The 57,671-nt window shown below is 63.2% G+C and carries 48 protein-coding genes and 7 pseudogenes (2 of these 55 cut by a window edge); 28 read left to right on the top strand and 27 right to left on the bottom strand.

Annotated features, from left to right (window positions below; genetic code table 11):
- The 3 genes and pseudogenes from H2O14_RS22395 to H2O14_RS22405 form a co-directional block, all read right to left on the bottom strand.
- Positions 1-551, bottom strand: partial view of an amino acid synthesis family protein gene (locus tag H2O14_RS22395; protein ID WP_182829640.1) — the 5' portion only. 34 nt of this gene lie to the left of the window's left edge; the window shows 551 of its 585 coding nt (coding positions 1-551); the start codon lies at positions 549-551; the stop codon falls past the left edge of the window.
- Entirely contained in the window at positions 544-1,464 is a 921-nt protein-coding gene (locus H2O14_RS22400) for a UPF0280 family protein (protein ID WP_182829641.1), read from the bottom strand. Before H2O14_RS22400 ends, H2O14_RS22395 begins: the two co-directional genes overlap by 8 nt.
- 4 nt (positions 1,465-1,468) lie before the next feature.
- A pseudogene (locus H2O14_RS22405) lies at positions 1,469-2,961 on the bottom strand (6-hydroxynicotinate reductase).
- 215 nt (positions 2,962-3,176) lie between these two features.
- On the opposite strand from H2O14_RS22405, the gene H2O14_RS22410 reads away from it, so the two are divergent.
- The 8 genes from H2O14_RS22410 to H2O14_RS27940 all read left to right on the top strand — a co-directional run bounded on the left by H2O14_RS22410 (position 3,177) and on the right by H2O14_RS27940 (position 9,997).
- Entirely contained in the window at positions 3,177-3,626 is a 450-nt protein-coding gene (locus H2O14_RS22410) for a MarR family winged helix-turn-helix transcriptional regulator (RefSeq protein ID WP_182829642.1), read from the top strand.
- A 182-nt stretch (positions 3,627-3,808) separates the two neighbouring features.
- Positions 3,809-4,309, top strand: a complete 501-nt coding sequence (locus tag H2O14_RS22415; protein ID WP_182829643.1) for a (2Fe-2S)-binding protein — start codon at positions 3,809-3,811, stop codon at positions 4,307-4,309.
- A complete protein-coding gene (locus tag H2O14_RS22420) occupies positions 4,306-7,845 on the top strand; it encodes a molybdopterin cofactor-binding domain-containing protein (protein WP_182829644.1) in 3,540 nt (1,179 codons plus the stop codon). Before H2O14_RS22415 ends, H2O14_RS22420 begins: the two co-directional genes overlap by 4 nt.
- Positions 7,846-7,928: 83 nt before the next feature.
- Positions 7,929-8,330 (top strand): hypothetical protein, encoded by a 402-nt coding sequence (locus tag H2O14_RS22425; protein WP_182829645.1) that lies wholly within the window; start codon positions 7,929-7,931, stop codon positions 8,328-8,330.
- 94 nt (positions 8,331-8,424) lie between these two features.
- Complete coding sequence (locus H2O14_RS22430; RefSeq protein ID WP_182829646.1) at positions 8,425-9,021, top strand: copper chaperone PCu(A)C; 597 nt, start codon at positions 8,425-8,427, stop codon at positions 9,019-9,021.
- On the top strand, positions 9,018-9,341 hold the full coding sequence (locus tag H2O14_RS22435; protein ID WP_246697716.1) for a copper uptake system-associated protein: 324 nt from the start codon (positions 9,018-9,020) through the stop codon (positions 9,339-9,341). Before H2O14_RS22430 ends, H2O14_RS22435 begins: the two co-directional genes overlap by 4 nt.
- A gap of 39 nt (positions 9,342-9,380) precedes the next feature.
- Positions 9,381-9,809 carry an SCO family protein gene (locus H2O14_RS22440; protein WP_246697717.1) on the top strand — a complete coding sequence of 143 codons (429 nt, stop codon included), beginning with the start codon at positions 9,381-9,383 and terminating at the stop codon, positions 9,807-9,809.
- Positions 9,791-9,997 (top strand): SCO family protein, encoded by a 207-nt coding sequence (locus tag H2O14_RS27940; protein WP_246697718.1) that lies wholly within the window; start codon positions 9,791-9,793, stop codon positions 9,995-9,997. The genes H2O14_RS22440 and H2O14_RS27940 overlap by 19 nt, the downstream gene beginning before the upstream one ends.
- A 59-nt stretch (positions 9,998-10,056) precedes the next feature.
- Here the strand turns inward: H2O14_RS27940 and H2O14_RS22445 are convergent, their stop codons facing one another.
- The 13 genes and pseudogenes from H2O14_RS22445 to H2O14_RS22505 form a co-directional block, all read right to left on the bottom strand.
- Positions 10,057-11,898 (bottom strand): methyl-accepting chemotaxis protein, encoded by a 1,842-nt coding sequence (locus H2O14_RS22445; protein ID WP_182829648.1) that lies wholly within the window; start codon positions 11,896-11,898, stop codon positions 10,057-10,059.
- Between the two features lie 189 nt (positions 11,899-12,087).
- Positions 12,088-15,258, bottom strand: a pseudogene (locus H2O14_RS22450) (efflux RND transporter permease subunit).
- A 7-nt stretch (positions 15,259-15,265) separates the two neighbouring features.
- Positions 15,266-16,393, bottom strand: a complete 1,128-nt coding sequence (locus H2O14_RS22455; RefSeq protein WP_182829649.1) for an efflux RND transporter periplasmic adaptor subunit — start codon at positions 16,391-16,393, stop codon at positions 15,266-15,268.
- Between the two features lie 15 nt (positions 16,394-16,408).
- The gene (locus H2O14_RS22460; RefSeq protein WP_312858692.1) at positions 16,409-17,014 is read right to left on the bottom strand and encodes a TetR family transcriptional regulator; all 606 of its coding nucleotides are present in this window, start codon (positions 17,012-17,014) and stop codon (positions 16,409-16,411) included.
- Positions 17,015-17,178: 164 nt separating this feature from the next.
- Positions 17,179-17,508 carry an L-rhamnose mutarotase gene (locus H2O14_RS22465; RefSeq protein ID WP_182829651.1) on the bottom strand — a complete coding sequence of 110 codons (330 nt, stop codon included), beginning with the start codon at positions 17,506-17,508 and terminating at the stop codon, positions 17,179-17,181.
- A gap of 11 nt (positions 17,509-17,519) precedes the next feature.
- Positions 17,520-18,629 (bottom strand): mandelate racemase/muconate lactonizing enzyme family protein, encoded by a 1,110-nt coding sequence (locus H2O14_RS22470; protein WP_182829652.1) that lies wholly within the window; start codon positions 18,627-18,629, stop codon positions 17,520-17,522.
- 3 nt (positions 18,630-18,632) lie between these two features.
- Positions 18,633-19,730 carry an ABC transporter ATP-binding protein gene (locus tag H2O14_RS22475; RefSeq protein ID WP_182829653.1) on the bottom strand — a complete coding sequence of 366 codons (1,098 nt, stop codon included), beginning with the start codon at positions 19,728-19,730 and terminating at the stop codon, positions 18,633-18,635.
- Positions 19,731-19,733: 3 nt separating this feature from the next.
- On the bottom strand, positions 19,734-20,600 hold the full coding sequence (locus H2O14_RS22480; RefSeq protein ID WP_182829654.1) for a carbohydrate ABC transporter permease: 867 nt from the start codon (positions 20,598-20,600) through the stop codon (positions 19,734-19,736).
- A 2-nt stretch (positions 20,601-20,602) separates the two neighbouring features.
- Positions 20,603-21,499: a carbohydrate ABC transporter permease gene (locus H2O14_RS22485; RefSeq protein ID WP_182829655.1), complete on the bottom strand. Its 897-nt coding sequence runs from the start codon at positions 21,497-21,499 to the stop codon at positions 20,603-20,605.
- 78 nt (positions 21,500-21,577) lie between these two features.
- Positions 21,578-22,897: a sugar ABC transporter substrate-binding protein gene (locus H2O14_RS22490; protein WP_182829656.1), complete on the bottom strand. Its 1,320-nt coding sequence runs from the start codon at positions 22,895-22,897 to the stop codon at positions 21,578-21,580.
- 346 nt (positions 22,898-23,243) lie between these two features.
- On the bottom strand, positions 23,244-24,722 hold the full coding sequence (locus H2O14_RS22495) for an aldehyde dehydrogenase family protein (RefSeq protein WP_182829657.1): 1,479 nt from the start codon (positions 24,720-24,722) through the stop codon (positions 23,244-23,246).
- Between the two features lie 18 nt (positions 24,723-24,740).
- Complete coding sequence (locus tag H2O14_RS22500) at positions 24,741-26,039, bottom strand: glycosyltransferase (protein ID WP_182829658.1); 1,299 nt, start codon at positions 26,037-26,039, stop codon at positions 24,741-24,743.
- A 127-nt stretch (positions 26,040-26,166) separates the two neighbouring features.
- Positions 26,167-26,991 (bottom strand): GntR family transcriptional regulator, encoded by an 825-nt coding sequence (locus H2O14_RS22505; RefSeq protein ID WP_182829659.1) that lies wholly within the window; start codon positions 26,989-26,991, stop codon positions 26,167-26,169.
- 209 nt (positions 26,992-27,200) lie between these two features.
- Here H2O14_RS22505 and H2O14_RS22510 point away from each other — a divergent pair, with 209 nt between their 5' ends.
- The 13 genes and pseudogenes from H2O14_RS22510 to H2O14_RS22570 all read left to right on the top strand — a co-directional run bounded on the left by H2O14_RS22510 (position 27,201) and on the right by H2O14_RS22570 (position 41,599).
- Positions 27,201-28,268 carry a spermidine/putrescine ABC transporter substrate-binding protein gene (locus H2O14_RS22510; RefSeq protein WP_312858693.1) on the top strand — a complete coding sequence of 356 codons (1,068 nt, stop codon included), beginning with the start codon at positions 27,201-27,203 and terminating at the stop codon, positions 28,266-28,268.
- Between the two features lie 152 nt (positions 28,269-28,420).
- Positions 28,421-29,254 carry an ABC transporter permease gene (locus H2O14_RS22515; RefSeq protein WP_182829927.1) on the top strand — a complete coding sequence of 278 codons (834 nt, stop codon included), beginning with the start codon at positions 28,421-28,423 and terminating at the stop codon, positions 29,252-29,254.
- A complete protein-coding gene (locus H2O14_RS22520) occupies positions 29,251-30,030 on the top strand; it encodes an ABC transporter permease (protein WP_182829660.1) in 780 nt (259 codons plus the stop codon). Before H2O14_RS22515 ends, H2O14_RS22520 begins: the two co-directional genes overlap by 4 nt.
- A 58-nt stretch (positions 30,031-30,088) precedes the next feature.
- Positions 30,089-31,105: an ABC transporter ATP-binding protein gene (locus H2O14_RS22525; RefSeq protein ID WP_312858694.1), complete on the top strand. Its 1,017-nt coding sequence runs from the start codon at positions 30,089-30,091 to the stop codon at positions 31,103-31,105.
- Complete coding sequence (locus tag H2O14_RS22530; protein WP_182829661.1) at positions 31,102-32,400, top strand: nucleotide disphospho-sugar-binding domain-containing protein; 1,299 nt, start codon at positions 31,102-31,104, stop codon at positions 32,398-32,400. Before H2O14_RS22525 ends, H2O14_RS22530 begins: the two co-directional genes overlap by 4 nt.
- Before the next feature lie 216 nt (positions 32,401-32,616).
- Positions 32,617-32,979 carry a cupin domain-containing protein gene (locus H2O14_RS22535; RefSeq protein WP_182829662.1) on the top strand — a complete coding sequence of 121 codons (363 nt, stop codon included), beginning with the start codon at positions 32,617-32,619 and terminating at the stop codon, positions 32,977-32,979.
- 7 nt (positions 32,980-32,986) lie between these two features.
- Complete coding sequence (locus H2O14_RS22540; RefSeq protein WP_182829663.1) at positions 32,987-33,328, top strand: cupin domain-containing protein; 342 nt, start codon at positions 32,987-32,989, stop codon at positions 33,326-33,328.
- A 15-nt stretch (positions 33,329-33,343) separates the two neighbouring features.
- Positions 33,344-33,691, top strand: a complete 348-nt coding sequence (locus H2O14_RS22545; RefSeq protein WP_210275580.1) for a cupin domain-containing protein — start codon at positions 33,344-33,346, stop codon at positions 33,689-33,691.
- A gap of 38 nt (positions 33,692-33,729) precedes the next feature.
- Positions 33,730-35,237, top strand: a pseudogene (locus H2O14_RS22550) (aldehyde dehydrogenase family protein).
- 38 nt (positions 35,238-35,275) lie between these two features.
- Positions 35,276-36,511 (top strand): saccharopine dehydrogenase family protein, encoded by a 1,236-nt coding sequence (locus H2O14_RS22555; protein ID WP_210275581.1) that lies wholly within the window; start codon positions 35,276-35,278, stop codon positions 36,509-36,511.
- Positions 36,512-36,595: 84 nt separating this feature from the next.
- Positions 36,596-38,451, top strand: a pseudogene (gene recQ / locus H2O14_RS22560) (DNA helicase RecQ).
- 67 nt (positions 38,452-38,518) lie between these two features.
- Positions 38,519-39,478 (top strand): sugar-binding transcriptional regulator, encoded by a 960-nt coding sequence (locus H2O14_RS22565; protein WP_182829664.1) that lies wholly within the window; start codon positions 38,519-38,521, stop codon positions 39,476-39,478.
- 66 nt (positions 39,479-39,544) lie between these two features.
- Positions 39,545-41,599: a bifunctional aldolase/short-chain dehydrogenase gene (locus tag H2O14_RS22570; protein WP_182829665.1), complete on the top strand. Its 2,055-nt coding sequence runs from the start codon at positions 39,545-39,547 to the stop codon at positions 41,597-41,599.
- Positions 41,600-41,608: 9 nt separating this feature from the next.
- Here the strand turns inward: H2O14_RS22570 and H2O14_RS22575 are convergent, their stop codons facing one another.
- From H2O14_RS22575 to H2O14_RS22595, 5 genes and pseudogenes are all read right to left on the bottom strand, one after another.
- Complete coding sequence (locus H2O14_RS22575; RefSeq protein WP_182829666.1) at positions 41,609-42,025, bottom strand: type II toxin-antitoxin system VapC family toxin; 417 nt, start codon at positions 42,023-42,025, stop codon at positions 41,609-41,611.
- Positions 42,025-42,270, bottom strand: coding sequence for a type II toxin-antitoxin system VapB family antitoxin (locus tag H2O14_RS22580; protein WP_182829667.1), 246 nt, complete (start codon positions 42,268-42,270; stop codon positions 42,025-42,027). Before H2O14_RS22580 ends, H2O14_RS22575 begins: the two co-directional genes overlap by 1 nt.
- A gap of 149 nt (positions 42,271-42,419) precedes the next feature.
- A pseudogene (locus H2O14_RS22585) lies at positions 42,420-43,467 on the bottom strand (substrate-binding domain-containing protein).
- A gap of 88 nt (positions 43,468-43,555) precedes the next feature.
- Positions 43,556-44,563 (bottom strand): ABC transporter permease, encoded by a 1,008-nt coding sequence (locus H2O14_RS22590; protein WP_182829668.1) that lies wholly within the window; start codon positions 44,561-44,563, stop codon positions 43,556-43,558.
- A 46-nt stretch (positions 44,564-44,609) separates the two neighbouring features.
- Positions 44,610-46,118: a sugar ABC transporter ATP-binding protein gene (locus tag H2O14_RS22595; protein ID WP_182829669.1), complete on the bottom strand. Its 1,509-nt coding sequence runs from the start codon at positions 46,116-46,118 to the stop codon at positions 44,610-44,612.
- A gap of 138 nt (positions 46,119-46,256) precedes the next feature.
- On the opposite strand from H2O14_RS22595, the pseudogene mtnK reads away from it, so the two are divergent.
- The 5 genes and pseudogenes from mtnK to H2O14_RS22620 all read left to right on the top strand — a co-directional run bounded on the left by mtnK (position 46,257) and on the right by H2O14_RS22620 (position 51,674).
- Positions 46,257-47,520 (top strand): annotated as a pseudogene (gene mtnK / locus H2O14_RS22600) (S-methyl-5-thioribose kinase).
- Positions 47,517-48,611: an S-methyl-5-thioribose-1-phosphate isomerase gene (gene mtnA, locus H2O14_RS22605; RefSeq protein WP_182829670.1), complete on the top strand. Its 1,095-nt coding sequence runs from the start codon at positions 47,517-47,519 to the stop codon at positions 48,609-48,611. The pseudogene mtnK and the gene mtnA overlap by 4 nt, the downstream one beginning before the upstream one ends.
- A gap of 5 nt (positions 48,612-48,616) precedes the next feature.
- On the top strand, positions 48,617-49,552 hold the full coding sequence (locus H2O14_RS22610; RefSeq protein WP_182829671.1) for a transketolase: 936 nt from the start codon (positions 48,617-48,619) through the stop codon (positions 49,550-49,552).
- A gap of 2 nt (positions 49,553-49,554) precedes the next feature.
- Positions 49,555-50,556: a transketolase family protein gene (locus H2O14_RS22615; RefSeq protein WP_182829672.1), complete on the top strand. Its 1,002-nt coding sequence runs from the start codon at positions 49,555-49,557 to the stop codon at positions 50,554-50,556.
- Positions 50,556-51,674, top strand: coding sequence for a RuBisCO large subunit C-terminal-like domain-containing protein (locus tag H2O14_RS22620; RefSeq protein ID WP_246697719.1), 1,119 nt, complete (start codon positions 50,556-50,558; stop codon positions 51,672-51,674). The genes H2O14_RS22615 and H2O14_RS22620 overlap by 1 nt, the downstream gene beginning before the upstream one ends.
- Positions 51,675-51,730: 56 nt before the next feature.
- Here the strand turns inward: H2O14_RS22620 and minE are convergent, their stop codons facing one another.
- Genes minE through minC form a run of 3 tightly spaced genes read right to left on the bottom strand, consistent with a single transcriptional unit; the run spans position 51,731 to position 53,622 of the window.
- The gene (gene minE / locus H2O14_RS22625; RefSeq protein WP_137157519.1) at positions 51,731-51,991 is read right to left on the bottom strand and encodes a cell division topological specificity factor MinE; all 261 of its coding nucleotides are present in this window, start codon (positions 51,989-51,991) and stop codon (positions 51,731-51,733) included.
- Positions 51,988-52,803, bottom strand: coding sequence for a septum site-determining protein MinD (minD, locus tag H2O14_RS22630; protein WP_182829673.1), 816 nt, complete (start codon positions 52,801-52,803; stop codon positions 51,988-51,990). Before minD ends, minE begins: the two co-directional genes overlap by 4 nt.
- Before the next feature lie 30 nt (positions 52,804-52,833).
- Entirely contained in the window at positions 52,834-53,622 is a 789-nt protein-coding gene (minC, locus tag H2O14_RS22635) for a septum site-determining protein MinC (RefSeq protein WP_182829932.1), read from the bottom strand.
- Between the two features lie 210 nt (positions 53,623-53,832).
- On the opposite strand from minC, the gene H2O14_RS28595 reads away from it, so the two are divergent.
- The gene (locus H2O14_RS28595; RefSeq protein ID WP_281410045.1) at positions 53,833-54,810 is read left to right on the top strand and encodes a hypothetical protein; all 978 of its coding nucleotides are present in this window, start codon (positions 53,833-53,835) and stop codon (positions 54,808-54,810) included.
- The gene (locus H2O14_RS28600) at positions 54,771-55,478 is read left to right on the top strand and encodes an adenylate/guanylate cyclase domain-containing protein (protein WP_312858695.1); all 708 of its coding nucleotides are present in this window, start codon (positions 54,771-54,773) and stop codon (positions 55,476-55,478) included. Before H2O14_RS28595 ends, H2O14_RS28600 begins: the two co-directional genes overlap by 40 nt.
- Before the next feature lie 10 nt (positions 55,479-55,488).
- Here H2O14_RS28600 and H2O14_RS22645 read toward each other — a convergent pair whose 3' ends face one another.
- From H2O14_RS22645 to H2O14_RS22655, 3 genes and pseudogenes are all read right to left on the bottom strand, one after another.
- On the bottom strand, positions 55,489-57,096 hold the full coding sequence (locus tag H2O14_RS22645) for an aldehyde dehydrogenase family protein (RefSeq protein ID WP_312858718.1): 1,608 nt from the start codon (positions 57,094-57,096) through the stop codon (positions 55,489-55,491).
- Positions 56,999-57,487, bottom strand: a complete 489-nt coding sequence (locus tag H2O14_RS22650) for a (2Fe-2S)-binding protein (protein WP_182829674.1) — start codon at positions 57,485-57,487, stop codon at positions 56,999-57,001. The genes H2O14_RS22645 and H2O14_RS22650 overlap by 98 nt, the downstream gene beginning before the upstream one ends.
- Positions 57,484-57,671 (bottom strand): annotated as a pseudogene (locus H2O14_RS22655) (molybdopterin cofactor-binding domain-containing protein) (it continues 2,949 nt past the right edge of the window). The gene H2O14_RS22650 and the pseudogene H2O14_RS22655 overlap by 4 nt, the downstream one beginning before the upstream one ends.

Below are 57,671 nucleotides of genomic sequence, written 5' to 3' on the forward strand. Positions count from 1 at the left end.
GCCTTGAGGCCGCCGACGCGGGCATGGATGCGGGCGCCGGTGGTCATGACAAGGCAGAGCACGATCTCGTTGGCGCGCGGCGCATCCGACACGCCGACTTCCATGGCGTCGAAATGGCTGCGCACATAGGACGCGTTGATATGGGTGACGGGCACATCGAGCCGGGTTCCGGGTCCGCCGACTTTCTTGGTCGAGGGCACGATGGCCTTGGCGTCGCCGAGCGCCTCGCGCATGGCGTAGCCGCCCGGCACATGCCAAAGCGCGCCATGTTCGAGTTCGCCGCCCTGGCCGACGATCGCGCCCTTGCCATAGGCCTCGATATCGTTGACGTCTCCGCCGAGACAATCGATCAGCTTGCGCGCCATCTCAAGACCAAGCGGCTCGAGATCCTTCATGAAGCCCGCAATCTCCGGCTCATAACGGCCGGCGAAGGGATTTTCGATCACGGCCATGACCGCGCCGCGCTTGAGCGGCGTTTCTGAAACCGGCCCGCCCTCGTGGAAGACCTCTTCGACGATGGTGGCGATCTTGCGGACTTTGGGTTCAGGCATAGAGTTTTTCCTCCGGAATGGGGATGTGCGGGGCAGACTGATGGGGTGGCGCAACGAGCCGGCCATGACGACCGAGAAACAATACCGACCGCTCGATGAGAGACCGTCGACGAAGGTTTTCCGCCATGGCCTCGCCTTTGTCGAGCGCGAACGCAATGTCCTGATCTGTGAGCGCGCCAACGCGCGTCGTCACCAGACGCGCGCCGAGATCGCTGTCGTCGACGACAGTGTCTGCGGGCGCCCTGAAAACGGCGGGGTGACCGGGAAGATCGACTGCGTTGGCGATGATCGTAGCCGCCGCGTCGGCGCTGGCGGCGCTCTCGGAAAGCGTAGTCACGGAATCGGCAATGCCCATGGACAGCGACCGCCCGCCGCGTCCCGACGTGGCGACGCCTCGACAGCGATCCTCGGCGGTTACGGCGAAATCGCCGAGATCGGCGCCATCTTCGCGCGCGATCTTCACCCGGAACGAAGCGTCCTGTTCCAGATGCAGCGCGATGTCGCCGCCATTGTTGACATAGATACGATGTGGGCGATTTTCCGCAGTGAAACCTGAGAGCATGGCGGCCAGCAATTCATCCGCCACCGCGCCAGCCACCGCCGCCATCGGCGTGATGAAGAAGTCAGCAGCGAAAGGCAGCACAGCGCGCCACATGCGACGGGCGACTTCCCCTTCGGGCTCGGCTCCATCGGGCAGCGCCTGTCGCTTCAACAGCGGAAGCTCCGCCACGAGTTCATCGAGGATCATCTTGAAGCGGCGATGCGCCAGTGCGAAGGCATGCGCCCGCTGATAGGCTTCGAGTTCCAGCGAATGCGCGCCGTCGACGCCGATCACCAAATCGATTGGACCGTGCTGCAGATGCAGACGGCCGTTCTGGTGTCCATCGAGATAGACGGCGACCGGTCCCGGCATGATCTCAGGCGCCCCAGCGGAAATTCTTGCCGTCCATCGGCCAGACGCTGTCCTCAGTGGATGCGATCCGCCGCTCGGCTTGCTCGACGGCGCGCTCCACCGGAATGACGGCGTCCATATGGCCGCCCAAGGCCCGGTAGTCCTCGAGCCGCATGGTGAATTCGATCGGCGCGACGATTGCCGGCGTCGGCACATAGCCGAAACTGTTGGTCGGCATTTTGGTCACGTCGGCCATCACCGTGATGCCGCCGCCCGGCCAGACATAGGCGGGTGCGCCGCCCACCGAAACATAGGTCAGCGCATCCTTGACCGAGCGGGTCAGCCGCACGGGATTGGTGGTGACCCCCGCCCTGAGGCTGCCGCCGGCGCCGCCGATAAACAGCACCGAGGTCATCGCCGGCTCGCAGTTTTCGGCGACGATCTCGACCGTTTCCTGAACTGCGGCGGGCAGGATGTCCTGCAAAACAGGGCGAAGCTGATCGTCGAGAATATAATAGCCATATTGTTCGCCGGTGGTGGAGACCATCAGCAGGCGCAGGCCGGGATAGGCGACCTTGGGGTCGAAATCGCCGAGAATGGCGAGCGGATCGGAAACATTGGTGCCGCCCCAGCCGGTGCCGGGTTCTGCGACCTGGAAATAACGGCCCGGCGTCGAACGGCGACCCTTGATCTTGATGCCGGTGGGCGCGACGTCCAGCAGCTTGCCAGCCTGATGTTCCGAAAGGACGCCGGTGATGTGGTCGTCGACCACAACGACCTCGTCGACCATGTCCTTCCATTGCTTGGCGAACATGCCGATCGTGGCGGAGCCGCAGCCCACGCGCATGCGGCTTTCCTCGACGCCATTGATGATGGGGGACAGCCTGCGGTGAGCGTCAGCATCGCGCCGCCGTCGATCACGAGATCGACGCTTTCACGATTGCACAGGCGCAGGATCGTGTCGCAGGTGACGCGGCCCTCTTTCTTGGAGCCGCCGGTCAGATGATGCACGCCGCCGATCGACAGCATCTGCGAGCCATATTCGCCCGTCGTCACATGGCCCACCGGTTCGCTATCCACCAGCACCTTGGCGGTCTCGGGGCCGATGAAACGATCGGTGTCGATCTTTATCTTGGCGCCGCAATAGGAGAAGATGCCTTCGGTGACCACCGTCACCATGTCGACGCCGTCATGGGTCTGCGAGACGATAAAGGGCGCCGGCTTGTAATCGGGATAAGTGGTGCCGGCGCCGACGGCGGTGATAAAGGGCGCGGAGGCGTGGACGAGATCGCCGTCCCAATCGTCGCGGGGCCCATCGGGCAGGAAGGCGACGACCTTGCCGCCGTCTCCGATCGTGTTTTCGATAATGGTCAGGGGATCGACGCGGAGCAACTCGCCGCCGACATTGGCGTAGCGGTCGCAGGCCCCGGACCGGCCGTCGGCGATAAAACACATGACCGGACAGGCGTCGCAGCGGATCTTTCCATTCACGGCGCTTTCGACTTGTTGCTTGACCATCGAAAATTCCCCTGGACGCGTTTCATATCGCAGCGCGTTCATATTATTTGTGTACAAATGAAATTGATCCGGTTTGTCGATCCTGTCAAGCCTGGAGTCTGTTGGCATCGCGTTCGCGGGCGAGGCATCCGATTGTCCTGCGATTGACAATCAACCCGCCGCCGCTAAACCGGGAACACGGACCGGGACTGTCCCGGCCTGAAAGGAAAACGTCCATGTCGAGGCAAATCGCAGAGCCGGAGATGTCCGTGGCGGAGGCGTATCGCGTCGACGAGCAGATCGGCTTCCTGCTTCGGCAAGCCAATCAGCGGCATGTGGCGATTTTTGCGGCGCGGATGGGCGACAAACTGACCACCATGCAGTGGTCGGCGCTGATCAAGCTCCGGGAAATCCAGCCGTCGTCGCAGAACCAGTTGGGCCGCGAAATCGCCATGGACGCCGCGACGACAAAAGGCGTCATCGACCGGCTGGTGGCGCGTGGCTATGTCTCGACCTCGCCGGATCCCGAGGACGGTCGACGGGTGATCCTGTCTTTGACCGACGCCGGCGACGAGGCGGTGAGGCGCAATATCGCCTCCGCCCGGACAGTGACCGAAGAGACGCTTGCGCCTCTGAACGCCGATGAGCGCTCGATCCTCCTGGACCTCATTCGCAAGCTCTGCTGACGGGCGCCGTCTCACCATGAACGGGCCAAGAATTCATTTGCGCACGAATGATTTCTTGTTATCCTGGCGATGGATGCGATCGAAAAAAACCACAAGGGGAACGCCGCAATCCTGAGCCCGATCCCTGTCCGGGATCAAGGCCGGATTTATGCGCGATGTCCCACCGATGAGGCGGGTGCGCGATGTCTTCACCCCCGCTGACGCTCACGATCAACGGCGAGGATCGTGAGTTTGCGCTGCCGGCAGACACGCCGCTCCTTTATGTCTTGCGCAATGATTGCGGGCTGAATGGCCCCAAATTCGGCTGCGGTCTCGGCGAATGCGGCGCTTGCGCCGTGTTGCTGGACGGCCGACCTGTGCGATCCTGCACGACGCCGCTGGCGGCCGTTGATAAGCGTGAGGTGACGACGCTCGAGGGGCTTTCCCGCGATGGAACATCGCATCCGGTGCAACAGGCCTTCATCGACATGCAGGCCGCGCAATGCGGCTATTGTCTCAACGGCATGATCATGGCGACGGTCGGGCTTCTCTCCCGCAATCCCGATCCGACCGAAGCTGAGATTCGAGCAGCACTCCGCCGCCATCTCTGTCGTTGCGGAACGCATATGGAAATCCTGGCGGCCGTCAGGCTGGCGCGCGCGCGGCTGGCTGCCACTGAAACTGCGGAGACTGAAGCATCATGACTGCGCCGCGCGAAGCCAGCAGGGACGCCTATCTCGCCATGTCCGACGCGCTCTTGGTGGTCAGGCCGGGAGGCTCGAACCAGCCTGATATCTATCTCGCCATGACGGCGACAGGCGAGGTGATCGGATTCAACGGCCATGTCGATCTCGGCACCGGCATCCGCACGGCGCTCGCCCAGATCATCGCCGAAGAACTGGATGTTGGGTTCGAGAGCGTGCGCATGGTGCTGGGCGCGACCAGCGCCGCCCCCGATCAAGGCCCCACAATCGCCAGCGAAACCATCCAGATCACCGCGATCCCGCTCAGGCAGGCCGCCGCGACGGCGCGGCGCCGGTTGGTGCAGGCGGCAGCCGAACAGTGGGGCGTCGAGCCCGAGGCTATCACCGTGTCCTCTGGTGTTCTGGAGAGCGGCGACCACCGAACCTCCTATGCGGCGCTGCTTATGGGCTGGCGCGAACGGATCGAGATCGACGCCTTGGCGCCGTTGAAGCCGGGGACGGAATTCCGCATCGTCGGCCAGTCGCAGCCGCGCAATGATATTCCGGCCAAGGCGACAGGAGACTGGGTCTATGTGCACGATGTCAGACTGCCGGACATGCTGCACGGCCGCGTCATCCGCCCGCCCTATGTCGGCTTTGATCACGGCGAGGGCGTTGGCGCGAGCCTTCTGGGCGTTGACGAAGCCTCGGTGGCCCATATGCCTGGTCTCGTCTCCGTGGTCGTGGTCGGCGATTTCGTCGGCGTCGTGGCCGAACGCGAGGAGCAGGCCGCCGCCATCGCCAAGGCGCTGAAACTGACATGGCGCGAACCGCCGAAACGTCCTGATCTCAATGCGCCGGAAGAGGCGCTGCGCGACAATCCCGCCTCGCGTCGGCTGTTGAAGGAAAGCGGCGATGTCGATCTGGCGCTCGACGGCGCTTCGCCCCGCATGGACCGCACCTATGTCTGGCCCTATCAGATGCATGGATCGATCGGTCCATCCTGCGCGGTGGCCGACTGGGGTCCTGAACGGCTGACCGTCTGGTCCGGCACGCAGAACCCCTATTTCATGCGCCGTGATCTCGCCCGCCTCATGGACATGCCCGAGGAGGCGATCGTGGTGGAGCGGCACGAAGCGGCCGGCTGTTACGGCCGCAATTGCGCCGATGACGTAACCGCTGACGCAGCACTTCTGTCGCGCGCCGTGGGGCACCCCGTCCGGGTGCAGTTGACGCGCGAGCAGGAGCATGGCTGGGAGCCGAAGGGGGCGGCGCAAGTCATCGATGTGCGCGGCGGTCTCGATCTCGAAGGCGGCCCGATCGCCTATGATTTCGAGACACGTTATCCCTCAAATCTCGCGCCGACGCTGGCGCTGGTATTGACCGGCAAGACGACCGGCAACGACACCGTCGAAATGGGCGACCGCACCGCGATCCCGCCTTACGCGGTCGGCAATATGCGCATCGCCGTGCATGACATGCCGCCGATTGCGCGTGCTTCCTGGTTTCGTGGCGTCTCGGCCATGCCAAACTCGTTTGCGCATGAAAGCTTCTTCGACGAACTCGCCGCCGCAGCCGGCGTCGATCCCGTCGAATACCGGCTTCGCTATCTGACCGATCCCAGGGCGATCGATCTGGTGCGCGCTGTGGCGGAGAAAGCCCAGTGGAAACCGCGCACCCGCTGGGGCAGCGAGGGCGGCGAGGGCGACCTGCTTTACGGTCGCGGCTTCGCCTATGCCCTTTACGTGCATGGAAAATTTCCCGGAACGCCCGCGGCATGGTCGGCCTGGGTGGCCGATGTCGCCGTCAACAAGCGCACCGGTCAGGTGACGGTGGCGCGGGTGACGGTGGGGCAGGATTCCGGCCTGATGATCAATCCGGACGGCGTCCGCCATCAGATCCACGGCAATGTCATCCAGTCCGTCAGCCGCGTGCTGAAGGAAAAGGTGACCTTCAACGAGACCGGTGTGGAGAGCCTGGAATGGGGCGGCTACCCGATCCTCACATTCGAGGAGACGCCGGATATCGACGTGCTGATGATCCCGCGTCCGGATGAGCCGCCGATGGGCGTCGGCGAATCCGCCTCCGTGCCGAGCGCTGCGGCGATCGTCAACGCTGTTTATGACGCCACGGGCCTGCGCTTCCGCGAATTGCCGCTGACGCCCGACCGGATCCTTGCAGGATTGGGCCGGCAGGCCTTGCCTGCTTCCGACAGAGACGACGGTAAAAAGCGCATGTCCTGGTTCCGTCGCGGCTTCGGCTTCGCCGGACTGGCCGGGCTCGCCGCCTTCGGACTGGCGACGGCGTCGCCCTGGCGGCCGTCGATTGCGGCCATTCAACGGCCCGATCCGGCCGTGTTCAGTCCGGCGTCGGTAGAGCGCGGCCGTCTTGTCGCCGCCGCAGGCGGTTGTGCGATCTGTCATGCCGGGGCCGATGGCGCAGCCTTGGCCGGCGGGCGGGCGTTCGAGACGCCGTTCGGCACGGTGCGCGCCGCCAATATCTCGCCGGACGAAACACATGGCATCGGCGGCTGGTCTTACCCGGCCTTTGCCCGCGCCGTCCGCGAGGGAGTCAGCCGAGACGGCTCGCATCTCTATCCCGCCCATCCCTACACCTCTTTTGTGAGTGTGTCCGATCAGGATCTTCAGGATCTCTACGCTTTCGTGATGAGCGCTCCGGCCGCGCACCAGCCCGCGCCCAGATCGGATATGAAGCCGCCTTTCAACATCAGGGGATTGATGGCCGGCTGGAACACGCTGTTTCTCGGCGCCAAGAGCGTCGCCTATGACCCCGCCAAAGGCGAAGCCTGGAACAGAGGCGCTTATCTGATCGAAGGCCTGGGCCACTGTTCCGCCTGCCATACCGACCGCAACATATTGGGCGCCGAGCGCAGCGGCGACGCCCATCTCGCCGGCGGCTTTGCCGATGGCTGGGCGGCGCCGGCGATCAATGGTCGGGGCGAGGGCGCTGTGCCCTGGACCAAAGCCGCCTTCTACGATTATCTCCGCGATGGGCATTCGGCGGATCATGGCGGCGCTGGCGGTCCGATGGCGCAGGTCGTCGCCTCGCTCTCGGTTTTGCCGGACACGGATATCGAGGCGATGGCGACTTACCTCGCCAGCATGGCGCCTGAGCCTGGTCCAGGGGAAGTCGAAAGCGTGAGACGACAGGCGCTGCAACGCGCAGACGCTGCGCGAGATGCGGCCGCGCTCGCCCATCCCGAAGGTCAGCGTCTCTTCGAGGGCGCCTGTTCCTCCTGCCACGAAGACGAGGCGCTCGCCACCCATCTTGCGCTCAACACCAATCTCCGCAGCGGCAGGGCCGACAATGTGCTTCAGGCGATCCTGCATGGCGCGCCCGCGCCGGCGGGCATGAGGGAGCGGCTGCATGCCGCAGGCCAGCCGATGTCGATGCCGTCTTTCGCCGATAGCCTGTCGGATAGGCAGATCATGGAGCTTGGACGCTATCTGCGCGCCCGCTTCGCACCCGATCGCTCAGCCTGGGCGATGGACGCCGAGACGCTGTCCGCCATTCGCAGCACGCCCGCTTCGCACTGACCGCTATCACCCGAGGAGCATGGATGTGCGGCGCACAAATTTGCCGCATTGCCGGGTTGTGGAAAAGCAAATAGAGAGGGTGCATGACGATTTTTCGGCCCCGCAAAGATATTCGAAACATCGCGATGATGCTGCGCCTTTTCTGCGCGCTCGCCATCGCGATGGTCGGCTTTGCCCATAAGCCGTTATTCGCGGCGGAAGGGTCCGGATATGAGGTCTCGGTCCTGCCAGATGGCGAAATCGCGACGATGTGCCTCTCGTCTCCCGACCTCGACGGCAAAAAATCTGTCGGCATAGGCTCCTGCGAAGCCTGCCGCCTGTCTTCCGCCTGCCTGTTGCCAAATCCACCGGAGAGCCAGGGTGTTTTGATCCGCACGGCTCTTACAGCGCCGTTCGTGGCCGGGCGCGCTTGTCCACCGCTCGACGTGCTTTCTTATCGGGCGCGCCGCGCGCCTCGCCATCCATCTGAGCGTTGCGCCGCTTAGCCCATCGGCTCGACCGCGGCTTTGCAGGATCGGCGAAGGGCGAAAGCCCCTTGCGCCATCAAAGTTCAGAAAATTCCGCACAGGATCACCTCCCATGAAGAAGACATTCATTCGCGCCGCCGTCATGGCCGCCATATTCGCCGCAGCGCCGGCGCTCGCCCACGAATACAAGCTCGGTCAGATCGAGATCGACCATCCCTATTCCCGCGCCATGCTGCCGGGCGCAGCGGTCGGCGGCGGTTATCTGAAGATCGTCAACCATGGCGAAGCCGACCGGCTGCTGCGCGTGACGACCTCGCGCGCCAAGTCCACGCAGCTGCATGAGATGCAGATGGGAGACGACGTGATGACCATGCGGGAAATGACGGACGGCCTGGAAATTCCCGCCCATGGTGTTCTCGAACTGAAGCCCGGCGCATTCCATGTCATGTTCATGAATGTCGCAGAACCGTTCAAGGAAGGCGAGCGCGTCAAGGCGACGCTTACTTTCGAGAAGGCCGGCTCCGTCGATGTCGACTTCGTCGTCGGCGCTCCGGCTGGCGCTCCCCCGCCCATGCCGAGCATGAGGGCGGCCATGACCATATGGCGCATCAGCATGCCCAGGCGGATGCGCACGCCCATCATGATCACACCTCCCATCATATGCAGGCCGCCTCCGGCGATCCCGCGCAGGATATCGCCGCGATCATGAAGGGGATGTTCGAGACGCCCGACGCCCCGCTGTCCGTCGAACCCGTCGTGGTGCAGGGCGAATGGGCTGTCGCAGGCTGGGCTCAGCAGGATCGCGGCGGTCGGGCGCTTCTCAAGAAAAAGGGCGAGGCCTGGGCTATCCAGATCTGCAGCGGCGACAGCCTCAAGCAGGCGGATGCGCTCGAAAAAGCCGGCATTTCCAAGCAGGACGCCGAGGCTCTGGCCGCCAAGGTCGTCGAAGCCGAAAAGAATATCGATGCCGGGAAACTGGCGCTGTTCGCCAGCTTCGAAGGCACGGTGATGGTCGATGGCGGCGAATAGGGACAAGGGAGCCGCTGGAACCCAGCGAGATCACGCGCAATGACCAAGACCAACCCCTTCCTGATCGTTGTTCTGGCCGTTATCGGCCTGTTCATGTCGGCGCTCGTCGGCATCATCGCCTGGGTGGCGGCCGACGATTACAGGCCCGGCCCGTTCCGCGAAACCTTCACCCTGATCAACGATCGCGGCGAGACGGTGACGGAAAAGATGTTCCGGGGACGGCCCTCGCTCGTCTATTTCGGCTATACGCATTGCCCGGAGGTCTGCCCGACCACGCTGTACGATGTCTCGGTCTGGCTGAAGAAGCTGGGTCCGGAAGGGGCAGGTCTGCAGGTTTACTTCATCACCATCGATCCCGAGCGCGACACCCAGCAACTGCTGCATGGCTATGTCAACGCCTTCACCAACCGCATCACCGGCGTGACGGGCGATCCCAGGGAGATCAAAAGGTGGTCGACGGCTGGATGATCCACGCCTCGAAATCCGCGAGCACGAATGGCGACTACCACATGAGCCATACGACGTCGCTCCTGCTGATCGGCTCTGACGCCCGGCTGAAATATCTGCTTCCCTACGGCACGGAAGACAGTGTGGCGGTCGACCGTATCAGGGACTTCCTCAGGCGCGATCGTCGCGCGTCGGAAGCCAACAGCTGAAGATCGAACTGCCGAGAACATGGCAGGCCGCGCGCTTCGTGACGCGCGGCCTGCTTTCATCAGGCCGCTTGCAGGCGTTCCCAAGCGCTGCCGGGCTCGCGGATCTCCCCTGTGCGACGGTTGAGCTTGAACTGCTCCACCAGTTCCGAAAGCCCGGCTGAATCCCGGGCGAGCGAATGGCTGATCGCGGTCGTCTCCTCCACCATGGCGGCATTCTGCTGGGTCATCTGATCGATCGAATTCACCGCCGCCGAGATTTCCTGAAGCCCGATCGACTGTTCGCGCGAGGCGGTGTCGATGGCGTTGATCTTGAGATCGATGTCGTTGACGAAGGCGGCGATGCGGGTCAGCGCCTGTCCCGTTTCATCCACGAGACGCACGCCCGACGATACCTGTTCGCTCGAGCTCTTGATCAGCGTCGAGATCTCCTTGGCGGCCTGCGCGGAGCGTTGCGCCAGTTCCCGCACTTCCTGCGCCACGACCGCAAAACCCTTGCCGGCATCCCCGGCGCGGGCCGCTTCGACGCCGGCGTTCAGAGCCAGGAGATTGGTCTGAAAGGCGATCTGGTCGATCACCGCGATGATTTGGCCGATCTTGCCCGAGGAGTCCTCGATCCGCCGCATCGCGTCGACCGCCTCGGTCACCACATCCTGAGAGGCCTGGGCGCAGGCGCGGGCGTCACCCACCAGCGTCCGGGTTTCCGTGGTCCGTTCCGCAGACGATTTGACCGTCGCGGTGACTTCGTCGAGCGAGGCGGAGGTCTGTTCGAGAGCCGCAGCCTGCTGCTCGGTGCGCTTGGCGAGATTGCCGGCCGAATCCTTCATCTCCTCGGCGTTGCCGGAGACCTGGGCTGTCTTGGCCAGCACCTGTTCGAGCGCGCGCTGGAAGGTGGCGATCGAATTGTTGAAATAATGCCGGAGCGGTTCGAAACGCGGCGCGAATGGATGGTCGATCGTGACCCGCATGTCGCAGGCCGCAAGCCGTTCCAGGCCGGCGCCCAGTTCGTCGACCACCTGCTTCAACTCTCCGGCTTCCGTCTGCATCAGCTCTTCGCGGGCGCGCTTTTCCGCCTCGATCCGGTCATTCTGCTCGGCGATCTTGCGGAGCCTGTCCTGGACGCGGGTGCTGACGGAATCGCGCAGCGTTTCGAGCGCGCGCGACATGTCGCCGAATTCGCTGCGGTCCTTCACACCGCCGATCGGCGCGCCGAACTCTTCGGATGCAATGCGCTGCATGGAGCGCATCAGCGATTTCATCGGCGCGATGACGCTGCGGATGACGGTGAAGGCGAAACCCTGCAGGATGATCATGCCGATAATGCTGACCAGGCCCTGTTGACGGCCGATTTCCCAGCGGCGGGCATGGAGGTCGTCGATATAGACGCCGGTGCCAATCACCCAGCCCCAGGGCTCGAACAGAGTGACATGCGAAAGCTTCTCGGCAGGTTCCGATTCGCCGGGCTTCGGCCATTGATAGGAAACGAAGCCGGACTTTTCATCCCGCGCCACGCGGGTGAATTCTGAAAACAGCGACAGGCCGGTCGGGTCTTTCATGCCGCTGACATCCTTGCCGTTCAATTCCGGCTTGGTCGGGTGCATGATCATCGTCTGATCGAGATCGTTGATCCAGACATAACCGTTGTCGCCGTAGCGCAGCGCGCCGATCGTCTCCATCGCCCGCGCTTGGGCTTGGTCGCGCGTCAGTTTGCCGGAGGTTTCCAGCGCATGCGCGGCGGTGGCGATCGCCATGGCGTTGTCGTCGATCGATGATAAAAGCATGCGCCGGTCCGACATCATCTGGGCGTCGGTGGTCGTCAGGCTGAAATAGAAGACGCCGCCGAGGACGAGAAAAGCGAGCGCCACGAGGGCGTAAAGTCTCGAAGAAACCGAAAAATTCTGCATGGCCGATCCTGAAATGCAGGTGAACGAATGCGGGGAAAAGACATGCCTGACCCCGTCGGCGCCATGACATTCGTCAACCCGATCGCGGTAACGGCCCTTTGAGACGGTAAAATTTGATTATGGTATAAAATTAGTTTCCAGCGAACGCAGCGAGCGGCCTGAGGAATTTGGGCCGCTCCCTGCGATGCTTCACTCCGCAGCCTGCGGCAACGGCTCAGGAAGATGGTGGACCCGATCTGCTACAGCTTTCGTCTCCGGTTCCGCTTTGGCGCCGCCATCTGTCTTCGCCCGGCCGAAGAACAGCGCATAGCCGGCCGGCAGCACGAAGATGGTCAGAAGCGTGGCGACCAGGATGCCGCCCATCATGGCGTAGGCGAGCGGGCCCCAGAACACGCCGCGCGAGATCGGGATCAGCGCCAGCACGGCGGTGAGCGCGGTCAGCGTGATCGGTCGGAAACGCCTGACGGCGGCGCCGATGATGGCTTCGGATCGCTCCATGCCGGCGGCGATATCCTGGTCGATCTGGTCGACGAGAATGATCGAGTTGCGGATGATGATGCCGAGCAGCGCGATGACGCCGAGAATGGCCACGAAGCCGAATGGCGCGCCGCTGATCAAAGAGCGCGGCGGCGGCGCCGATGATGCCCAGCGGGCCGGTGGCGAGCACCAGCATCGCCTTGCCGAAATGCTGCAGCTGGATCATCAGCAGCACCACGATGATGGCGAGCATGACCGGCGCCTTGGCGGCGATCGAGGCCTGGCTTTCGGCGGAATCTTCGGGCCCGCCCTGGATTTCGACCCGGTAGCCGGCCGGCAGCGCAGCGCGGAGATCGGCCATGCCGGCATACATGGCGGTCACCACGTCGTTGGCCTGGACATCGTCGGGCAGCGTGGCGCGTACTGTGATCGTCGGCAGGCGGTCGCGACGCCATTCGATGCCCTGCTCCATGACGGGCACGACCTTGGCGATTTGCGACAGCGGCACGAAAGTCCCGAGATCCGTGGGAATGGAGACCGAGGCGACAGCCGAAAGCAGCTTGCGATTGGCTTCGGGCTCGCGGGCGACGATCGACACCGTCTCTTCGCCATCTCTGAAGTCGTCGAGCGGCGCGCCTGACATCGTCGCCTGCAACATCTGGCGGATGCGCTGCGAGGTGACGCCGAGCGCGCGGGCGCGATCCTGGTCGACGACCAGTTTCATGGCGGTCACCGGCTCCAGCCAGTCGTCATGCACCGCGCCGAGCTGCGGATTGGCGTGGAAGCGCTCTTTGACCTGATCGGCGATGCGGCGAACCTCGGCTCTATCCGGACCCATCACCCGCATCTGCACCGGCCAGCCGGTCGGCGGGCCGAGGAACAGGCGATCGACCTTGCCGCGGATCGAGGGGAAGTCGTTTGCGAGAATGCCGCGCAGCTTGGCGATCAACCGCTCGCGGGCTGGCTCGTCATTCGCCATCACCAGAAGCTGGGCGTAGTTCGGATTGCGGAGCTGCTGGTCGAGCGGCAGGAAGAAGCGCGGCGCGCCTTCGCCGATATAGGTGGCGACGAATTTCTTGTCCTTGTCGTCGGCGATCTTGGCTTCGAGCAATTTCGCCTGACGCTCCACTTCCGTTATGCTCGCGCCCTCGGGCAGCCAGAGATCGACGAGGATTTCCGGACGTGACGATTGCGGGAAGAAGTTTTTCGGAATGAACTGGAAGGCCCAGAGGCTCGCGCCGAATGTAAGGAGCGTCAGCGTCAGCACGATCGCCTTATAGCGCACGGCCCAGGCGACCGTGTGGTGGAGCCCGCGATAGAAGCGGGTGTCGAACACATCCTTGTGCGCGCCGGCATGCGCCCGCTGCTTGAGGATCATGTGGCCGAGCCAGGGCGTGAAATAGACGGCGACGAACCAGGACAGCACCAGCGCTATGCCGACGACATAGAACAGCGAGCGCACATATTCGCCGGCGGTGGATTCGGCGAAGCCGACGGGGATGAAGCCGGCGGTGGTGATCAGCGTGCCGGTCAGCATCGGGAAGGCGGTGGAGGAATAGGCGAAGCTCGCGGCTTCAAGTTTCGGCAGGCCTTCTTCGAGCTTGCGCTCCATCAGTTCCACCACGATCATGGCGTCGTCGACCAGCAGACCGAGCGCGATGATCAGCGCGCCGAGCGAGATGCGCTGCAGGTCGATGCCGAGCTCGTACATGACGCCGAAGGTCGCGGCCAGCACCAGTGGAATTGTGATGGCGATGACGATGCCCGAACGCCAGCCGATCGACAGGAAGGACACGACCAGCACGATCACCAGCGCTTCACCGAGCGCCTTCATGAATTCGCCGACGGCTTCGGTGACGACATGCGGCTGGTTGGCGATCTGGTCGACCTCGACGCCATAGGGCAGGGAGGCCTCGAAACGCTTGTAGGTCTCCTCAACCTGCGCACCGACGTCGGTGACCTTGAAGCCCTTGCTCATGACCACGCCGACCTGGACGCTTTCGGCGCCGTTGAAGCGGAACTTGCGTTGGACGGGATCTTCGAGACCCTTATAGACGGTGGCGATGTCGCCGAGGCGGGTGACCTCGCTGCCCGCGCGGAGGCGGAGTTCACGAATGGCGGCGACGCGATCGACCGCGCCATCGACGGAAATCCGCACGGATCTCAGGCCCGTATCGACGGTCCCGGATGGATCGACGCCGTTCTGGCCCTTCAACGCATTCTGGATATCGGTGAGCGTCAGCCCGCGTTCGGCGAGCGCCTTGGAGGAAATGTCGATATAGATCTTCTCCGGCTGGTCGCCGAGAATGACGGCTTTTCGACGCCCGGCGTGGTCAGCAGCATGTCGCGGGCCTGGATGGCGAAAGCCTTGAGCTCGGGATAGGAATAGCCGTCGCCGCTCAGCGAATGCAGCGTGATGTAGGTGTCGCCGAATTCGTCGTTGAAATAGGGGCCCAGCAATCCCGACGGCAATTCACTGGCGATATCGCCGACTTTCTTGCGCGCCTGATAGAAGGACTCGGCGACATCGGCTCCTGTCGTGTCACCCTCGATCTGCAGGGTGATGATGGCGCTGCCGGCGCGGGTGTAGGATTTCACCCAGTCGAGGTGTGGCGTCTCCTGCAGCTTGCGCTCGATCTTGTTGACGACCTGATCCTGCATCTCCTGGATCGATGCGCCCGGCCACACGGCCTGGACCACCATCACGCGGAAGGTGAAGTCGGGATCTTCCTTCTGGCCCATATTGAGGAGGCCGAACACGCCGGTCAGCAGAATGAGGCCGAACAGGAACCGTGCGATGCTCGGATGGCCGATGGCCCAGCGCGACAGGTTGAACTTTTCCTTCTCGGGGAAGTCGTCTGCATGGCCGGGCTCCGTCTGGATAACAGGATCAGTTGAGGATGTTTTCAGCCAGCGCCCCGACATCGGGAAGCTTCACGGTCAGATTTTCGCGCATGAACTGGGTGCCGGCCGCCACCACGAGATCGCCGGCTTTCAACCCTGAAGTCACACCGACGCCATCGGCGGTGAATGCGCCGACTTCCACGGGACGGGCATGCACGGTCGCCTTGGCGGGATCGACCGTCCAGACGATCTTGGCCCCGTCCTTCTCTGCCAATGCGGTCAGCGGCACGGCGTATTCGGCGGCGTCGGCATGGGTCTCCGCCTCGATCATCGCGGTCATGCCGATGAGTACATGATCATTGGCCGGCAGGCTGACGCGGACCGAAAAAGTGCGGGATTGCGGATCGGCGCTGCCGGACACTTCGCGCACCTTGCCGGTCAGCGCCAGCGCCGTGTCCGCCCAGAAGCTGGCCGTGACCGTCTTGCCGGGGCTGAATTCGGAAATCTCGGTTTCCGGCACGGCAATCTGCACTTCTTTTTCGTCATCGGCGACGACGGTGAGCACGGCGGAGCCGGCGCTCACGACCTGCCCGCGATCGGCGCTGACGGCGGAGACGATGCCGTCGCGATCCGATGTCAGTTCGGCATAGGCGAGCTGGTTTTTCGCCTGTTCGAGCGCGGACTGCGCGGCGGTGCGGGTGGCGGCGGCCTGATCATAGCTGAGCTGCGCCTGCTCAACCTGCGCCTTGGGCACCGCTTTCTGGGCGAACAGCGTCTTGGCGCGGCGTATCGCGAGATCGGCGGTTTCCAGCGCCTTTTGAGCCGAACGCAGATCGGCTTCCGCCGATTGCACTGCGAGCTGGTAATCGGTCGGGTCGAGACGGGCGAGCACCTCGCCCTTCTTCACCCGGTCGCCGATATCCGCCTTGCGCTCGATCAGCTTGCCGGCCACCCGGAAACCGAGATTCATCTCGGTGTGGGATTTGACCGAACCGGAATAGGAGAGGGTGCGGGTGGTCGCGGCGGGCGCGATCTCCACAACTTTCACCGGTCGGATCACGGCGGCGGGAGCCTCGGCCTTTTCCTCGGCGCAGCCTGTGAGCAGGCCGGAGCCGATCGCGAGACCGGCGAGAAGAACGGATGTCCTGATGCGCATGCGGTTGGGCGTGGTCATGGATGCCTCCGGTCCTTACTTAAGCGCGGCGAGCGCGAATTCGACGAGTTGATCGGGCGTCGCCCGGTTGGTTTTGGCCAGGCATTGCGCCACCATCTGCGGATGACAGAGTATGACGGTCGCCCCGCCGAAGCAGCGGGCGGCGATATCGGGATCCTGGTCGCGGAATTCGCCGGCCTCGACGCCCTGCCGGATCGTGTCGGCCAGGAGATCGTGCAGGCGGTTGATATGCTGGTCGATCACGTGCCAGTCGCGCTCCAGCGCCACCACCACCATTTCATGCACCTTCTCCTGGTCGAGCATGGTCTCGACCGTCATGCGGTGTTGCGCATGGCCCCATTGCCGCAGGCGCTCGGTGGCGCTGATCGGTTGTGACAGGATCTGCCGGGACATCTCGTAGGAACCCATCAGCATCCGCCCGCAGATCGCCTGGTGGATCTCAACCTTGGAGGTGAAGAACCGGTAGATATTGGCCGGCGACATGCCGAGATCGCGGGCGATATCGGCGACATTAGTCTTGGCGTAGCCGTAATGCCGAAACAGTCGCTCCGCCGCATCGAGGATGCGGGTGACGGTTTCGCTGCGCTGAGCATCCTGCAGAACTTCAGATGTATCGATCACGGCTGACGGCTTTCGAATAATGTGTGACGAAATATGTAAATCGTCAGTAGTCAGAATTTTAGCCGTTGTCAATGCACGATCCGCGGTCCGGACGGTAGCCGATCGAGGCAACAAAAAACCCGCCGGTGGAGCGGCGGGTGAAGATGTGCTGGCTTTTGCAGGCGTCAGTCGTGGTGGAAGACCTCGTCCATCGACGCCCACCATTCCCCGTCCTTCCGTGTCTCAAGCGGCTTCTGGCAGGGCATGCAAACCGCCCACCAATCCTGCGTCGCCGGATCGGCGGCCATGATCTTCATGTCGGCGTCGAAATCCTCGCCGTGATATTCGAAATAGGAGAAGAGCAGGTTTTCCGGCTCCTTGAGAAAGATCGAATAATTGCGGATGTGGCACGCGGTGATCATCCTCAACACATCGGGCCAGACGGCGGCATGCAGACGTTCGTATTCCTCGATTTTCTCGGCGTTGAGACCGATCACCATTCCCATCCGCTGCATGCTGTCCTCCCTCAGGCGATGACGCTGTTGAATTCGGAAATAGCCCGGCGGCGGATTTCCTGCCAGTCCCAGTCGATCCCGAGGCCCGGGGCGGATGGAGCGATCGCCATGCCGCTTTCTATCTTCATCTTCTCGCCGGTGATCTCGTCGAGTTGCGGAATATATTCGACATATTTGCCGTTCGGAACCGCGCAGGCGAGGCTGACATGCAGTTCCATCAGGAAATGCGGGCAGATCGGAATGTTATAGGCTTCCGCCGCATGCGCCACCTTCAGCCAGGGCGTGATGCCGCCGATGCGGCCGACATCGACCTGGACGATCGAGCAGGCGCCACGCTGCATATATTCCCGGAAATGCCGGATGGAATAGAGCGACTCCCCGATCGCGATCGGCGTTGACGTCGAGTTAGACAGCCTGACATGGCCGTCGATATCGTCGGCGGCCAGGGGCTCCTCGATCCAGGCGAGATCGAGATCGGCGAGGCGGCCGGAGCGGCGGATGGCTTCGTCGAGACCGAATCCCTGATTGGCGTCGGTCATGATCTCATAGCCGTCGCCGAGGGCGGCGCGCATGGCCTCCAACCGTTCGACGTCTTCTGCCGCCCGCGGTTTACCGATCTTCACCTTCGAGCCGGTAAAGCCTTTTTCGCGCGCCGCCAGCCCATCCTCGACCAGCGCCTGCTTGTCGATATGCAGCCAGCCGCCCTCGGTGGTGTAGAGCGGCCGGCGATCGGAAGCCCCGCCGGCGAGTTTCCAGAGTGGCAGGCCCATTTTCCGGGCGCGGAGATCCCAGAGCGCCGTGTCGATGGCTGCAAGCGCAATGGCGGTGATCGCGCCGATCGTGGTGGCGTGGGTGTAGAATTCGAGATCCCGCCAGATCGCCTCGATCCGGTCGGCGTCCTTGCCGATGATGCGCGGCGCGAGATGGTCGGCTAGAAGCCGCATCACCGAGGAGCCGCCGGTGCCGATCGTGTAGCTGTAGCCCGTTCCGACCGCGCCATCGCGGTCGGTGATGATGACGATGGGCGTTTCCTGGCTGACAAAGCTCTGGATCGCGTCGGTGCGTTTCACCTTCGGCGCGAGATCGACCATCAGCAGTTCGACTTTTTCGATTTTCGCCATGGTTCAGACCCTCAGGCTCGCGCCTGTTGCTGCATCGAACAGATGCGCCTGCGACAGATCTACGCTCATGGCGATCACGTCGCCGGATCGGAGCGTGCGCGGATTGAGCATGCGCGCCACCCATTCCTTGCCGGCGAAGGTCACGAAAACCAGCGTCTCGTTGCCCAACGGCTCGGTGATCGACACCGGCAGCTCGAGAGCAGCCACCTCATGGGCTTCTCCCGAATGCAGGCCGTGGCCGGCGGGGTAGAAATCATCGGGGCGGATGCCGAACACCACCTTCTGGCCCGGCTGCAACTTGTCGCGGAAGGCCTGTGGAATGGGCAACGCATCGCCGTTGGCGAAAACGAGCCGGCCCTGATCCACCGTCGCCTCGACCAGATTCATCGGCGGCGAGCCGATGAAGCCGGCGACGAAGCGGCTGGCGGGGCGCTTGAACACGTCCTCGGGCGTGCCGGCCTGTTCGATGCGGCCGTCGCGCATGATGACGATGCGATCGGCAAGCGTCATCGCTTCGACCTGATCATGGGTGACATAGATGACCGTCGACTGCACTTTTGCGTGGAGTTTCTTGATTTCGGTGCGCATCTGGGTGCGAAGCTTGGCGTCCAGATTGGACAGCGGCTCGTCGAACAGGAAGACTTCCGGGTGGCGCACGATGGCGCGGCCCATGGCGACGCGCTGGCGCTGGCCGCCTGAAAGCTGCGCCGGCCGCCGCTCCAGCAGCGCCTCCAGATCAAGCGTTTTGGCGGCATCGGCGACGCGGGCGGCGATCTCGTCCTTGGAGGCGCCGGCGATCTTGAGCGAAAAGCCCATATTTTCCGCCACCGTCATATGCGGATAAAGCGCGTAGGACTGGAACACCATGGAGATGTTGCGGGCGCGCGGCGGCAGGTCGTTGACCACCTTGCCGCCGATTTCGATCTCGCCGCCGGAAATGTCCTCCAAGCCGGCGATCATGCGCAGCGTCGTCGACTTGCCGCAGCCGGAGGGGCCGACCAGCGCGATGAATTCGCGATCGGCGACATCGAGATTGATGCCATGGACGATTTCGAAGGCGCCGTAGCGCTTGACGAGGTTTCTGAGTGTGACGGGAGCCATGATTTACCCTTTGACCGCGCCGGATGTCAGGCCGGAGACGAGATGTTTCTGGACGGCGAAGGTGAGCGCCAGCGCCGGCAGGATCATCACCACGGCCAGCGCGCACATGCCGCGCCAGTCAATGGTGAATTCCGCCGTGTAATCGAGCAGCCCGACCGGCAGGGTCTTGGAATTGACCGAGCGGGTGAGGTTCGAGGCGAGCGCGAACTCGTTCCAGGAGGTGAGAAAGGCGAAGATGCCGGCGGACGCGATGCCGGGTCCGGCAAGCGGGAACTCGACTTGCCAGAAGGCCTGCCAGCGCGTGCAGCCGTCGATCTGGGCCGCTTCGGCGAGGTCTTTCGGCACCTGGCGGAAGAAGCCGTCGATCAGCCAGATCGTGAAGGGCACGTTGAGCGCCACATAAGCGAGGATCAGGCCCATATGCGTGTCGAGCAGGCCGAGCTTGGCGTAGACGAAGAACAGCGGCAGCGACAGCGCGATGCCCGGAACTGTGCGGGTCAGCATCAGGCCGAGAAACCAGCCGGCCTTGCCCCTGAAGGAAAAGCGCGCGAAGGCGTAGCCGCCGGAAATGCCGATGGCGAGCGCGATCACCGTCGAGGTGATCGAGATGATCAGCGAATTGCGGAAGTAATCGATGACGGGAATGCCGCCCTTGCCGACGCCGGAGAACATCGCGACATAGGCGTCGAAGGAGATTTCGCTTGGGATCCAGACCGGCGGCTTGGCCATGATTTCCACGGTCGGCCGGAGCGAGGACAGCACGATCCAGAAACCGGGGAGGCAGATGACCATCATCGCCAGGAAGAGGCCGACGAGATGCGCGGCCTTGAGGACACGGCGGCGGATACGATGGCTTGCATTGACGTCCATGATCACCACTCCGTCCCGACCTGGGCGCGGGCAAGCGCGAGTTTCTTGTAAAAATAGACCGTGAAGACGATCGACAGCAGGATCGAGAAATAGGCCATGGCGTTGGCCATCCCCATCTTGGCGTCGGCATAGGCCGTGCGCGAGACCAGCGTCCAGAGAAGCTCGGTGCGCTTGGCGGGGCCGCCATCGGTCATGATCTTGACGATGTCATAGGCGCGCGCCACGTCGAGCGAGCGAATGGTCATGGCGATGAAAGCGAAGGGCATCACGAAGGGCCAGGTGACATAACGAAAAGTCTGCCAGGGCGTGCAGCCGTCGACCTTGGCCGCCTCGATCGGCTCCTTGGGCATGGCGAGCAGGCCGGCCAGGATGAGGATCGCGAAGACGGAGGTGGAGGACCAGACTTCCGCCACCACGATCGAGAAGAAGGCGAGTTGGCCGTCGATCAGCCATGGAATGGCCCGATCGGTCAGCCCTAAGGATTGCAGGGCGTTGTTCACCAGGCCGACATTGTCGTTGAACATGAATTTGAACTGGAAACCGACCAGCAGCGGCGAAAACATCATCGGCAGCATCATCAGCGTACGCAGGATGCGCTGGCCGGAAACGGCCTTCTCCACCAGCATGGCCAGCCCGAGGCCCAACAGCATTTCGAGATTGAGCGCCACGGTGAGCAGCAGCACTGTTCGTCCGAAAGCCGTCCAGAATTCGAGGTCGGCCAGCAGCCGCGCATAATTGCGGAAGCCGATGAATACCCAGAACGTGTCCGGCTTGGTCAGCCGGAACGGCGTGAAGCTCGAATAAAAGGACAAAAGCAGGGGCGCGATCACCACGGCCGCCAGCACGATCACGGCCGGCAGCAGCAGAAGAACGGGCGCCGAAAGTTTAAAACCTCTCATGCGAGGGCTCCGGCCGATATGCGTGACAATAAGGGAGAGGCGCGGCCGCGTGGAGGCGGCCGCGCCTGTCGATGACGCTTAGAGAGCGCCGGCGTCTTCGAGGATGGCCACAGCCTTGGCGGCGGCGTCGTCGAGCGCCTGCTTGGACGTCTTGTCGCCGAGAATGGCGGCCTGAAGCTCCGGATAGACGGCGTTGGAGATTTCGATCCATTGCGCCGTCTGCGGCACCGGGAAGGCGTGCTTGGCGGCTTCCTGGAAAGCGGTCAACACTTCCTTCTTGTAGGGATCGCTCGCGGCTTGGGCCACATCCCATTCCCAGACGGCGGTGCGGGTCGGCAGCGGGCCGGCGGCGGCTTCGAGCTTCTGGCTGTCCTCGTTGGTCAGGAACCAGACCAGCGAGGCGGCCGCATCCTTGTTGGCGCAGGATTCGGTCACCGAGAAGCCGTGATGGCCAGACCAGCCAGTGCGGATGCCGGCGGAGCCCATCGGCTGCACCTTCACGCCGACATTGCCGGCGACCTTGGAGGACTTGGGATCGTTGAAGAAGGTCGCCCAGCCCGGCCAATCGAGATTGAGCGCCACCGTGCCCGAAGCGAAGCCCTGGCCGAGATCGTCCCAGAGATAGTTGGTCGTGCCGGCCGGAACCGCCTTGTCCTTATACATGCGCACGAACCAGTCGAGCGCGCGCACGCCGGCGTCGGAGTTGAAGGCCGGCTTGCCGTCTGCATCGAGATACTGGCCGCCTTCGGCCACCAGCATTTCATAGAAGCGGCCGTTGATCGCCTCTTCCTTGCCGGCGAACTGGGTGCCGTAGAAATCCGGCGGGCTAGCGAAAAACTCCGCCTGATCGGCGAGATCGGCCCAGGTGTCGGGCGGGGTCAGATCGCGACCGTATTTTTCCTTGAAGGCCTTCTTCTTGGCTTCGTCCTGATAGAGGCTCTTCTGGTAGTAGAGCGCCGAGACGTCGAACTGGGCGCGCGGCAGCATCACCAGCTTGCCGCCCAGCGTCGAGGCCTTGATATTGGCCGGCACGAAGGCGTCGATTTCTTCCTTCGGCAGCAGCGCGCCGAGATCGGTATAGATATCGGGATATTGGGGCGCGAAGGACGAGTGGTTCGAACCCACGCACCAGGTCACGCTGCTCGACGCGATGTCGGACTTGATTTCCTTGTCGAGCTCGAAGTGGTTCTTCTTCGAGAGAATATTGACCTTGGCTCCGGTCGCCTTCTCCCATTCGCCAATCCGGGCGTACAGCGCCTCGTATTGCTGACCGCCGATCAGCTTGGCGTCGATCGTAACGCCCTCGAACTTGCCCGGCAGATCCGCGGCCTGGGCGAAGCCGCCCAGCAGCATCAACGAGACGACTCCGGCGGAGACGCCGGACAGCAATTTCACCATGACTTCCTCCCAGTTTGATGATGGCGGTCCCCTCCGGACCCGGCCCATCAAACCCTCACCCATGAAGGTTTCATTTATATGTAAACAGTGAATCCGACTTGCGTCAAGCTGCGATTGTGTTTTCGGAACAAATGGGCACCGAGGAAACGCCGGCGCTCCCTCAGAGCCGCCGGCGTCGACGGCCAAACTGTGTGATTGATGCGACGGGGTCTTGAGGATGTTGATGAGATTGGGACGTCGCAGCGACAACGGACGGCCTATGGCTGGCTTGCACTGGCGCAAGGCGCGCAAAGAAAATGGCCCGGTCGAGAGGGCCGGGCCATGATCGAAAGCTAAAACGTGTGGATCAGGACTTCAGATACCAGCCCCAGGTTTCGGATTTGTCGAAGCTGGTGATCTGCTTCGTCTCCAGGTAGTTCTCCAGCCCCCAGCGGCCCAGCTCGCGGCCGATGCCGGACTGTTTGTAGCCGCCCCAGGGAGCTTCGGTGAAGGTCGGCTGCGAGCAATTGACCCAGACGATCCCGGCGCGGAAAGCGCGCGCCACCCGTTCGCATCGATCGAGATCATCCGACATCACCGCAGCAGCGAGTCCGAAACGGCTGTCATTGGCCATGCGGATCGCGTCCGCCTCGTCCTTGAACGGCTTGACGCAGACGACGGGTCCGAAGATCTCCTCACGCCACAGGCTGTTGTCCTCGGAAAGATTGGTGATGATGGTGGGCTCAAGGAAATAGCCTTTTTCGAAAGACGCCGGCGGCTTGCCGCCCGTGGCGACGACGGCGCCTTCCGCCACACCCTGTTCGATCATGGCGAGGATCTTGTCTCGCTGGCCCTTGGAGACGAGCGGGCCGAGCAGCACGCCCTCAGTGAGGCCGTCGCCTATGGTGATCTTCTGCGTCTCCTCGGTCAGTCGCGCCAGCAAGGCCGGATAGAGGCTTTCTTTGACGAGCACTCTGGAGGTCGCCGAGCACACCTGGCCCTGGTTCCAGAAGATGCCGAACATGATCCATTCGACGGCCTTGTCGATGTCGCAGTCGGCGAAGACGACGAAAGGCGATTTGCCGCCGAGTTCGAGGCTGACATTCTTGATGTCGCGCGCCGCCGTCGCCATGATCTTGGAACCGGTCGGAACCGAGCCAGTGAAGGCGAGCTTGTCGACGCCGGGATGTTCCGACAGCGGCTGGCCGGCGTCGGCGCCGAAGCCGGTGACGATGTTGAGCACACCAGCTGGAAGGCCGACCTCCTCGGCGATCGCCCCGAGTTCGAGGGCGGTGAGGGGCGTCAGCTCCGACGGCTTCAGCACCATGGCGCAGCCCGCCGCCAAAGCAGGCGCGACCTTCCAAGCGGCCATCAGCAGTGGGTAGTTCCAAGGGATGATCGCGCCGGCGACACCGATCGGCTCGCGCAACACTTTCGACGTGAAGCGGGCGTCGCCGAGCGGAATGGCTTCTTCGGGATGGGCGTCCAGCTGTTCGGCGAGACCGGCATAGAAGGCGAAGCAGCCGGCGGCGTCCTCGATGTCCCAGACCGCCTCGGGCAGCGGCTTGCCGTTGTCCATCACCTCGATCCGGGCGAGATCCTGTTTCCGTTCGAGGATTCTCTCCGAGATGGCGCGCAGATAGCGGGCGCGCTCGGCGCTGGTCAAACGCGGCCAGGGGCCTGTGTCGAAGGCGCGGCGCGCGGCCTTCACCGCGAGATCGATATCGCCTGCGCCGCCGGCCGGCGCGGTCGCGAATTGTTGCTCGCTGGCGGGATTGATGACGGGAAAGGCGCCGCCGCCGAGCGGGGCGACCCATTGTCCGTCGATGAAGAGCTTGTCGCGCATAAAGCCTCCTTGCAGAAGTCAGCGCCGCGCCGCGCGCGTCGCCTTGGTGTCGCTGATAGTGTCGAGGATGCGGCGGGCGGCGAGCGTCGCGCCGGAATGGGCCTGCATGGTCGCGGCATTCGCCTTGAGGCGCGCCTGCATCTCTTCATCGCCGATCAGCCGCAGGATCGCGCCCGAGAGATCTTGGGAAGACCAGTCGTAACGGTCGAGCTTTTCGCCGACCTGGGTTTCTTCGGCGCGGCGGGCATTGTCGTGGCCGTCCCAGCAATAGGGCATGACCAGCGACGGCACGCCGAAATAGAGCGCCTCGCAGAAGCTGTTGTTGCCGCCATGATGGATGAACAGGCTCGACTGGCGCACGACGGAGGGCTGCGGAAACCAGCTGTCGACATAGACATTATCAGGCACGTCGGAATAGTCATCGCGCCAAGGCCCTGCATTGACCAGGAAGCGGCAGGGCAGATCGGCGAACACGTCGATCATCCGCTTCATCATGTCGACATCCATGGCCCCGAGCGAACCGAAACTGACCAGCGCCAAGGGCGCGTCATTGTGGCTGGCGAAGCGTGGCGGCGTGTAATCCACCTCCCGGCGAACGCAGCCGTCGAGAAAGACGAAGCGCTTGGGGTCGAGGGGGCTCTTCCGCTCGCGGCGGATGATCTCCGGCGCTAGCAAAAGATTGAGCCAGGGCGAGGGGTCGAGGAACGAGGGCGCAGGCGGCGGCTTGACGCCGCATTCGCTGAGAAAGGACGCGAAACGGCGATGCGCCGGCGCCGTCACTTTGGCATAGGTGCGGGCATAGACGTCCCAGCTTTCGTCAGGTCCGCCGCCCAGGCCCGAGAGATAGGGCGGCACCAGATCGTCGGCGATTTCCGTCTCGGCGCAGGAGACGATCCTGATCCAGGGAACGCCGGCCGTGGCGATGGCCGGAAACATCACCACATTGTCGAGCACGATCGCATTCGGTTTCAGCCGCGCCAGCAATTGGCGCAGCGGCTCCTCGGCTTTGACGGCGGTGTCGACGATGGCGTCCCAGGTCGGTCCGACATAGCTCGCCAGCTGCTCATAGGGCGACTGCCGGAACGCGTCCTGATGCCGGGCGATGAAGTCGGTCCAGTCGGTCGCATCCGTCCCGTCGTCGCTGCCGAGCTGATATTCGGCGAAACCGTATTCGGCAAAAACGCCGCGAAAGCCGGGGTGACAGATGAAGACCGGATTGGCGCCCATGTCCCGGAGGGCTTGAGCCACGCCGACGCAATTGAGCGCCGCGCCGAAGCTGGCTTCCGGAAACAGGGCGATTGTCTTTGCTGCGCTCATTCTAGATTTGGACTGCGTTTCTAGCGTGTGGCGAGTTTGAGGGCGGGCGGCACGCCGCGTCCGGCGAGTCGCGGCCGCTGGGATTGCGATAACTGCAGATGCACGCGCATCAGATCCGCCGCAAGCGTCATTTGGCCCCGTTCGATCTGTCGAGGATCTGCAGATGCTCGGTGTTGGACTGCATCAGCCTGAAAGTGCCGACATGATTGGCGGCTGGCAGCGCGAAGCGCCGGCGGTGATGCGCCGTCAGCGCTTCCGCCATGAAAGGATTGCCGCAACTCTTGGCGATCAGCAGGTGAAAATCCATGTCCGTGCGCTCGAACAGGCGACGGTCGAAGTCTCGCTCGTCCATCGCCTTCAGCGCCAACATGGATTGGCGGAGCGAAAAAATCGCGGTCGCGTCGCGCTTGAAGTCCGGCATGGTCAGCGCCAGGGGCTCGGCCGCGAGGCGGAATTCGAAACTCTTGACCAGCGCTTCCGCGCCGACAGCGAACTGTTTCAAAAGCCATTGCTGGCCGGATCCGCGTTCGGCGAGATTGTCTTCCGACAGTTTGATCAGCGCATTTTGTACCGCCTGCCTGCCGGCTTCATATCGGCGCTGCAGGCTTGCGACCGTCTGGACGTCGCCAATCCGGCCCGCGGCGAGATCGCGCAGGATTGCCGCATGCAAGTCTTCCTCCGAGGCGTCAGCGAAATCGGCCTCTGTCCGCGCCAGCGTCACCGGGTCGGCCGCAAACCTGTAACCACCGTCCGTATCGGGCAGGACCAGGCCCTTCTCCGCCAGGATCTGCAGGGCCTTACGCACGGGGGTTCGCGAGACATTGCAAAGACTTGCAATGGCTTGTTCAGCCATGCGCTCACCCGGCGCCATGCCACGCTCGGTGGCGATCTCCAGTATTTTCTGCGCCAATTCGACATGGCGTCGGTTGGGCTTTTTCGGCGTGTCCGTCATGCGCTCTCGTCCGGTTCAATGGGCATGCTGCCTGTGAAGCCAGTGCTTTGCAAGCGTCTCCCCGGCTTCCAACGCAAAATTTACGCGGCTCACGATTTGCTATTGACGTATTTTTTTTTGAAATAATACTGTGGCGCATCGGACGAACAGATCGCAACAAGCGGCGGCGCCGATGCTGAGGCTGGAACAATTCAACAAGGGAGCTTCCCGTGATTGCGAAATTTCGATCTGGTTCGCGGAACTGGACCGCGACACTTTTGGCCGCGACCATGCTCGCCTCCGGCGCCGGCATGGCCAGCGCCGCCGACCTGGTGATCTCCAACTGGGCCGGCTATATGGCGCCCGACATCGCCGAAGCCTTCAAGACGGCGACCGGGCTCGAAGTCGAGATCGTCAATCACGCCACCAATGAAGAAGTCATGGGCAAGCTGATGGCGAGCGGCGGCAAGGGTTATGACCTCGTCTTCGTGTCCTCGCCCTTTGCCGAGATCCTCAATGGCCAGGGCCTGGCCGAGCCGATCGACAAGGCCGCCGTTCCCAATCTCGCCAATCTCTATCCGGAAGCCGCAAGCCTCGCCTACGATCCCGGCGCGACTTTCTCCGTCCCTTACACCTGGGGCACGACCGGCCTCTGCTATCGCTCCGATCTGGTGAAAACCACGCCGGATAGCTGGATGAACCTGCTCAAGCCCTCCGACGATCTCAAGGGCAAGGTCACGATGCTCGCCACCGACCGCTGGCTGATGGCGGCGGGCCTTTTCGCGCTCGGCTATTCCGCAAACGAGAAGGATCCCGCCAAGATCGAGGAAGCCAAGAACCTGTTGATCGAGGCGAAGAAGACCCTGCTCGCCTATGACGACACGACCTTCTATTCCAAGCTCGTTTCCGGCGAAGCCTCGCTCGTGCATGCCTGGGACGGTTGGTGCAATTACGGCATCACCGACAACAAGGACATCAAGTTCGTGACGCCGAAGGAAGGCTCCGATCTCTGGGTCGACACGATGGTGGTGATGAAGTCATCCGAGAACAAGGATGCGGCGATGAAGTTCATCAACTTCATGCTCGACGCCAAGAACCACGCCTGGGCCGCCGCCAACATTCTCTACAAGGTGCCGAACAAGGCCGCCATGGAAAGCCTTGATCCAGCGCTCATCAAAACCTATCCGAATATGGGCATGACGCCGGCTGAACTCACCAATTTCGAGCTGCTGCGCGATCTCGGCGATGCGCAGAAGGATTATTCCAAGGCGGTCAGCGAGATCAAGGCCGCCAACTGACGGTCTGCCTCCCAAGAACCGGCGGGGTTTCTTGAACCCTGCCGGAGCCGAGGCGAAAGCGAGGCGGGCCGTGTTCGCCTCGGCCAATCTCATCCCATTGTCAGACTGTGAATCGAAACCCCGTGTCCTCCAAGGCTGCACGTTCCAATCTCATGGCCGCGCCCGCCGTCGCCTGGCTTCTCCTGTTCATGGTGACGCCCTGCGCGCTGGTGCTCGCCTACGCCTTTTTCGAACGAGGCCCGTGGGGCGGCGTCGTCTTCAATTTCAATTTTGACAACTTCATCAGGGTCGCCGATCCGCTCTATGCGAAGATCTTCCTGTCTTCGGCGCGGATCGCCGCGATCACCACACTGATCGCCATTCTCATCGCCTATCCTGCGGCTTACGCCATCAGCCGCGCGCCGCGCTCGCGTCAGGCGTTGCTGTTGTTCTTCGCGGTGCTGCCCTTCTGGAGCAATTACCTGATCCGCACCTATGCCTGGATCGTGCTGCTCAATCGCGAGGGCCTGTTCAACAATCTCCTGCGCTGGCTGGGATACGAGGGCGAGCCGCTGTCGCTGCTCTATACCGAAGGCGCTGTGATCACCGGTCTCGTCTATAACTATCTGCCCTTCGTGATCCTGGCGATCTATTCGTCGCTGTCGCGGCTGAGCCCGGATTACGCCGAAGCGTCGCGCGATCTCGGCGCCGGCCCGGTCAGAACCTTCCTGCGGGTGATCCTGCCCTTGACGCTGCCGGGCGTCGCCGCCGGCGGCGTGTTCGTCTTCGTGCTGTCGATCGGAAATTTCGTCACGCCGGCGCTGCTCGGCGGCGGACGCTTCCAGATGATCGGCAATGTCGTCTATGACCAGTTCCTCACCGCCAATGACTGGCCGTTCGGCGCAGCGCTCGGCATGGCGCTGATTGCGGTGATGGTGGCGCTGCTGACCCTGCAGGCGAAGGCCGCCTCCCGCGCCGCCGGCGAAGTCAGGGAGGCCGAGGCATGAAGACCCGTTCGCTGCCCTTCCGGCTGATCCTCGTCGCCGTCTTCGGCTTTCTCTATCTGCCGATCGCCGTTCTGGTGCTGCTCTCCTTCAACGAGGCCGGCCTGCCGACCGCCTGGTCCGGTTTCTCGCTGAAATGGTACGCCTCGCTCGCCGAGAACAAGGACATTCTCGGCGCGGCCTGGAACACCTTGGTGGTCGGCGTCTTCGCAACCGTGATTTCCACCATTCTCGGCACGATGCTGGCGATCGGTATCGAGAGCCGGAGGCGGAAGAGCGCCTCGTTGGAAGCGCTGATCTTCGCGCCGATGGTGATCCCGGACATCGTGCTCGCGGTGGCGCTGCTCACCTTCTTCTCGCGCCTCGACATCACCCTCGGCCTGCATACGATCATCATCAGCCATGTGATCTTCGATCTCGCTTTCGTCAGCTCCATCGTCCGCGCCCGGCTCAAGCATTTCGACTATTCGATCGTGGAAGCTTCGCGCGATCTCGGCGCCTCGCCCTGGACGACCTTCTGGCGGATCACGTTCCCGGTGCTGGCGCCGGCCATCATCGCTGGCGCACTTCTGGCCTTCACGCTGTCGGTGGATGAATTCATCATCGCCTTCTTCACCGCCGGCGCCGGCCGCGGCTCGATCACCCTGCCGATCCAGATCTATTCGATGATCCGCTTCGGCGTGACGCCCGAGATCAATGCTCTCGCGACCATAGTCATGGGGGTCAGCGCGCTCGCGCTCATCCTTTCCCAATGGCTCAACAAAGAACAGATGCAATGACCGATACCGCCCCCAGACGATCCTGTCGATCGACGGCCTCAGCAAGGATTTCGGGCCGGTGCGCGCCGTCGATCGCATCGCGCTCGACATCAGGCGCAACGAATTCTTCGCGCTGCTTGGCCCGTCGGGCTGCGGTAAATCCACACTTCTGCGCATGCTGGCCGGTTTCGAGACGCCGACCTCCGGCCGCGTATTGCTCGACGGCGCCGACATCACGGCGCTGCCGCCGGAGAAGCGGCCGCTCAACCTGATGTTCCAGTCCTATGCGCTGTTTCCGCATATGACGGTCGCCAAAAACCTCGCTTATGGGCTCGAAATGGATGGCCTGCCCGAGGCCGAGATCGCCTCGCGCGTCGACGAGATGATGGCGGTCACCGATCTCGGTGAATTCGCCGCGCGCAAGCCGGATCAACTGTCGGGTGGCCAGCGCCAGCGCGTGGCGCTCGCCCGCGCGCTCATCAAACGGCCCAAGGTGCTGCTGCTCGACGAACCGCTCGGCGCGCTCGACAAGAAACTGCGCGAGCGCATGCAGCTCGAATTGAAGCGTCTTCAACATGAGGTCGGCATCACCTTCATCATCGTCACCCATGACCAGGAAGAAGCGCTGGTGATGGCCGATCGCATGGCGATCCTGCGGGATGGCCGCCTGCTGCAATGCGGGTCTCCTGAAGAGATTTATGAGCGCCCGGCCGACCGTTTCGTCGCCAATTTCATCGGAGTCATGAACTTCCTCGACGGCCGGGTCTCCGGTGGCCGCTTCGGCGCGCCCGGGCTGGATATCGCCGCGCCCGATATGGTCGACGGGCCTGCGGCGCTGGCAATCCGCCCCGAGGATCTGGAGCTTGCGAGCGGCGTGGACGCCGAAGCGGTGATCGAGGGCGTCGTGGTCGATATCGCCTATCATGGGCTCGACCGTGTGCTGCATGTGAAAACGCAAGCGAGCCAGACGCCGCTTCAGCTGCGCGTCGCCGCCCGCAATCCGGCCGGGCATGCTGCGGGCGAGACGGTGCGCCTCGCCCTGCGCCCCGAGCGCTGCAAATTCTTCAACGAAAAATCAGAACCGAAAGAGGGTTGAGATGTCCAAGACGATCGCATTTTTTCCCGGAAGCGGCCTTCGGGCCGGCGCTGAATTCCGTCGGCATCGCCCAGGCTGTCGAGGCGCTGGGGCATAAGGCCGTGTTCCTTTCCGATCCGGGTTTCGTTTCGGTCTATGAAGGCTATGGCTTCGAGGCGCATCCGGTCAATCTCTCCGAGCCGATGCCGCCCGAGCAGATGGCGAAGTTCTGGGAAGACTTCATCAACGGCCATATCCCGAACTTCCGCAAGAGCCCCTATGACCAGATCGACAATTATGTGAAGGATTGCTGGACGGCGATCGTCGATAGCGCCAAATGGGCCGAGAAAGATCTGCCGGGCGTGCTCGCCAAGATCAATCCTGACATGATCTGCGTTGACAATGTCATCCTGTTTCCGGCGATCAAGCATTTCGGCAAGCCCTGGGTGCGCATCATCTCCTGCTCGGAAAACGAGATCGAGGATCCGAAGATCCCGCCGCATCTCTCCGGCTGCCGCCAGGACGACTACGAGGGCCACAAGGCCTATCGTGATCGCTTCAACGAAGTGATCAAGCCGATCCATGACGATTACAACGCCTTCCTCGCCTCGACCGGCGAAGCGGCCTATCCGATCGGCCAGTTCTTCGAAGCCTCGCCCTTCATGAACCTGCTGCTCTATCCGGAGCCGGCGAAATTCGATCGCGAACATCCGCTCGATCCCAATCAATTCCAGTATCTCGAAGGCTGCGTCCGCAAGGAAAAGCCCTATGAGGTGCCGACCTTCGCCGCCAACAACGACAAGCCGCTGATCTACATCTCCTTCGGCTCGCTGGGCGCCGGCGACACCGATCTCCTGAAGCGGCTGATCGAGACGATCGGCAGGCTGCCCTATCGGGCGCTCGTCAATGTCGGCGACTACAAGGACCAGTATGAAAACGTGCCGGGCAATGTGGTCATCGAAAGCTGGTTCCCGCAGCCCTCGGTCATCCCGCAGGTCGACGCCGCCATCCATCACGGCGGCAACAACTCCTTCACCGAATGCCTCTATTTCGGCAAGCCTGCGATCATCATGCCCTATGTCTGGGACGGACATGACAACGCCACGCGCGTTGATGAGACCGGCCACGGCTTCAAGATGCCGCGCTATGACTGGACCGACGAGGAACTGGCCGCCAAGCTCGACCATATGATCAACGATCCCAAGATGAAAGCGAAGCTCGCCGCCACCTCGGCGCATATGCAGTCGCAGAATGGTCCGCAGAAGGCGGCGGGCATTCTCGATCAGTTGGTGAAGACGGGGGCGTATCGTGCTTGATATATCCGCATCACACGTAGGTGGTCGAGGCTACCCCCTCTGGTCTGCCGACCATCTCCCCTCAAGGGGGAGATTGGACAGTGGCGCCGGCTTCCCCCAATCTCAACGTTGGGGGCTGGGCGATGGTCGCTCCTCCAGCCAATCTCCCCCTTGAGGGGAGATGTCCGGCAGGACAGAGGGGGTAATGCTGGCTCCCACCACCCCGGAGGCCCTCCATTGACCGACACCCTCAAATCCACCGCCCCGCATATTCACAACGCCACCGTCTATGACGATCTCGTCGACTGGGGCGTACAATCGGACGCCATTGAGGGCCAGTCGAAATCTACCGGGCGGCTGCTGTTCAAAGGGCCGAACAATGAGCCGGAAACCGGCGTCTGGGTTTGCACGCCCGGACGCTGGCGACTGTCCATCCCGCGCGACGAGTTTTGCCATTTCGTCTCGGGCTCGGCCACCTACCGGTCGGATGAGGGCGACGTGGTCGAGGTCTCGGCGGGAACGGCCGTGATGTTCAAGGCGGGCTGGACCGGCGAATGCACGGTGCATGAGACCATGCGCAATATCTACATGCTGGTATGAGGCTGAGATGACCACACCCTATTGGGCGAAAGCCGACGCCGTGGCGCTGGAGCACTGGGGTCCGTCGAAGACGGCAACCGAAGGCGATCCGATCATGGCGGGCAAGATCCTCAGCGTCAACGCGGATGGATCGAGCGAATGCGGCATCTGGTCCTGCACGCCGGGAACCCGCACGATCACCATCCCCAGCGACGAGTTCTGCGTCTTTCTGGGCGGCAAGGGCCTCTACATCCGTGAAGACGGCGAGGAGATCGCCGTCGAAGCCGGTTCGGTCGTCTTCTTTCCCGGAGGCTGGACTGGAACCTCCATCATCACCGAAACCCTGTCCAAGGCTTTCATGAGCCGCTGACCGCAAGGAATAGACATGACCTCCGCACCCCTGATGTACAAGCCGCTCGAACAGGAAAACCTGGTCGATTGGGGCACGATCCCCACCATGATCGAAGGCGTCAGCCACGTCTCCGGCAAACTCATTCACAAGGGCCCGAACGGCGAAAGCGAATGCGGCTTGTGGATCTGCACGCCCGGCAAATGGGAATGCCATGTGACGCGCGACGAATTCTGCCACTTCCTCGAAGGGCGATCCACCTATGTGCATGAAAGCGGCGAGGTGATCGAGATCACCCCTGATACCGCCGCCTTCTTCCCCAAGGATTGGAAGGGCGTCTGCACCGTCCATGAGACGATCAAGAAAGTCTACATGATCCGCTGAACGAGCGGGACGGCCTCAAGGGCCAGTCAGGACCAGATATGCAGGACTTGTTGAATCCCGTCCATTTCGTGGACGGCGGCTACCGGCCGAGCCTGGGCGCCCGCGCCGATGTGATCGACCCGGCGACGCTCGCCGTGGTCGGCGCCCTTGCCGAAACCACAGACGACGAGCTCGATGCAGCGTTGGCGCTCGCGACCGCTTCGCAAAAGAGCTGGTCTAAGATCGACGCCAAGACGCGCGCCGCGATCCTGCACCGGATCGCCAACCGCATCGAGGCGACCGATATGCGCCGCTGCGCCGAAGTGATGTCGCGGGAAATGGGCAAGCCCTATCCCGAGGCGATCGGCGAAGTCGCCAATTGCGCCGGCGCCTTCCGCTATTTCGCCGAGATCGCCCGCGACGAGGCGGGCAAGGTGGCGGGCACGACGCAGACGGGCTCGTTCCAATATGCGCGTTACGAGCCGTTGGGCGTCTCCGTCCACATCATGCCCTTCAACTTCCCGATCCTGTTGATGTGCTGGACGGTCGCCGCCTCGCTCGCCTCCGGCAATGCCTGCATCATCAAGCCGGCGCCGGCGACGACGCTGTCGACGCTGATCTTCATGGAGGTCTTCGCTGATCTGCCGGCCGGCCTGATCGCCTGCCTGCCGGGCGGCGCCGAGATCGCCAAGGCGCTGGTTGCGTCGAAGAAGACGCATGCCGTCGCCTTCACCGGTTCGGCGGAGGCGGGCAGGGCGGTGGCCATGGCCGCGGCCGGCGCGATGAAGCCTGCGGTGATCGAGGGCGGCGGCTCGGATCCGATGATCATCACCGCACATGCGCCGCTCGATGTCGCCGCGGCCGGCGCGGTCACGGCCGCCTTCCACATGTCCGGCCAGGTCTGCACCTCGGCCGAGCGCTTTTTCGTGGTCGACGCTGTGCATGACGCTTTCATCGAGCAATTCGTCGCGGAAACACGGCGCCTGCGGATTGGCAACGGTCTCGACAGAGCTGAGATCGGCCCTCGCTCGTCTCCAAGGCGGCGCGCGACAAGGTGATCCGGCTGGTCGAGGACGCCAAATCGAAGGGCGCCACGGCTGTCATCGGCGGCAAGATCCCCGAGGATCAGCCGGTGGGCTGGTTCTATGAGCCGACCATCCTGACCGGCTGCACGCCCGACATGGCGATCATGCAGGAAGAATGCTTCGGGCCTGTGGCCGCTGTGATGCGCGTGCAGGATTTCGACGAGGCCATCGCCCACGCCAATGACAGCGAATTCGGTCTCGGCGCATCGGTGTTCACCACCTCGCTCGAAGAGGCGATGGAGGCGGCCGAACGGCTGGAGGCCGGCATGGTCTGGGTCAACAATCCGCTGATCGACAATGACGCGCTGCCCTTCGGCGGCTGGAAGCGCTCCGGCCTGGGACGGGAACTCTCACGGCTCGGCCTCGACGCCTTCCGGCGGTCCAAGATGGTCATCATCGATCACAAGCCGGTGCGCCAGGGCTGGTGGTATCCCTATCCGGACGACTGGTTCTACGAGACGGGCGGCCGCAAGCACGTCTGACGCTTTTGTTTTCACGCATTTCCGGACGGAAAACCGTAATGACACTTTGCCTGGAAATGCTCTCATTCACGCAGGAACGACATCATGATCATCAGCCTTCTCTCGGCGGCGCCGGCCTCATGGGCGCGGGCATCGTGCGCGACCTTCTTTCCGACCGCGCCATCATCGACATCAAGACCGTCCGCATCTGCGACGCGCAGCGCGAGCGGATGGAGGCGCTGAAATCCGAACTCGATGATGTCAGGATCGAGCTTTTCGATCTCGACGTCACCAAGCCGGACGCCCTGGCCAGCGCCGTGGCCGGCGCCGATCTCTGCATCAACTGCGTGCCGACCCTGCTCGGCCACCAGATGACCATATTCGAAGCGGCGCTGGCGGCCAAGGTCGCCTATATGGATCTCGGCGGTCTTGGCACCTACACCGTCAAGCAGATCGCCGAGCATGAGCGCTTCAAGGCCGCGGGCGTGACGGCGGTGGTCGGCTGCGGCGCGGATCCCGGCATGTCCAACGTCATCTGCCGCGCCGTCGCCGACGAACTCGACGAGATCGACGCCATCAATCTCTATTGGGCGGCGGAACTGGTCGGCGACGAGAACCCGGTTCTCGTGCCGCCCTATAGCGTCTCGACCGTGCTGGCCGAATATGCTCATGAAAGCACACAGTTCTACGACGGCAAGCATGTGACCTGCCCGCCGATGAGCGGATCGGAATATCTCGACCTTCCAGAACCCTGGGGCCGCTGCGAATTCATGCATTCCCCTCATTCCGAACAGCTCACCGTGCCGCTCGCCGACGGCATTCGCGAAAAGGGCATCAAGGAATTTTCCTGGAAACTGCATCTGCCGCATCGTGAGCATGAAGCCTGGGTCGGCCTCGTCAAAGCCGGTTTCGGGGATTTCGACGATCCGGTCGAGATCGGAGGCGTCAAGGTGCGGCCGCTGGATGTGCTCAACAAGGTCATCGAGCGCAACATCAAGAAAAATGCCGCCCGCATGCCGGAGCAGGAAAGCCATGAGATCCACTTCGCCATCGGGCGAGGCCGCAAGGATGGCGTGGCGCGCACGGTCACGGTCGAAGTCGTGGTCAAGCCGGATGCGATGTATGCGCCCTATGTCGACGCCTGCACCTCGATGAACGGCTCGATCGCTGCGCAGCTGATCCTCGCCAATCCGAAAAAGCCGGGCGTCTGGGCGCCGGAAGCCTATTTCGACATCCCGCCCTATTTCGCCGAATTGGAGAAGCGCAAGTTCATCCTGTCGACGCGGGTTGAATAGGCGCGTTGCGTCCGGGGCCGGCAATCGCCTATGTGACGTCTACGCCATGACGGCGCGACAGGCGATTCCCGGTCAGGATGCTCGATGCACGACAATAGAAGCACGGACAGGCTCTTCAGCGATCAAGGCCAGCGCAACCCGCTCTCGGTTCTGAAGGAGATCTACGGCTATCCCGCCTTTCGCGGCAAGCAGGCCGATGTCATCGAGACAGTCACAGCCGGCGGCGACGCCGTGGTGCTGTTTCCGACGGGGGCGGGCAAGTCTCTCTGCTTTCAGATTCCCGCCCTTTGCCGGCCCGGTCTTGGCGTGGTGGTCTCGCCGCTGATCGCCTTGATGCGCGATCAGGTCGAAGCCCTGAAGCAGTTGGGTGTGCGCGCTGCGGCGCTGAATTCGGCCATGGGCCGCGAGGATTATCTCGATACCCGTCGCGCCATATCGCGCGGCGAACTCGATCTTCTCTATGTGACGCCGGAGCGCATCGTCACGCCGGCCTTCAAGGAACTGGTCGGCTCGTCCAAGATCGCGCTGTTCGCCATCGACGAAGCGCATTGCGTCTCGCAATGGGGCCATGACTTCCGGCCGGAATATCGCGAACTCGGAAAGCTCGGTGAAGACTATCCCGGCGTGCCCAGAGTGGCGCTGACCGCCACCGCCGATCCGCATACCCGCGAGGACATCATCCGCGGCCTCGGCCTTGAGGGCGCGGAGGTCTTCACCACCTCGTTCGACCGCCCGAACATCTCTTATGAAATCGTCGAGCGCGACCAGCCGCGCCAGCAATTGCTGCAGTTCCTGTCTCGCCACAAGGGATCGAGCGGCATTGTCTATTGCCTCTCCCGCGCCAAGGTGGAGGACACCGCCGAATGGCTTGATGGTCAGGGCATCCGTGCGCTCGCCTATCACGCCGGCATGGACAGGGCTGTTCGCGACGCGCATCAGGACGCCTTCCTCAAGGATGAAGATCTCTGCCTCGTCGCCACGGTCGCCTTCGGCATGGGCATCGACAAGCCGAATGTGCGCTATGTCGCCCATCTCGACCTGCCGGGCTCGGTCGAGGCCTATTATCAGGAGACAGGTCGCGCCGGCCGCGACGGTCTGCCGTCGGATGTCTGGATGGCTTACGGCATGGCCGATGTCATCCAGCGCGGCCGCATGATCGACGAAGGCGGCGCGAGCGACGAGATCAAGCGCATCGAGCGCGGAAAACTCAATGCGCTGCTCGCCATCTGCGAAACGGCGGGATGCCGGCGCCAGGCGATCCTCAATCATTTCGGCGAAGCCCATGCCGGCGGCTGCGGCAATTGCGACACCTGTCTGAAACCCGTCGATACCTGGGACGGCACGGAAGCCGCGATCAAGGCGCTGGCTGCGATTTATCGCACCGGCGAGCGCTTCGGCGTCGGCCATCTCATCGACGTGCTTCTGGGCGTGATCAACGAAAAGACTCAGCGCTTCGGCCATGTCGATATGCCGGTATTTGGGGTCGGCAAGGACATCGCGGCCAAAACCTGGCAATCGGTCTATCGGCAGCTGCTCGCGGCCGGCTATGTCGGCGTCGATCACAGCGCTTTCGGCGCTCTGAAGCTCGCTGAACGGGCGAGGGCGGTGTTCCGCAAGGAAGAAAACGTGCGCTTTCGCGTCGACCGTCCCACCAAGGGCAAGGCGGCGCGCAAGGCGTCAGCCGTTCCAACCAGGCTCGCTCGTCGCTCGATGTCGCTGATAGCGAATTGTTCGAGGCATTGCGGGCGACGCGCAGCGCCATTGCCAGGGAGCTTTCCATCCCACCCTATCTTGTTTTTCCCGATACGACACTGGTGGCGCTCGCCACCGACCGGCCCGACACGCCGCAGGCCATGCTTGCGATCTCCGGCGTCGGGCAATCCAAGCTGGAAAAGTATGGCGACGCCTTTCTGGCGGTGATCGCCGAGCATCAAAGATAGGTCTTTGACTTTTGTCAGCGTTCGTGAATAATGTCAGAAGCGCTGCGCAAAGGGAGATGCGAGGGACATGCGGTCCACAGACCAGATCATGCACAAGGCCGCCTGGCTCTATTACATGCACGGGCTCCGGCAGGACGAGGTCGCCAAGCAGCTCAACATTTCCCGCGCCTCCATTGCCACCTATCTCAGACGGGCCCGCGAAATCGGCATCGTCAACATCTCGACCTCGACGCAGCTGTTTTCGGACGACGTGCTGGCGCGCAAGCTCGAAGATGCGCTCAGTCTCGACGCGGTGTGGATTGTTCCCGAGGACCGGCTGGCGATTGATCCGGCGGCGGAAATGCCTGTTGTGGCCGCCGCCGTCTTTCTTGAACTGATCAATAAGGGCGACCGGATCGGCGTGGCCTGGGGCCGGACGGTCTATCATCTCGCCGATATCATGCCCTATGCCGATCTGCAGGGCGTGACCGTGGTGCAGCTCTGCGGCAATCTCGGCGCGCCCTATAATTACCGTCCCGACCAGTGCACGACAGAAATCGGTCGGCGGCTCAACGCTGAAGGCATCAATCTCTATGCGCCGCTGGTGCTGAGTTCCGAGCGGCTGGCGAGCGATCTGCGCAACGAGCCTGTCATCCGCGAGCAACTCGCCTCGATCGCCGACTGTCAGCTGGTGCTCTACTCGGTCGGCGGCATCGAAAGCGACAGCCATCTGGTGCGCTGCGGCGCGCTGACGGCGGAGGAAATGCAGGCTTTGGGAGAGAGCGGCGCGGGCGGCGTCATCGCCGGCCAGGTCATCGATCATGAGGGCCGCTGGCTCGACTGTCCGCACAATCGCCGCTGCATTTCGGCCGATCTGGAGATCATCCGAACGATTCCCAAGCGAATGATGGTGGTGGAGGAGGATTCCAAGTTCCAGCCGCTGGTGGCCGCCATCAAGGGCGGCTTCGTTTCGCATCTCGTGGTGACGCATTCCATGGCGTTGCGGCTTCTGGCGCGCTGGGAGGCTGAGGCCCCGCGACGCGGATGACCGCCGCGAAAATAGAATTCTCCGCCCGGCCCGGATGCCGGGCGGAATCATGTTGAGGAGGAAACTATGGACAATCTCTGGAACGATCAGGACGCCGAGCGCATGGTCGAAACCTATGCGGCGAAGGGCGTCAATCGCGACCTCGCGCTGCGCACCTATACGACGCGGCTTCTCGGCGGCGTGCCGAAACTGGTGTTGCATGGCGGCGGCAATACGTCGGTCAAGACCACCGTCACCGATCTGGTCGGCGATGAATGGGACGTGCTCTGCGTCAAGGGCAGCGGCTGGGACATGGGCGTCATCGAGCCCGCCGGCCTGCCGGCGGTAAAGATCGCGCCGCTCTTGAAAGCCCGCAAGCTCGATCGTCTGTCCGACGAGGACATGGTGACGCTGCAGCGCGCCAATCTCATCGATCCCTCTTCGCCCAATCCGTCGGTGGAAGCGCTGCTGCACGCCTTCATTCCGCATAAATTCGTCGATCACACCCATTCCACCGGCGTGCTCGCCATCGCTGACCTCTCCGACAGCATGGCGCGCAGCAAGGAGCTCTATGGCGACAAGATGGGCTATGTGCCCTATGTCATGCCGGGTTTCGCGCTCGCGAAACTGGCCGCCGAAGTCTATGACCAGAACCCCGAGGTCGAGGGACTGATCCTCGACAAGCATGGCATCTTCACCTTCGGCGCGACCGCCAAGGAAGCCTATGACCGGATGACCCATTATGTGAGCATGGCCGAGGATTATGTCCGCGCCCATGGCCGCAACCCCTTCACGCCTGCAGCGCTGCCGAGCGCGCTCGCCAAGCCCGAGGATATCGCGCCGATGCTGCGCGGCGCCGTCGCCGTGCCCAAGGGCGAGGGCCGTTTCGACCGCATGGTCAGCGAGTTCCGCACCTCTCCCGAGATCCTCGCTTTCGTCAACGCGGCCGAGGTCGAGGACATGGCGCGGCGCGGCGTCTCGACGCCGGATCTCTCCATCCGCATCAAGACCGGGCCGGTCGTGCTGGCCGCGCCCGAAGCCGGCAAGCTCGACGCCTACAAATCGGACATCGCCGCCCGTGTCGCCGGCTTCGTCGATGATTACACCAACTACTTCAAGGCCAATGACGGCCGTGACGGCGTCAAGAAGATCATGCTCGACCCGATGCCGCGCCTGACGCTGGTTCCCGGTCTCGGCCTGTTCGGCCATGGCCGCACGCTGAAGGACGCCAAGATCGCCGCCGATGTCGCGGAAACCTGGATCGAGACCGCCCGCGACGCCGAATCCATCGGCCGCTTCGAACCGGTCAGCAAGCCTGACCTCTTCGATCTCGAATATTGGTCGCTGGAACAGGCCAAGCTCGCCGGCGCCAAGCCCAAGCCCTTCACCGGCCAGGTGGCGCTGGTCACCGGCGGCGCGGGCGCGATCGGCGCGGCCGTCGCCAAGGCCTTCGCGCGCGAAGGCGCCCATGTCGTGGTGCTCGATCTCGACGGCGCCAAGGCTGTGGAGGCAGCCAAAGCGGCCGGCAATATGTCGATCGGCGGCGCCTGCGACGTCACCGATCCGGCTTCCGTCCGCGCCGCCTTCGACAAGGCGGTCGCGACCTATGGTGGCGTCGATATCGTGATTTCCAATGCCGGCGCAGCTTGGGAAAGCCCGATCGCCACCATGGACGACGCGCTGCTCCGCAAGAGCTTCGAACTCAACTTCTTCGCCCATCAGACCGTGGCGCAGAACGCCGTCCGGATCATGAAGGAGCAGGGCACGGGCGGCGCGCTTCTATTTAACGCCAGCAAGCAGGCCATCAATCCCGGCGCAAAATTCGGCGCTTATGGTCTCGCCAAGGCAGCGACCTTGTTCCTGTCGCGGCAATATGCGCTGGAACATGGCGCCGACGGCATCCGCGTCAACGCCGTCAATGCCGATCGCATCCGCTCCGGCCTGCTCAACGACGACATGATCGCCAACCGCGCCGCCGCCCGCGGCCTGTCGGTGAAGGATTATATGGGCGGCAATCTGCTCGGCCTCGAAGTGACCGCCGAGGACGTGGCGCAGGCTTTCGTCCACCATGCGCTGGCGGAGCGGACGACGGCTGATGTCACGACCGTGGATGGCGGCAATATTGCTGCGATCTTGAGGTAACCGGCTCCGTTAGCCCAGATCGGTATGTGTAAAGTCGTTCCCCTTGTAGAGGAGGGGAACGCGTTCAGCTTTTGCGCATGCATAGCTGAAACAGTCGCCAAGATTCAGGCTTGCCCGATGGCCTACGACTTTGCCGTACACACGAGCAGCCATCAAGGCCAGCACGCCAATCTCGGTTGTGATGCCAACTTCCCGAGCGCCGATTTCAACGAGCATTCCATTCACGAGCATTTCAGCTTCACCAAGGGCTTGCCCTCGGTTGTTGGCGTATGAGTCCAGGCTCCGAGCGAAAGCAAGAACGGCCTCAAATTTTGAGAGTGGAGAAACCAAAAACTCCCCAGAACACTCATCCATTCGATCCGCAATGGTTTTCCACCCCGGTTCTTGCGCAAGAAGCGCAACGATGACCGAAGCGTCCAGGAACATTAGATGTCTCCCCACATCTCGTCTAAGAAAGCCTTCATATCAAAATTCGGATCACGGGGCCCCATCTTCGCTGCCAGCGCTTGCGACGCAGCGAGCCGTTCGCGCATCGGCCTCTTTTCGCCGACGCGCTTCAGTTCATTTTCAAGCGCTTGCTTGACGGCATCCTTTTTGGTCGGCGCGTTTGTCGCTTTTTGAAGCTCGCTCGCCAAAGCGTCGACCGTCTCATCGCGAATGAATAGAGCCATAAAAAGCCCCTCCAGAAATCTTTCTTCTTATAGCAGATATATGGGCCTCGCGAAATGGCTTGCCTAAATGTTAGCAACCGAGCTCCAAAACGCAAAAGCCCAGCCGGGGCGAACCGGCTGGGCTTTCTCATATCCTGTCGGACTCGATCTTACTTCGCGTTCGGGTTCGGCATCCAGGCGGGCATCGCCACGTCGGCATGGGCGAATTGCGGCAGTTTCGCTCCGAGTTCCTCGACATTCTTGATGTCCTTGTCGAGCAGATCCTTCTGGGTGATCAGCGTCGGCGGAACGATGACGCTCTTGCCAGGGTCTTCGCCGGCGAGCATCATGGCCAGCGCGCGGACCGACACCTGACCGACGACAGCCGGATTGGTGGCGGCGGTGGCGGCCCAGGCGGAGCCCGGTTCGCGCATCGCGGCGATGTCCGAGGTCGAGATGTCGGCGGAATAGATCTTGACGCTGGACGACATGCCGGCTTCGTCGACGGCGATCTTCACGCCCTTGGCGAATTCGTCATAGGGGGCGAACATCACGGTGATGTCGGGATTGGCCGAAATGACCGAACGCGCCTGGTTGGCGACGGAGTTGGCGATCGGATTGTCGAGCGTGCCGAACATCGCCTTTTCCTTGATGCCCGGATATTTCGCCTTGAACTCTTTCCAAGTTTCGTCGCGGCGGTCGAGCGGCGCAATGCCGGCGACATAGACATAGCCGGCGTTGAAGCTCGCCATTGTCCTTGATCGCCTGTTCAAGGGCGAGGCGGGCGAGGTCGCGGTCGGACTGTTCGATCTGCGGGATCTTGTCGTTTTCGACGTTGACGTCGAAAGCCACGACCTTGATGCCGGCGGCCACTGCGCGCTGGGCGGCTTCCTTCATGGATTCGGTCAGGCCGTGCTGGATGATGATGCCCTGCACGCCCATGGCGATGGCCTGGTCGACCATGTCGGCCTGGAGCGCTGCGTCCTGCCGGCTGTCAAGCACGCGCAGGTCGATGCCGAGCGCCTTGGACTGGGCTTCCACGCCCGCCAGATAGGACTGGAAGAAGTCGCCGGTCGAGAGATAGCGCACCAGCGCGATCTTGGCGCCGGGCTTGTCGAACGGGGCGGGCATATCGGCTGAGAGTGCCGCGCCTCCCAACGCGGCGGCGCCGATGACGCCGAGGGTGAGTTTTCCGAGCAGTCTGCGGGTGATCGTCATAGGGCTCCTCCACTTATTGACGGTCTGGTGTCTGTTCTTGCGCCTGCCGTCGGATAAAAATCCTGCGTCAGGCGATGGTCCGGGCCGGTCACCGCTTGCGGTGCGACAGCGCGAAGGTGAAGACGAGAGCGACGACGAGCACGCCGCCCTTGACGAAATCCTGGGTGTAATAGGGCGCGTTCATCATCGTCAGGCCCTGCAGGAGCACGCCGACGAACAGCGCGCCGATAGCAGTGCCGAAGGCGTTGGGCTTGGCTGCGCCCAGCACCGCGAAACCGATCAGCGCCGCAGCCACCGCGTCTAAGAGCAGGTTGTTGCCCGAGGCGATGTCGCCGCGTCCCAGGCGGGCGGCGAGCAGGATGCCGCCGATCGAGGCGAAGACGCCGGAGATGACATAGGCGCTGATCTTGTAGGCGTTGACCGGCGCGCCGGCGAGCGAGGCTGCGCGCTCGTTCGAGCCGACGGCATACATCATGCGGCCGAAGCGGGTGTATTCGAGGAAGAACCAGATGACGATCGCCAGCACGATCAGCACCACCACCGACACCGGCAACAGGTTCGGAAGGATGAAATCGAAGCGATGGCGGCCGAGCGCCAGGAAGGCGGGCGAGAAGGTGCCATTGGCGACGGTGCCGTCCGGCAGGCTCATGCCGGTGGCGATCGAGCGGCCCTCGGTCGGGATGCGCTGCAGGCCGACGAGCAGGAACATCATGCCCAGAGTCGCCAAGAGATCCGGCACGCGCATATAGACGATCAGTACACCGTTTACGAGGCCCACGGCGACGCCGATCAAGATGCAGACGAGGGTGGCGGTCATCGCATCGCCGCCCATCACCACCATCACATAGGACGAGGCCATCATCGCCGTGGTGGCGACCGAGCCGATGGAGAGGTCGAAGCCGCCCACCACCAGCGTGGCGGTGACGCCGAGCGCCAGAATGCCGGTGATCGACACCGATTGCAGGATGAAGACGGCGCTCTGCGGCGAGGCAAAGCCGTCGGTCGAGACGCAGAAGAACAGGATCAGCCCGAGCAACAGCACGAGGAAGCCGTATTTGATGGCGAGTTCGCGGCCGGTCAGCTTGCGGGCCTGCATCGGCCTGTGGGTGAGGGGGACGTGGCGTTCGTCTGTTCGGTCATGATCAGGCAACCATATGATTTTGGCCCGCGATCTGAGCGAGCAATTTGTCGAGATCGATATCGGCGTTTTGGTGTTCGCCGACGATCGTGTGTTCCGACATCACGAGAATGCGGTCGGCGACCTCGAAGGCCTCGTCGAGTTCGGTGAGAAACACCACGGTGGCGCGGCCATCGGCCGAGGCGCGCAGTTTCGCGCCGATATCGCGGCGGGCGGCGATGTCGACGCCCTGGAAAGGCTCGTCGAGGATCAGGAGACGCGAAGCCTGCGACAGCCAGCGTCCGACCATGACCTTCTGCTGATTGCCGCCGGACAGCGTGTTCATCTCGTCGAATTCATTGCGGCAGACCACGCCGAGATCGCGGATCTGGCGCTGCGCCATGTCGCGTTCGCGGCGCCTGTTAGTGACGCCGAAGGTCGAGATGCGCCGCAGAAATGGCAGGCTGATATTCTCGTAGATGTTGAAGCCCGGCACGATGCCGTTGTCGCCACGATCCTTGGCGATGAGAAACACGCCCTTGTCGATGGCGGCCCGCGTCGATGTCGGGTGATAGGCGGCGCCGTCCAGGCGCATCTGGCCCGAGAAAGGTCGGCGCGCGCCGAACAGGGTTTCGGCCAGCACTGTCTTGCCGACGCCGACAAGGCCGGTGATCGCCACCACTTCGCCCGCGCCGAAGGACAGCGAGAAGGGTTTGGATGTCGGGGTGATCTGCAAGTTGTCCGCAGTGAAGACGGGCCGCGTCGCGGCGCGTAGCGCGATGTCGCCGGCCGAGACTTTCTTGCCGAGCATGGCGTTGACAGCGCCTTCGTAATCTAGCTCAGGACCTTCGAAAAGGCCGGCGATGCGGCCGTCGCGCAGGCTGACGATTGTATCGGCGAGCCGGCGGATATCGGACATGCGGTGCGAGATGTAGAGAATGGCGACGCCGCGCGCCTTGAGACGCTCGACGAGTTCAAACAACCGCTCGGCCTCGGCGCTCGACAGCGACGAAGTCGGCTCGTCGAGGATCAGCACCTTGGGCTCATGCGCCATGGCGCGGGCGATCGCCACCATCTGGCGGTCTGCGAGGGAGAGGTCGTTGATATTGGCGGAGAGATCGAGCGACAGGCCCATGCGCTCGGCCACGCTTTGGGCTTCGCGCTTGACGCGGCGGGGATTGAAGATCATCCGCGCGCCGCGACCGTTCAGCCGGTCGAGCGTCAGATTGGTGGCGACGTCGAGATCGGCCACCACGCCGTCATTGATGTTCTGATGCACGGTCACCACGCCCGCGCGCATCGCTTCCGCCGGCGTCAGAGGCAAATAGGTCGCGCCCGCCAGCGACATCGAGCCGCCGTCATGGTCGTAGACGCCGCTGACGATACGCACCAGCGTGGATTTTCCGGCGCCATTGGCGCCCATCAACACCGTCACCGCTCCAGCGCGCAATTCGAGATCGACCCCGACCAGAACATGGACGCGACCGAACGATTTGCGCAAGCCGTCGATGCGGAACACCGCTTCTTGCACCATGAACTCCTCCCTTGCCCTTACTCTAGAGGGGCGCTTAATCAAATGTCAAGGCCATTGACATTTGCTAGCACCCATTTTAGGAATTGGGGAGGGCCGGTTTGCGCATGGAAGCGCGCCGGGATCCACGGGAGGAAATTGATGCAAACATTCGAGGCGCTGAACGCCGAGACGCTGCCCGTTCGTCTCGGCTCCTACGCCGTCCTGACCGACCGCATCGGCTCGGCCGCGGACGGCTGGACCGTTCGCGAAGTGGGCGACGGCAATCTCAATCTTGTCTTCATCGTCGAAGGCAAAAAGGGCAGCCTGATCGTCAAGCAGGCTTTGCCTTATGTGCGTCTGGTCGGCGAAAGCTGGCCCTTGCCGCTGAAGCGGTCCTATTTCGAATACAATGCGCTGATCCGACAGGCGGAGCGCGATCCGGGGATGACGCCGGAAGTGCTGTTCTTCGATCGCGAACAGGCGATCATCGTCATGGAGTTCCTGACGCCGCACATCATCCTGCGGCGCGCCCTGATCGAGGGCCAGCACCTTCCCAAGATCGGCCGCGATCTCGGCCTGTTCCTGGCGCGCCACGCTGTTTCGCGGCTCCGACCTCGCCATGGAGGCGCGCAAGCGCAAGGAAGATCTGGCGCTGTTCGCGGACAATGTCGAACTTTGCGACATCACCGAGAACCTTGTCTTCTCCGATCCCTATTACGAAGCCAAATTGAACAGGCACACGACGCCGCAGCTCGACGGCATCGTGGCCGAACTCCGCGCCGACCGCGATCTCAAAGTCGAGGCGCAGCGGTTAAAACACAAATTCGCGGCGCATGCCGAAACGCTGCTGCATGGCGACTTCCACACCGGGTCGGTGATGGTGACGCCCGACAATACCCGCGTCATCGATCCAGAATTCGCCTTTTACGGTCCAATGGCCTTCGACGTCGGCATGCTGCTCGCCAATTTCTGGATGAGCTATTTCTCGCAATCCGGCCATGAAAAGGCCGGCGATCGCGAGGAAATGCGCGCCTATCTGCTCGGCGTCGTCACCGAGATCTGGGACGTGTTCCGCGCCGAATTCGCCCGTCTCTGGCGCACCGAGCGCAAGGGCATCCTGTATCAAGCGGCTCTCTTCGAAGAGCGCGGCGATCCGCTCGGGGCCGAACAGGCGCTCGACGAAGTTCTGCATGAGATCTGGGACGACATGCTCGGCTTCGCCGGCATCGAAATTCACCGGCGCATTCTCGGCCTCGCCCACAACGCCGATTTTGAAACCATCGCGGATGCGGATCTTCGCGCCCGCTGCGAAACCAAGGCGCTCAAGCTGGGCCGCCACCTCGCCGTCAACAGACACAGGATCCATGGCCTTGCCGAGATCCATGCGTTGGCCGAACGGCTGGAAAAGGAGATCGTCTCGTGAAAGTCGGAGACCGCCACTACCGCACCATCTGGATGAACGAAGACAGCCGCTCCGTTGACGTCATCGACCAGCGCTGGCTGCCGCATGAATTCCGCGTCGTCACGCTCAAGACCGTCGACGATGTCGCCACCGCGATCCGCGATATGTGGATCCGCGGCGCGCCGCTGATCGGCGTCACCGCAGCCTATGGCGTGGCGATCGCCATGACCGAGGATGCTTCCGACGCAGCTCTCGACCAGGTGTGGGAAAAGCTGCACGAAACGCGCCCGACAGCGATCAATTTGCGTTGGGCGCTCGACGCCATGCGCGCCCATCTCAAGGCTCTTCCCGAATCCGAACGTGTCGAAGCCGCCTATGCCCGGGCGCATGAGATCGCCGAGGAGGATGTCGAGCTCAACCGGTCGATCGGCGCCAATGGCCTGGAACTGATCCGCAAGATCGCCGCCGGCAAGAAGCCGGGCGAGCCGGTCAACATTCTCACCCATTGCAACGCCGGCTGGCTGGCCACCGTCGACTACGGCACTGCCACGGCGCCGATTTATATGGCGGTGGAAGAGGGCATTCCGGTTCACGTCTATGTCGACGAAACTCGGCCCCGCAATCAGGGTGCCCAGCTGACAGCCTGGGAAATGAACGGCCATGGCGTGCCGCATACGCTGATCGTCGACAATGCCGGCGGCCATCTGATGCAGCACGGTGATGTCGACATGGTCATCGTCGGCACCGACCGCACCACGGCCAACGGCGATGTGTGCAACAAGATCGGCACCTATCTCAAGGCGCTCGCCGCCCGCGACAACGAGGTGCCCTTCTATGTGGCGCTGCCGTCCCCCACAATCGACTGGACGGTCAAGGACGGCGTCAAGGAAATCCCGATCGAAGAGCGCAACAGCGACGAAGTCACCTTCGTGCAGGGTCGCGCCGCGGATGGCTCCATCGCCATGGTTCGCGTCTCCCCGGAAGGCAGTCCCGCCGCCAATCCGGCCTTCGACGTGACACCGGCGCGGCTGATCACTGGCCTGATCACCGAGCGCGGCGTCGCCAAGGCCTCGCCCGACGGCCTCAAGGCCATGTTCCCGGAACGGAGCTGAGAGAGATGACCCTGACAAACCGGCAAAGCACGGAAGACGTGGCCGCGGGCATCCGCAAGCGCGTCTTCTTCCACACGATGCGCAACAATGGCGGTTATCTGAGCCAGGCCTGTTCGGCTGCCGAAAGCCTCGCCTTTCTGTACAACGAAGCGCTCAATCTCGGCGAGCCGACGCTTCCGAAAGTGCCGCTGGCTTTTTCCGGCGTGCCCTCGGCGACCAATCCGGACGCCTTCACCGGCGCCGGCTATCATGGCCCCTTTGCACCCGAATATGACCGCTTCATCATTTCGCCCGCCCATTATGCGCTGGTGATCTATTCGGCGCTCATCCAGATGGGCCGCATGGACGAACATGCGCTCGATCACTTCAATCGCGACGGCAGCTCCGTCGAGATGATCGGCGCCGAGCACAGCCCCGGCATGGAAGTCACCACCGGCTCGCTCGCCCAAGGTCTGTCGATGGCCTCGGGCGTCGCCTGGGCCCGCAAGCGTAAGGGAGAGCCCGGCAAGGTCTGGGTCTATATGTCGGACGGTGAGTTCCAGGAGGGACAGACCTGGGAATGCCTGGCGGCGATGAGCTATCACGGCATTGACAATATCCGCGTCGTCGTCGACGTGAACCGCCAGCAATGCGACGGCGCGATGTCCTCGGTGCTCGATCTCGGTGATCTCGCCGCGCGAGTCGCCTCTTTCGGCGTCACCTGCAGGTCGATCAACGGTCATGATCTGGACGCCTTCCGTGACGCGGCCGCAAGCGCCGAACCCGGCAAGCCGCTGATCATTCTCGCCAACACCTCGCCCTATCAAGGCATGGAGTTCCTGAAGCGCCGTTTCCCTCGCTTGCACTATGTCCGGTTCAAATCGGCGGAAGAGCGCCAGGAAATGCAGACCGCCATCGCCGCCGAACTCGGCATCGATGAAGCCGAAATCGCGAGGGCCTGATCATGGTCGAAATCGTCAATCGTCCCTATGCCAAGGCGTTCGAGGCATTCGCCTCGGCGCGGCCTGAAATTCTCTGCCTGTCGGCCGATCTCACCTCGTCCTGCGAGGTCGATGGCTTCCGCGACCGGCATCCCGACCAGTTCCTGTCGCTCGGCATGGCCGAGCAGAACATGCTGTCCTTCGCCGGCGGTCTGGCCATGCAGGGCTTCCGGCCCTTCATCCACACGTTTGCGGTCTTCCTCTATCGCCGGCCCTATGACCAGCTGATCAATTCGATCGCCTATTCGAACCGCAAGGTCAGGATGATGGGCTTCCTGCCGGGCATCACCACGCCGGGCGGCATCACTCATCAGGCGATCGAGGATATCTCGGTCATGCGTGCGATCCCCAACATGACCATCCTCGAATGCGGCGACGCGACGGAAGTGGAAACCGTGCTCGACGTCGCCGACAGTATCGACGGACCCGTTTATGTCCGGGTATTGCGTGGCGAAGTGCCCCGCCTCTTCTCCACGCCCTTCGCCTTCAACAAGGTGAGGACGCTCAGCGAAGGCGGCGACGTGTTGGTGGTCACCGCAGGCGTCTGCACCGAAGAGGCGATGCGCGCGGCCGAACCCTTGAAAGCCCGGGGCGTCGGCGTTCATCACCTACACGCGTCCACGCTGAAGCCGTTCGATCGCGAGGCGATCGTCAAGGCCGCCGCCGGCAAGAAGGGCGTGGTGACGCTGGAGAACCATACGATTAGTGGCGGATTGGGTTCGCTGGTTGCGGAAATTCTCGCCGAAGAGGGGATGGGCGTGAAATTGCGCCGGCTCGGCCTTAACGACACGTTTGCGCACGGCGCCTCCAAGCCTTACCTGATGAAGAAGTACAAGCTGGACGCCAGCGCGCTGGTGTCGGCGATCTCCGATTTGCTCGGCAAGCCGCTCGACATCGCCGAAGCGGAATTCGAAGCGGTTCGGCTCGACGCTGTCCATTCGTCCCAGAAGGCGGAGGCGCTCTGATGGCGCGCTTTTCGGTCACCTATTGGGTTGGCGCGCGCGATGAGGACGAGGCGCGCCAGCGCGCGCTCGACATCGCGCTCGAACAGACGGTCGAGATCCCGCGCGATGCGGTGCCCGCGGGTTACGTCGAGGACGAGATTCTCGGCAAGCTCGAAAAACTGGAGCCGGGCATCGACGCGCGCGGCGGCTACCTCGCCGAAATCTCCTATAGCGAGGACGATATCGGCGGCGATTTCCTGCAATTGCTCAACATCGTCTTCGGCAATTCCTCGATCAAGACCAATATCCGCGTCGAGGATATCACGCTGTCGCCGGGCATTCTGGAGCTTTGCCCTGGCCCGCGCTTCGGCATAGACGGTTTGCGCGCCCGCGCCGGGCTGGCGTCAGGGCCGATCCTGATGTCGGCGATCAAGCCGGTCGGGTTGTCGTCGCGGGAACTGGCGAAGATCGCCCATGATTTCGCGCTCGGCGGCATGAACTATGTGAAAGACGATCATGGCCTCGTCGATCAGAAGAACGCGCCGTTTCTCGATCGGGTGAAGGCCTGCGTCGCCGCGGTCCATGACGCCAACGCCAAGACGGGCGGAAAATGCTCCTTCGTGCCCAACATCACCGGTCCCGCCCGGCAAGTGCTCGACCGCGCTTTCGAAGCCAAGGAAGCCGGCGTCGGCGCCGTCATGCTCGCGCCTGCGCTGGTGGGGTATGATGTGGCGCGTGAACTCTCCGCCGATCCGTCTTTCGGCCTGCCCATCGTGTCGCATCCGACCTTCGGCGGCCCGAATGTGCTGACGCCGACCACGGGCTTCTCGCTGCGCTTCTATTATGGCTTGCTGCAGCGGCTGATGGGTTGCGACGCCGTCGTCTATCCCAATTTCGGGGGACGTTTCGGTTTCAGCCGGGAGGAATGCCAGTCGATCGTCGACGGCTGCCGCGCCGAGTTCGGCGGCTACAAGTCGATCACGCCGGCGCCCGGCGGCGGCATGTCGCTCGCCCGTGTGGACGAGATGAAAGCCGCCTATGGCGACTATGTCATGTATCTGATCGGCGGCGCGCTGATCCGCGAAAAGGAGGGCCTGACCGACGCCTGCCGGCGCCTCGTCGAGGCGGTCAGGGCCTGAACGACAAAGGCCGGCGTCGATGGGCGCCGGCCTTTCGATTGTTGTCGAAAAACCGCTCAGGCGGCTTCGAGCTGGGCTTCCAGCGGAATTTCCACGTCGATTTCGAGAACCGAGACGAACTCCTCCCGATCCATCGTCACCCGCACCTTGTCGGCGTCGAGCTGCACATGCTTGGCGATCACGGCGAGGATTTCCTCACGCAGGATGGCGCAGAGATCGGAATTGGCCGTCGCCCGTTCATGGGCGAGCAGGACCTGCAGCCGCTCCCGCGCCTTGGGCGCGGACTGGTTTTTCTTGAACAGGCCGAAAATATTCATGCAGCCCTCCGTGCGAAGATCTTGCCGAACAATCCGCGCTTTTCGCCCGGAATGGTGACGGGCAGCGTCTCGCCGCAAAGCCGGCGCGCCGCTTCGAAATAGGCTTGCGCCGGAGCGCTGCGGGCGTCGGCCAGCGTGACCGGTGCGCCGAGATTGGAGGCGCGCAGCACATCTGTGCTTTCCGGAATGATCCCGACCAGCGGAATGGAGAGGATTTCCAGCACGTCGTCGACCTTCAGCATGTCGCCGCGCTCGGCGCGGGCGGCGTCGTAACGGGTGAGAAGCAGATGCTTCTCCATCCGCTCGCCGCGTTCGGCCTTCAGCGTCTTGGAGTCGAGCAGGCCGATGATGCGGTCGGAATCGCGCACCGAGGACACTTCCGGATTGGTGACGACCACGGCGATGTCGGCATGGCGCATGGCGAGCGTCGCGCCGCGTTCGATGCCGGCGGGGCTGTCGCAGATGACCCAATCGAAATAGCGCTTGAGCTCGCCGATCACCCATTCGACGCCTTCGGCGGTGAGATTGTCCTTGTCGCGGGTCTGGGAGGCCGGCAGCAAGAACAGCGTTTCCAGGCGCTTGTCGCGGATCAGCGCCTGCGGCAGCTTGGCGTCGCCCTGGATGACATTGATGAGGTCATAGACCACGCGGCGTTCGGCGCCCATGACCAGATCGAGATTGCGCAGGCCGACGTCGAAATCGACAACGACGACCTTCTCGTTGCGCTGGGCAAGCGCCGCGCCGAGCGCGGCCGTCGACGTTGTCTTGCCGACCCCGCCTTTGCCTGACGTGACCACGATAACCTTCCCCATCCTACTCTCCTGTTTTCGGCCGGATTCGGCTTAATTGATCTTTTCCGCCATGATGGCGTCGTCTTCGAGCCACAGCTGGACAGGGTGTCCGCGCAGCGTTTCGGGCATGTCGTCCGCCATCTTGTAGACACCGTCGATGGCGATCAGTTCCGCTTCCATCTTGCGACAGAAGATGCGTGCTGCGGCATTGCCGAGAGACCCGGCCAGGGGCGCGCCGCGCAGCGCGCCGTAAATATGGATCGATCCGCCGGCGATGACCTCCGCACCCGAGGCGACCGAGCCGATTACGGTGATGTCGCCTTCCGGGAAGATCACGGATTGTCCCGAACGCACCGGCTCGCGGATCATCAGCGATTGCAGCTGCGGGCGGCTTTCTATGATCATGGGCCGCGGCGGAGCTTGCGCTGGCGTGACGCCGGGCTGTTCGTCGTCGGCTTTTTGATCTTCCGTCGCCTGTGGGGCCGCCGTGACAGTGGCCGGGACTTCCGAGACGTCGACATCCGAGGACGCACGTCCGCCCTTGAGCGCCGGCGGCATGCCCGGACCGATCAACGAGGGACGCGCGCCTTCGACGCCCATGACGCTGACATTGCGCTTGGCGAGTTCCTCCAGGAAATCCTTCAGCTGCGCCCGATCGATATCGAGGCCAGAAAGGTCGAGAACGACGGGACGTCCGAGGAAGAATCCGGCCGAACGCGACGCGAGATCGTCCAGCCGCCCCAGCCAATCCTCGAAAGGAAGGTCGGGCGACAGCACGACGGCCAGGAAGGATCGGCCCTTGATGCGGATCGAGCGAGCGTCTGTTAGCACTTTGGTAATCTGTGTTAAGAATTCGTTGACATGCAGTAGCGTCCGTTAGGTTAACAAATGGTTAACGCGGCTTGCCCGAGCCTTGCGTCCAGAGCCTTCCCTTACGTGTGATGCTTTCCCGCCACGCCGAAAAGAGCGGACATTCCGGCGGCGGGGCGCTATGAAAGAACTGCTGCGCGCGCACCGCGCAGGATGCCAGCAGGTCGACAGGAAAGCGTTTTGACGATCCGACATTTCATCAATCGCTCCCGCCTCCACATCGCCTCCGGCGTCACGCTCGCGGTGTTCCTCCTCACCCATTTCCTCAATCACGCGCTCGGCCTGCATTCGCTGGCTCTTATGGAGTGGGGACGCGGCTATTTCAGCCTGATCTGGCGTAGCCCGCCCGGCACAGCGCTGCTCTATGGCGCGCTTTTGACGCATGCGGCGCTCGCGCTGGAGCAACTCGCGCGGCGTCGCAGCTGGCGGATGCCGCTCCGCGAGGCGCTCAAGATCGTCTTCGGCCTGTCGATACCCTATCTGCTGATCCAACATGTGACCGGCACGCGGCTGGAATATGTGCTTTCGGGCTATGATCGCGGGTATCTCGAAGTGCTGCGCGCTCTGTGGAGCGGCCCCGGCTCCAGGCTACAGTATGTCACCGCGCTGATCGTCGTCTGGGGGCATGCCTGTCTGGGGCTGTGGTTTTGGTTGCGCGGCAAAGCATGGTTCGGACGCGCGGCAGGCGGGCTGGGAGCTTTGGCCCTTTTGTTGCTTTTCATCGCGATGACCGGCTTCATCACCGGGGCGGTCGAAGCCCGCGGCGTCCAAATCCCCAAACCGAATGTTCCGCCACTGCCGCTCGATCAACTCTACGGCATTCAATATTGGCTCTATGGCGGCTGGACATTGCTCATCGCGGCGGCCGGCTCCATTGGTTTCGTTGTTCGCGGCGAGAAGATCCGCATCCGCTATGCGGGCGGCAAGATCGTCATCGTCCCCAAGGGATCGAGCGTTCTGGAGGCGAGTCGCTCCGGCGGCGTGCCGCATGTCTCGGTCTGCGGCGGAAGGGTCGCTGCTCCACCTGTCGTGTGCAGGTGCTCGATGGCGGGCGGGACCAGCCGCCGCCGGAGGCGCGGGAGAGCGCCACGCTTCGCAGCATCGGCGCCGGCGCCGATGTGCGGCTCGCCTGTCAGCTGCGCCCGATTCATGATCTGACGGTTCTGCCGCTCCTGGACGCCTCGGGGATCCAGCAATCGCCACGCCGTTCCGACGAGGAGCGGCGGGCCGGGGAGCAACTGGTCGCGGCGTTGTTCTGCGACCTGCGCGGCTTCACGCAACTGTCCGAGAGCAAGCTGCCATACGACGTAGTGTATCTCCTCAACCGCTACTTCGCCATGGTGGACAATGCGGTGACCGAGGCTGGCGGCGTGGTCGACAAATTCGTCGGCGACGGCGCGATTGCGCTGTTCGGGCTGGAAGGTGGTTTCGAGGTCGGTTGTCGACAAGCGCTGACGGCGGCGGCGCGCCTGTCGGAAGAGCTGGGCCGGCTCAACACTTCGCTGGCCGGCGAACTCGATCGTCCCCTGCGCGTCGCGATGGGCTTGCATGGCGGGACCGCGATCGTCGGCACGATGGGATCGGGTCGGGCGGCCGGACTGACGGCGATCGGAGACACGATCAATACAGCGAGCCGGCTGGAAGGCCTGGCCAAGCAACGCAATGTCGAGCTCGCCGTGTCCGCCGATCTCGTGCGCGCGGCGGGCGCCGACTGTGCTGATCTCCAGTCGGAACATCTTGAAATCCGCGGCAAGAGCAATCTTCTGGAAACCTGGCTGGTGCCGGACGCCGCGACGGTGCGACGCCTGCTGCCTTCTGCGCACTGACGCCGCACGATCAGATCACGGCGCAGACGGTCTTGGTCTCCAGATAGTTTTCGAGCCCCTGTCCGCCGTTTTCATAGCCCCAGCCGGATTGCTTGTGGCCGCCCTTGGGCAGTTCCGGCGAGAAATAGGAATGGCAATTGATCCAGATCGTGCCGGCCTTCACCGCCGCCGCGACGCGATGGGCGCTCGAAAGATCCCGCGTCCAGACGCTGCCGGCCAGGCCATAGGGGCTGTCATTGGCGAAGGCGAGGGCTTCCTCGACCTCGTCGAATGGCGTCACCGCCGCCACGGGGCCGAAAATCTCTTCCCGCATCATGCGCATGTCGGGCCGTACCGAGGTGACGACTGTCGGCACATAGAATGCGCCGGTCTCGCCTTCCTGCCGTCCGCCCACGGCGATCTCTGCGCCGTCGGACATGCCTTCATCGATGAAGGCGGCGACGCGATCGGCCTGCTTGCGGTTGACCAGCGGTCCGAGATCGACCTTGGGATCGAGGCCATGGCCGAGCGTCATCCCTCCCGCTGTCGCCGCCAGCTTATCGACGACCTCGTCATAGACGGAGCGATGGGCATAGATGCGGGAGCCGGCGACGCAGACTTGGCCTGAATTGGCGAAAATGCCTCTGGAGACGCCCGGAATGGCGATCGCCATATCGGCGTCCGATAGAATGATCGCGGGCGATTTGCCGCCGAGTTCCAGCGTCAGCTTCTTGAGATTGCCTTGGGCGGCGCGGACGATGAGCTTGCCGACTTCGGTCGAGCCGGTGAAGGCGACCTTGTCGACATCGGGATGGGCGGTCAGCGCCGCGCCGACATCTTCGCCGAAACCGGTGACGATGTTGACGACGCCGGCCGGCAGGCCAGCCTCTATCATCAATTCGCCGAGGCGGATCGCCGTCAGCGACGTCTCCTCTGCCGGCTTCAGCACCACCGTGCAGCCTGCGGCGAGCGCCGGCGCAAGCTTCATGGCGGCCATCAGCATGGGAGAGTTCCAGGGCGTGATGGCGGCGACGACGCCCACGGGCTCGCGGGTCGTATAGGCGAAGATCTGCTTGCCTGCCGGCTGATAGGCGATGGAGGTCGGGATCGTCTGCCCGAGGATCTTGGTTGAGAAACCCGCATAGTAGCGGAACTGTTCGGCCGAGGCCGGGATCTCGCCGAAGCGGCCGGTCTTGAAGCTCTTGCCCTGATCGAGCGTTTCGAGTTCCGCGAGTTCGTCGACATGCGCCTCGATGAGATCGGCGATCCGCCACAGCAACTTGCCGCGCGCCGACGGCGTCATGCCTTTCCAGGCGGGGCTGGTCAACGCCCGGCGAGCTGCCGCCACCGCCTCATCGACGTCTGATATCGTGGCTCTGGCAAGGTCGGCGAGATGGCGGCCGGTGGCAGGATCATGGCTCGGGAAGGACTCGCCGCCCCCGCCTTGCGCCAGACGCCGTCGATCAGCAGCTGTTTTTCCGGTGCGGCAAGAAACGCCCGCGCGCCTTCGCTTGCGGGTTCGTGGACGGTGAGCGTGAAGGTCATGCGAGGTCTCCGGTGGCGCGCTCCGCGCGCAGCATGGCGGCGGCCGAAAGCGCGCCGCGCAGAATGGAATGATAGCCGGTGCAGCGACAGAGATTGCCTTCGAGCCCGGCGCGAATAGCCGCCTCGTCGGCGCCAGGGTTCTCTTTGAGAAGCGCGAGAAGCGCGATGGAAAAGCCCGGCGCGCAATAGCCGCATTGAAAGGCGTTTTCGGCAATCAGCGCTTCACGCAGGGTGCGGCCTTCCGGCAGATTATCAAGGCCTTCGACGGTGACGATGTCGGCGCCGTCGATCCGCCAGGCCATGGTCAGGCATGTATTGACCGCCTTGGCGTCGATCAGCGCCAGACAGGCGCCGCAGCGGCCAAGCCCGCAGGCGATCTTGGTTCCCATCATACCCAAATGATCGCGCAACAGCGTGGCGAGCGAAAGATCCGGCGGGCAGTCCAGAGAGAGGGTTTCGCCGTTCAATGTAAAGGTTATGATCATGCAGCCTCCAGCGCGGCGAGGATCGCCTCGGGAGAAAACGGCGTCACCGTGGGCCAGACGCCGGAGATCGCGGCGAGAGCATTGGCAATCGCGGGCGTGATCGCGCCGATGCCGAGTTCGCCGGGGCCGCGCGGCCCCAACTCATCACCGTCGTCGAGACTTTCGAGCGCGAAAATCTGCATGG

The organism is Rhizobium sp. G21, assembly GCF_014158035.1.
In the GTDB taxonomy this organism is placed as follows: Bacteria; Pseudomonadota; Alphaproteobacteria; order Rhizobiales; family Rhizobiaceae; genus Rhizobium_E.

Bases quoted from the DNA above. Each gene is read 5' to 3' on its own strand.
- H2O14_RS22400 (WP_182829641.1), bottom strand. From the start codon at position 1,464: ATGCCGGGACCGGTCGCCGTCTATCTCGATGGACACCAGAACGGCCGT.
- H2O14_RS22410 (WP_182829642.1), top strand. From the start codon at position 3,177: ATGTCGAGGCAAATCGCAGAGCCGGAGATGTCCGTGGCGGAGGCGTAT.
- H2O14_RS22415 (WP_182829643.1), top strand. From the start codon at position 3,809: ATGTCTTCACCCCCGCTGACGCTCACGATCAACGGCGAGGATCGTGAG.
- H2O14_RS22420 (WP_182829644.1), top strand. From the start codon at position 4,306: ATGACTGCGCCGCGCGAAGCCAGCAGGGACGCCTATCTCGCCATGTCC.
- H2O14_RS22425 (WP_182829645.1), top strand. From the start codon at position 7,929: ATGACGATTTTTCGGCCCCGCAAAGATATTCGAAACATCGCGATGATG.
- H2O14_RS22430 (WP_182829646.1), top strand. From the start codon at position 8,425: ATGAAGAAGACATTCATTCGCGCCGCCGTCATGGCCGCCATATTCGCC.
- H2O14_RS22435 (WP_246697716.1), top strand. From the start codon at position 9,018: ATGAAGGGGATGTTCGAGACGCCCGACGCCCCGCTGTCCGTCGAACCC.
- H2O14_RS22440 (WP_246697717.1), top strand. From the start codon at position 9,381: ATGACCAAGACCAACCCCTTCCTGATCGTTGTTCTGGCCGTTATCGGC.
- H2O14_RS22445 (WP_182829648.1), bottom strand. From the start codon at position 11,898: ATGCAGAATTTTTCGGTTTCTTCGAGACTTTACGCCCTCGTGGCGCTC.
- H2O14_RS22455 (WP_182829649.1), bottom strand. From the start codon at position 16,393: ATGACCACGCCCAACCGCATGCGCATCAGGACATCCGTTCTTCTCGCC.
- H2O14_RS22465 (WP_182829651.1), bottom strand. From the start codon at position 17,508: ATGCAGCGGATGGGAATGGTGATCGGTCTCAACGCCGAGAAAATCGAG.
- H2O14_RS22470 (WP_182829652.1), bottom strand. From the start codon at position 18,629: ATGGCGAAAATCGAAAAAGTCGAACTGCTGATGGTCGATCTCGCGCCG.
- H2O14_RS22475 (WP_182829653.1), bottom strand. From the start codon at position 19,730: ATGGCTCCCGTCACACTCAGAAACCTCGTCAAGCGCTACGGCGCCTTC.
- H2O14_RS22480 (WP_182829654.1), bottom strand. From the start codon at position 20,600: ATGGACGTCAATGCAAGCCATCGTATCCGCCGCCGTGTCCTCAAGGCC.
- H2O14_RS22485 (WP_182829655.1), bottom strand. From the start codon at position 21,499: ATGAGAGGTTTTAAACTTTCGGCGCCCGTTCTTCTGCTGCTGCCGGCC.
- H2O14_RS22490 (WP_182829656.1), bottom strand. From the start codon at position 22,897: ATGGTGAAATTGCTGTCCGGCGTCTCCGCCGGAGTCGTCTCGTTGATG.
- H2O14_RS22495 (WP_182829657.1), bottom strand. From the start codon at position 24,722: ATGCGCGACAAGCTCTTCATCGACGGACAATGGGTCGCCCCGCTCGGC.
- H2O14_RS22500 (WP_182829658.1), bottom strand. From the start codon at position 26,039: ATGAGCGCAGCAAAGACAATCGCCCTGTTTCCGGAAGCCAGCTTCGGC.
- H2O14_RS22505 (WP_182829659.1), bottom strand. From the start codon at position 26,991: ATGACGGACACGCCGAAAAAGCCCAACCGACGCCATGTCGAATTGGCG.
- H2O14_RS22515 (WP_182829927.1), top strand. From the start codon at position 28,421: ATGGCCGCGCCCGCCGTCGCCTGGCTTCTCCTGTTCATGGTGACGCCC.
- H2O14_RS22520 (WP_182829660.1), top strand. From the start codon at position 29,251: ATGAAGACCCGTTCGCTGCCCTTCCGGCTGATCCTCGTCGCCGTCTTC.
- H2O14_RS22540 (WP_182829663.1), top strand. From the start codon at position 32,987: ATGACCACACCCTATTGGGCGAAAGCCGACGCCGTGGCGCTGGAGCAC.
- H2O14_RS22545 (WP_210275580.1), top strand. From the start codon at position 33,344: ATGACCTCCGCACCCCTGATGTACAAGCCGCTCGAACAGGAAAACCTG.
- H2O14_RS22555 (WP_210275581.1), top strand. From the start codon at position 35,276: ATGACACTTTGCCTGGAAATGCTCTCATTCACGCAGGAACGACATCAT.
- H2O14_RS22565 (WP_182829664.1), top strand. From the start codon at position 38,519: ATGCGGTCCACAGACCAGATCATGCACAAGGCCGCCTGGCTCTATTAC.
- H2O14_RS22570 (WP_182829665.1), top strand. From the start codon at position 39,545: ATGGACAATCTCTGGAACGATCAGGACGCCGAGCGCATGGTCGAAACC.
- H2O14_RS22575 (WP_182829666.1), bottom strand. From the start codon at position 42,025: ATGTTCCTGGACGCTTCGGTCATCGTTGCGCTTCTTGCGCAAGAACCG.
- H2O14_RS22580 (WP_182829667.1), bottom strand. From the start codon at position 42,270: ATGGCTCTATTCATTCGCGATGAGACGGTCGACGCTTTGGCGAGCGAG.
- H2O14_RS22590 (WP_182829668.1), bottom strand. From the start codon at position 44,563: ATGCAGGCCCGCAAGCTGACCGGCCGCGAACTCGCCATCAAATACGGC.
- H2O14_RS22595 (WP_182829669.1), bottom strand. From the start codon at position 46,118: ATGGTGCAAGAAGCGGTGTTCCGCATCGACGGCTTGCGCAAATCGTTC.
- H2O14_RS22610 (WP_182829671.1), top strand. From the start codon at position 48,617: ATGACCCTGACAAACCGGCAAAGCACGGAAGACGTGGCCGCGGGCATC.
- H2O14_RS22615 (WP_182829672.1), top strand. From the start codon at position 49,555: ATGGTCGAAATCGTCAATCGTCCCTATGCCAAGGCGTTCGAGGCATTC.
- H2O14_RS22620 (WP_246697719.1), top strand. From the start codon at position 50,556: ATGGCGCGCTTTTCGGTCACCTATTGGGTTGGCGCGCGCGATGAGGAC.
- minE (WP_137157519.1), bottom strand. From the start codon at position 51,991: ATGAATATTTTCGGCCTGTTCAAGAAAAACCAGTCCGCGCCCAAGGCG.
- minD (WP_182829673.1), bottom strand. From the start codon at position 52,803: ATGGGGAAGGTTATCGTGGTCACGTCAGGCAAAGGCGGGGTCGGCAAG.
- H2O14_RS22650 (WP_182829674.1), bottom strand. From the start codon at position 57,487: ATGATCATAACCTTTACATTGAACGGCGAAACCCTCTCTCTGGACTGC.